This window comes from Ectopseudomonas composti (assembly GCF_900115475.1).
In the GTDB taxonomy this organism is placed as follows: domain Bacteria; phylum Pseudomonadota; class Gammaproteobacteria; order Pseudomonadales; family Pseudomonadaceae; genus Aquipseudomonas; species Aquipseudomonas composti.
On the sequence record NZ_FOWP01000001.1, the window covers coordinates 514,958 to 572,628 of the forward strand.

The window sequence follows — 57,671 nt, forward strand, 5'->3', positions numbered from 1 at the left end:
TGACCAACAGCAACGTGCTGCACGCCGGCGGTGACCTCAGCATTGAGGCCAACTCGCTCGTCAACACCAATACCGCGGGCCTGTCGTCACTCAAGACGCTCGACATCCAGGCCACCACCAGTATCGACAACTCGGGCGCCCTGTATGCCGGCGAACACCTGTCGCTGAAAGCCGGTGACAAGGTACAGAACCAAAGCAGCGGCACTGTCGATAGCAACGGCAGCATGGCCACCGACAGTGCGCGCTTCATCAACAACGGCGCAGTCGTTGGCGTGGGTGACATCCACATCAAGGCCAGCCAGTCGTTCGTCAATGAAACCCTGTGGAGCGGCGGCAGCCTGACCAAGAAAGACGGTGCGGTGACCTACGGCAGGGTGCTCAGCGAAGACAAGATCGCCAACGAAGGCGCGTTCGACAAGGGCATGAACGCCTGGATGTACGACGAACTCTTCACCTACACAGAGGAACTGGTCGGCCTGACCATGGCGCAATTGCAGGCCCTGCAGAAGGCCCAGATCATTGCCAACGGCGCCGGCAGCAAACTGACCATCGACTATGGCACCAGCGGCCTCAACAAAGTGGGGGTGATCTCCGCTGCGAATGTGGAGATCGGCGGCAACGGCACCTTCCGCAATGAAGAGCTGGCACTTTATAACTACGAGAAAGTGCTGCGCTGGATCCGGATCGATGACGAATCCAGCGGTGACGACGACTTCGTCGCCTGGGCACGCGTGCATCCGGATCAAAGATATCTGCCTTCAGACGACCCGGATGATGACAGCAATAACTGGGACAACTGGAACCCGGGCCCCGGCTGGGTGCGCACACGCCACATCGCGGCAGGTGGCTGGCCGACCATACTGGGTGACGAAGCCCGCGAGATGGCCGTCGCGGGTGGTCAACTACGAGATGCCACCGTCAGCGAGCGCAGCGGTGCCGGCATCTTCGCCACCAGTCTCAGTTTCACCAGCGGTACGCTGGAGAACGTCGGCTCGCCCTGGCCTGAGGATGAAGGCAAGGCACGCCTCGGCAGCCAACTGGGCACCAGCGTCAACGGCCCAGGCATCGGCGCTCCCAGCATCACGCTGCCGACCAACCCCAACGGCTACTACGTCCCCAGTAAAACGCCAGGCGCCAAGTACCTGGTGGAAACCAATCCGAACTTCGCGGTGGGCTCGAACTTCGTTGGCTCCGACTACCTGGCCGAACGCTACGGTTTCAACCCGGACACCGTGCAGACGCGCCTGGGCGATGCAAATTACGAGGCCTACCTGATCCGCCAGCAGTTGATCCAGCAGACCGGCAACAACGTGATCGCCGGCTATGACAACGAAGCCGATCAGATGAAGCGCCTGATGGATCAGGCCTATGCCCAGAGCAAGACGCTTGGCCTGGAGTTCGGCAAGACCCCGACGCCGGAGCAATTGGCTGGCCTGACCGAAGACATCGTCTGGATGGAAGAGGTGGTGGTCAATGGCCAGAGCGTGCTCGCACCCAAGGTCTACCTGGCAACCAGCACCGTCGAGTCGCTGGACAAGGGCGCGGTGATCGCCGCACGCGATACCCGCATCAGCGGCGAAGGCCTGAGCAATACCGGCGGTACCATCTCCGGCAGCGGCAGCCTGACGGTCGAAACCCGCGGCGACATCACCAATACCAGTGGCGCCATCAAGGGTGGCAATGTCAGCCTGACCTCCACCGAGGGCAGCATTCGCAACGAAACCCTGGCCATCGGCCAGGGTGACAACACCACCTACGTGACCGCCATCGGCAAGACCGGCAGCATCCAGTCCACCGGCGACCTGAGTCTGGACGCCGCACGCAATATCGAAGTAATCGGAGCCGATATCAGCTCCGAGGGCAACGCCTCGCTGAATGCAGGTGGCGACATCACCGTCGATACCATCGTCGACAAGAACACCACCACCAGCTTCGCGGAGAGCAGCGGTTTCCTCAGCTCCAGCAGTACCCGCACCTCGGTCAGCAGCGAGACCAACATCGGTTCAGGACTGAACATCAAGGGTGACCTGAAGACCCGCAGCGGTGGCGACACCACCATCGCCGGTAGCGAGGTCAACGTCGGCGGCGATCTGGATGCCGAGGCCGATGGCAGCTTCAACGTCATCGCCCGTCAGGACAAGCTGACCGTCGACACCCAGACCAAGACATCCGGGATGGGCGTCGGAGGCGGCCTGTATGGCAGCCAGAAGACCACCGTCAACGACTTCACCGGCACCAACGTCGGCTCCACGCTCAACGTCGGCGGCAATGCCAACGTCAAGGCCGGCGAGCAGATCGTCGTGCAGGGCTCGGACGTCAATATCGGCGGTGATGCCAGCCTCGACGGCAAGCAGGGCATCGCCATCCTCGACGGCCTCGACGAACGCCGTACCGACACCAAGGTCGAGACCACTACCTTCCTCAAGATCGACAGTTCATCAGGGGCTTCAGCCGGCACCGAGACCGAGGCCAGTCGTCAGGGAGCGAGCGCCAGCGCCAAGGCCAGCGCCAACAACAGCACCAACGTCAAGCTGGCGGAAATCAGCACCACGACGACCAACACCGGTAGCAACACCAGCGTGGCGTCCAACCTCAATGTTGGCGGCAACCTGTCGATGCGCAGTGACGGCGACGTCACCGTGCAGGGCTCCAATGTCGAAGCTGGTGGCGACCTGAACGTCGACGCCAAGGACATCAACGTGCTCACCGGGCGCAATGAAAGCTGGAGCGAGAGCAACACCACGCGCACCTCGGTCGGTATCTACGTCGACTCCGAAGCCGGTGCCGAAGCGTCCGCCAATGCCAGCGCCCAAGGCACCGGCAATGCAAAAGCCGAAGCCAAGGCCGAAACCACCGCCACGGCCGGTGCCCGCCACGAGCGCGAGCAGTCCTCCAGCTATGACCTGGTCAATAGCGCATCGAGCCTGAAGTCCGGTGGCAACATGAAGCTCAAGGCCAGCGACACCGCGACCTTCCAAGGCGCACAGGTATCGTCTGGTGGCGACATGAACATCGAGGCCAAGGACATCCGCAACGTCGCCGCGCAGGACATCAGCACCAGCAGCAGCAGTGCCGAAACCCACACTGCCGGCCTCTACGTCGGTGCCAGCGCCGAGGCCAGCACCGAAGCCGGCGTCGACGAGAACGGCCAGGCCAAAGCATCGGCCAGCGCCAGTGCCGAAGCCAGCGCCGGTGTGCGTCAGGCGACCGAAAAATCCAACAACAGCAGCACCTCGATCACCCAGGTGACCAACAGCTTCACCTCCGGCGGCAACTTCAACCGCACCGCACAGAACACCATCGTCGACCAGGGCACCCAGGTCGAGGCGGCCGGCAACATCAGCCAGTCCGCCCGCGAGATTCGCGATGAGGCAGTATCGGATCAAAGCTACTCGTCGGAAAGCTCGTACAGCCACGACGCCCGCGTAGGTGCCTACGTCGGCGCCGAGGCCAAGGCCAGCACCGACGAAGGCGCCAGTGCCGGCACTGGTTATGGCCTCAAGGCTTCGGTGGAAGGCGAGGACAGCAAGGCCTCCGAACAATCCAGCACCGCCGTCACCAGCCGCTTCAAGGCTGGCGGCAGCATTTCCTCCAGTTCCACCGAGAAGACCACGCTGATCGGTACCAACTTCGAAGCTGGCGAAGACATCAACATCCAGGCTGGCTCGCTGGATATCCAGGCAGCTCGCGACACCAGCAGTAGCTCGAGTAGCAGCAAGTCGCTGAGCGTAGAGGTTAAGGTCGGTACCGACGGCGCCAGCGGAGAAGCGGGTTTTGAGGCGGAGAACGCCAAGGAAAACACCTCCACCGCCCGTACTGCGAGCCTCAATGCTGGCGGCAAGCTGAATATCAGCACCACAGGTGACGCACGCTTCGAAGGTACGGAGCTGAACAGTGGTGGAGACACCACCATCGGAGCAGGCGGCAACGTCGAGTTCGCGGCGGCCCGTGATACCTCCAGCAGTTCGTCGAACAACCTGTCGCTGAGCGTTTCCGCCGCCGATGACGGCGAAGGCGAACAGAGCGGCGAAGGCTCCATCGGTGGCGGCCTGAGTCGCAGCAACTCGAACCAGGCACGCACAGGCTCGATCAACTCCGGCGGCAACGTCACGGTAACCTCCGGCGGCGACACTACCCTGCAAGGCACTCAGGTGCAGTCGGCAGGCGATACCAATCTGTCCGCTGGCGGCCAGGTGCGCATGGAATCGGCCGAGAGCAGCTCGTCCGAAGTGGGCGTACAGGCAGGCTTCTCGGCCAAGGCCAGCAAGGATAAGGACGGCGAAGAAAGCGGCGAAAGCTCGGGCTCAGTGTCTATAGCCGTTGGCAGTCAGCAGGGGAGTCGCGCCGCGACGATCAGCTCCGGAGGTCAGACGCGTATCGAACAGGCACGCTGATCAGGGGCTGTTTCCCCGCCACAGGCGCGCTAGGATGTTACAAGGTGCTTATTCCAGCGCACCTGTAGTGGGGGAAACACAATGAGCGAAACCTTCAAGCCCGACGCCGATGCGGTCGACATCATCGAGCGCGAGAACTGCTTTCGCGGTTTCTATCGCCTCGACCGGATCAAACTGCGCCATCGCCAGTTCGCCGGCAACATGGGCCCGCAACTGACCCGCGAGCTGTTCGTGCGTCATGATGCCGTTTGCGTGCTGCCATACGATCCGCAGCGCGATGAAGTGGTGCTGATCGAGCAGTTTCGCGTCGGCGCCATGGACAAGAGCAGCAATCCCTGGCTGCTGGAACTGGTCGCAGGCCTGATCGACAAGGACGAAGAGCCCGAGGAGGTCGCGCGTCGCGAGGCCATCGAGGAAGCTGATCTGCCCCTGACGTCGCTGTGGCCGATCACCCAGTACTACCCCTCGCCCGGCGGCTCGGACGAGCGCGTGCATCTGTTCGTCGGTCGCTGCAGCAGTGAAGGTGCCGGCGGCGTGCATGGCCTGCCCGAAGAAGGCGAGGACATCCGTGTTCAGGTAATGCCGCTGGAAGATGCGCTGGCCGCCGTGCGAGACGGACGTATCGACAACGCTGCCAGCATAATCGCCCTGCAATGGCTGGCGCTGAATCGTGATGAAGTGCGGGGGATGTGGTCGTGAATCTGCTGCGCGAGCGCTATCGGGTCGACTTGGTCGAGCTGCAAGCGGCTTGCGAGGCCAACTACGCACGCCTGATGCGTCTGCTGCCGAACATGCGTGAGCACACGCAAAGCCGTCGCGTAGCCCTGAGCCAGGGCGAACATCTGCTCGGCATCCTGGCGCTGGAAGTGCTGGAAAGCTGCCCCTATACCACCACCCTGCGCGTGCGCCAGGAACACAGCCTGCCCTGGCTGCCGGTGCCACAGTTGGAGGTGCGGGTGTATCACGATGCGCGCATGGCCGAAGTGGTCAGCGCCGAGAACGCGCGGCGCCTGCACATACGCTATCCCTATCCCAACGCGGCGATGCATCAACCGGATGAAAAGAGTCAGCTCAACCTGTTCCTTGGCGAGTGGCTGAGCCATTGCCTGGCGTGCGGGCACGAGCCGCAGCCGGTGATGTAGCCCCCGCAATCAAGCTTTGCACTGCCCGGCCGATATGCGGAGCTGTTCTGCTGGCGTGGTTTTTCATTGCCGGGGGTTAGCGCAAGCCACGTCAAAAACGCTCTCGGCGTTTTTTCTGTGATCTGCGTCCGCTTCCCGGGTTTTCCCTTTGTCGCCGCAACCACCATAATTCACTCGATAATGCCTTAGGAGATGGTCTTGCCGAGCCTGCCCGCCCCATCCACTGAATCCTCGGTCCTGCTGGTGCAGTTGTCCGACAGCCATCTGTTCGCCGAAGCGGACGGCAAGCTGCTGGGCATGGATACGTGCGACAGCCTGCAACGGGTGATCGAGCGGGTGCAGCAGGAGCAGCCGCAGATAGACCTGATCCTGGCCACGGGCGATCTTTCTCAGGACGGCAGCGTTGCGTCGTATCAGCGCTTTCGCCAACTCACCTCGGCCATTGCCGCCCCGGCTCGCTGGCTGGCCGGCAACCACGATGAAACCCCGCCGATGCAGGCCGCCTGCAAAGACAGTGAGTTGTTGGAGCCGGTGATCGACCTCGGGGCTTGGCGCATTACCCTGCTCGACTCCTCGATCCCAGGCGCCGTACCCGGTTTTCTTGCCGACAGCCAACTCGAACTGCTCGAACGCGCCCTCAGCGAAGCACCGCAGCGCCATCACCTGATCTGCCTGCATCACCATCCGGTGTCCATCGGCTGCAAGTGGATGGAGCCCATAGGCTTGCGTAACGCCGATGCGCTGTTCGCCATCCTTGACCGTTATCCGCAGGCGCGGGCCGTGCTCTGGGGGCATATCCACCAGGAGTTCGACCAGATACGCGATAACCTGCGCCTGCTCGCCTCGCCCTCGACCTGCGTACAGTTCGCACCGGGCAGCGAGGAGTTTCAGGTGGGCAGTGATGCCCCCGGCTATCGCTGGCTGTGCCTGCATGCCGACGGCAGGCTGGACACCGGCGTATCGCGCGTCACCGGCATTGATTTCGAAGTCGACTACAGCGTCAAGGGCTACTGACATAACCCCAATCAGCTTGAAGCTTGCAGCTTGAGGCCCCGGACGAGTAGCCTCCCGCTCCATGACCGCATCCATCCTCTATATACACGGCCTGAACAGCTCGCCAGCCTCGCACAAGGCCAGCCAGTTGAGCCGCGCCATGGCCCATCTTGGCCTGGAAAATCAGTTGCGCGTACCGGCCCTGCACCATCATCCACGCCAGGCCATGACGCAGTTGCAGGCGCTGATCAGCGAACTCGGCGCGCCGCTGCTGGTAGGCAGCTCCCTGGGCGGCTATTACGCCACTTACCTGGCTGAGCAGCACGGGCTCAAGGCGCTGCTGATCAACCCGGCCGTGCAGCCGCACCTGCGCTTCGACGGCTACCTGGGCCCACAGAAGAACTACTACAGCGACGAGACCTGGGACCTTACCGAGGATCACGTCCACGCCCTGGCCGAATTCGAGGTTCCGCCACCGAGCGACCCGGCGCGCTACCAGGTCTGGTTGCAGAGCGGCGACGAAACCCTCGATTACCGCGATGCCGAGCGTTACTACCGCGCCTGCGCCTTGCGCATCCAGGCTGGTGGCGACCACAGTTTCCAAGGCTTCGCCGAACGCCTGCCGACCCTCTTCGCTTTTGCCGGCATTAACGCCACACTCTGGCGTGATACCGACTTTTCCGTATTCAATTGACGAACAAGAGACCCTATGGCCCAGCAGAACGCCTATAACGCAGACGCCATCGAAGTCCTTTCCGGCCTCGACCCAGTGCGCAAGCGCCCGGGCATGTACACCGACACCACGCGCCCCAACCACCTGGCCCAGGAAGTGATCGACAACAGCGTCGACGAAGCCCTGGCCGGGCACGCCAAGTCGATCCAGGTGATCCTCCACGAGGATAATTCGCTGGAAGTGCTCGACGACGGCCGTGGCATGCCCGTGGACATCCACCCGGATGAAGGCGTGCCAGGCGTCGAGCTGATCCTCACCAAGCTGCACGCCGGCGGCAAGTTCAGCAACAAGAACTACCAGTTCTCCGGCGGTCTGCATGGCGTCGGCATCAGCGTGGTCAACGCGCTGTCGACCCGCGTGGTGGTCACCGTCAAGCGTGACGGCAACGAATACCAGATGAGCTTCGCCGACGGCTTCAAGGCCAGCGAGCTGGAAGTCATCGGTACGGTCGGCAAGCGCAACACCGGCACCAGCGTGCACTTCTGGCCGGACGCCAAGTATTTCGATTCCTTCAAGTTCTCCATCAGCCGCCTCAAACATGTGCTCAAGGCCAAGGCCGTCCTCTGCCCTGGCCTGAACGTCAGTTTCGAAGACAAGGCCTCGGGCGAGAAGGTCGAGTGGCATTACGAAGACGGCCTGCGCTCCTACCTGGTCGATGCCGTCAGCGAATTCGAACGCCTGCCCGCCGAGCCCTTTGTCGGCAGCCTGGCCGGCAACAAGGAAGCGGTGGACTGGGCCCTGCTGTGGCTGCCTGAAGGCGGCGACTCGGTGCAGGAAAGCTACGTCAACCTGATCCCTACGGCGCAGGGCGGCACCCACGTCAACGGCCTGCGCCAGGGCCTGCTGGATGCCATGCGCGAGTTCTGCGAATTCCGCAACCTGCTGCCGCGCGGGGTCAAACTGGCACCGGAAGACGTCTGGGAGCGCATTGCCTTCGTCCTCTCGATGAAGATGCAGGACGCGCAGTTCTCCGGCCAGACCAAGGAGCGCCTGTCCTCGCGCGAGGCGGCCGCGTTCGTCTCCGGCGTGGTCAAGGATGCCTTCAGCCTGTGGCTCAACGCCAACCCGGAAACCGGCCTGGCCCTGGCCGAGCTGGCCATCAGCAACGCCGGTCGCCGCCTCAAGGCGGGCAAGAAGGTCGAGCGCAAGAAGATCACCCAAGGCCCGGCGCTGCCCGGCAAGCTGGCCGACTGCGCAGGGCAGAACCCATTGCGCTGCGAGCTGTTCCTGGTCGAAGGCGACTCGGCCGGCGGCAGCGCCAAGCAGGCGCGTGACAAGGAGTTCCAGGCCATCATGCCGCTGCGCGGCAAGATCCTGAACACCTGGGAAGTCGACGGCAGCGAAGTGCTGGCCAGCCAGGAAGTGCATGACATCGCCGTGGCCATCGGCATCGATCCGGGTTCAAGCGACCTGAGCCAGCTGCGCTACGGCAAGATCTGCATCCTCGCCGACGCCGACTCCGACGGCCTGCACATCGCCACTCTGCTCTGCGCCCTGTTCGTGCGTCACTTCCGCCCGCTGGTGGATGCCGGTCACGTATACGTGGCCATGCCGCCGCTGTACCGCATCGACCTGGGCAAGGAGATTTTTTACGCCCTGGACGACGCCGAGCGCGACGGCATTCTCGATCGCCTGGTGGCCGAGAAGCGCCGCGGCAAGCCGCAGGTCACCCGCTTCAAGGGCCTCGGCGAGATGAACCCGCCGCAACTGCGCGAAACCACCATGGACCCGAACACCCGGCGCCTGGTGCAGCTGACCCTGGATGATTTCGAGGGCACCCGCGAAGTGATGGACATGCTGCTGGCGAAAAAGCGCGCTGGTGACCGCAAGAGCTGGCTGGAAAGCAAGGGCAACCTGGCCGAGGTACTGGCCTGATGCGCACTCACCTCCTTGCACTCGGTCTGTTGGCCGGCGTCGCGAACGCCGAGCCGGTGGTGCTGGAAGAACTGAAGTTGCAGGCCGAATATCCGGTGACGGATATGCCCAGCGGCAATCTGTCCGGCCTCGCTCTGTGCGGTGAGACGCTGTGGGCGGTGTCTGATCGCGATGACGACCGTATCTACCAACTGCACCGCGAGGAAGACCTGCTGCGCGCCGAGGCGGAAACCTTCGTCGCTCCAGAGCCGCCCGAGAGCGCTCTGCCCTGGGGCCTGCGCATGCGCAACTGGGCAGCCGGGCTGGTGCGTGGAGGCAAACTGGATTTCGAGGGGATTTCCTGCGACACACAAGGCAACCGCTACCTGGTCAGCGAAACCCGCGCCGCCGTCTTGCAGGTCAGCAGCAACGGCAGCACACAGTGGCTCAACCTGCCGAGCGGCCTGGTGCGCCAGGCGCGGGCCAGCGGCATGCTGCTGCATTTCAACCAGGGTTTCGAAGGTATCGCCATCGACCCGGCAGGCGAACGCCTGTGGCTGGCTGCAGAACAGCGTCGCCGCGGCCTGACCGTATTGCATCGCCGTGGTAGCAGTTGGCGCTGCACCGGCGGCTGTGTGCTGAATAGCGAAGGTGGCAACGAAACCTCGCCAGAAGCACTCGGCGGCCACCCGGCACCACGCGACTTCTCCGGCCTTGCCTATTTCGGCGAGAAGCTCTTCACCCTTGAGCGCCAGGCCCATCGCATCTGCCGCCGCACGCTCAGCGACGGCGTCGCGGATATCTGCTGGTCGTTCGCCGCCGAGGCCTTGACCGAGCCACGTCGTTACACACCGAACTACGGCATGGCCGAGGCGCTGTGGATCGACAAGGACGGCGCCTGGATCGGCGTCGACAACGGCAGCCAGACCCGCGCCGACGGCGAAGAACGGCCCGTCGTCTGGCGTTTTGCCGCGCCCAAGGGCGGCTGGAGCCGGCGTCCGTGACGGAGCAGACGCCTGGCCGCCGCGCCGGACGGGTAATGTGGGTGCTCTTCTGGGGCGCCGGCCTGCTGCTGGCCACGCATTTTTTCGGCAACTGGGAAGATCGCCAGCGCAACCCCAACCAGACACCGCAGTCGGTGCATGGTGACGGTTTCGTCGAGGTGAGCCTGGCCAGCAGCCGGCAGGGGCATTACGTGGTCAATGGCCAGATCGATGGGCATGACGTGACCTTCCTGCTCGACACCGGCGCCACTCAGGTCGCAATACCGAGCGCGGTGGCCGAACGTCTCAGCCTGCAACGCGGCGCACCGATCATCATCAGCACCGCTAACGGTCGCGCCACCGGGCATCGCACGCGTCTGGACAGCCTGCGCCTGGGCGATATCGAACTGCGTGACGTCGCCGCACTGATCGCCCCCGGCATGGATGGCGATGAAGTGCTGCTGGGCATGAGCGCACTGAAACAACTCGAATTTTCTCAGAAGGGCGGCACTCTGGTGCTGCGCCAATCAACCTTGCAATGAGGCCCGCATGAGCGAATCCCTCGATTTGAGCCTGGAAGGCGTTGAACGCCGGTCACTCGCCGACTTCACCGAGCAGGCTTATCTCAACTACTCCATGTACGTGATCATGGACCGCGCCCTGCCGCATATCGGCGACGGCCTGAAACCCGTGCAACGGCGCATCATCTACGCCATGAGCGAGCTGGGCCTGGACGCCGACTCCAAGCACAAGAAGTCGGCGCGTACCGTCGGTGACGTGCTCGGCAAGTTCCACCCGCACGGTGACAGCGCCTGCTATGAAGCCATGGTGCTGATGGCGCAGCCGTTCAGCTACCGCTACACCCTGGTCGATGGCCAGGGCAACTGGGGTGCACCGGACGATCCCAAGTCCTTCGCCGCCATGCGCTACACCGAGGCGCGCCTGTCGCGTTACTCAGAAGTGCTGCTTGCCGAGCTCGGCCAGGGCACCGTCGACTGGGTGCCGAACTTCGACGGCACGATGAACGAGCCGGCGACCCTGCCGGCACGCCTGCCCAACCTGCTGCTCAACGGCACCACCGGTATCGCCGTGGGCATGGCCACCGACGTGCCGCCGCACAACCTGCGCGAAGTCGCAGCGGCCTGCGTGCGCCTGCTCGATGAGCCCAGCGCCACGGTCGAGCAGCTGTGCGAGCACGTGCAGGGCCCGGATTACCCGACAGAAGCGGAAGTCATCACGCCTCGTGCCGACCTGCTGAAGATCTACGAAACCGGCCGCGGCTCGGTGCGCATGCGCGCCGTCTACAGTGTCGAGGACGGCGATATCGTGGTTACCGCGCTGCCGCATCAGGTCTCCGGGTCCAAGGTGCTGGAGCAGATCGCGGCGCAGATGCAGGCCAAGAAGCTGCCGATGGTCGCTGACCTGCGTGACGAGTCGGACCACGAGAATCCATGCCGCATCGTCATCATCCCGCGCTCCAACCGCGTCGATGCCGACGAGCTGATGACCCACCTGTTCGCCACCACCGATCTGGAATCCAGCTACCGGGTCAACACCAACGTCATCGGCCTCGACGGCAAGCCGCAGGTCAAGGACCTGCGCACCCTGCTCAGCGAGTGGCTGGTGTACCGCGTCGGCACCGTGCGCCGTCGCCTGCAGTTCCGTCTGGACAAGGTGGAAAAGCGCCTGCACCTGTTGGAAGGCTTGCTGATCGCCTTCCTCAACCTCGACGAAGTCATTCGCATCATCCGCAGCGAGGACTCGCCCAAGCCGGTGCTGATGGAGATCTTCGGTCTCACCGACGTGCAGGCCGACTACATCCTCGACACCCGCCTGCGCCAACTGGCGCGCCTGGAAGAGATGAAGATCCGCGGCGAGCAGGACGAACTGGCCAAGGAACGCGAGAAACTGCTGGCCCTGCTCGGCAGCGAAGCCAAGCTGAAGAAGCTGGTACGCAAAGAAATCATCGAGGACGCCGAGAAATACGGCGATGACCGCCGCTCGCCGATCGTCGCCCGCGCCGAAGCCAAGGCCCTGTCGGAAACCGAGCTGATGCCCACCGAGCCGGTCACCGTGGTGCTCTCGGAAAAAGGCTGGGTACGTTGTGCCAAGGGCCACGACATCGACGCCACCGGCCTGTCCTACAAGGCCGGCGATGGCTTCAAGGCCGCTGCGCCGGGCCGCTCGAACCAGTACGCGGTGTTTATCGACTCGACAGGCAGGAGTTATTCGCTCGCCGCCCACAGCCTGCCGTCGGCGCGCGGCCAGGGTGAACCGCTGACCGGTCGTCTGACACCACCACCGGGTGCAACCTTCGAATGCGTGATGCTGCCGGAGGACAGTGCCCTGTATGTGATCGCCTCCGACGCCGGCTACGGCTTCGTGGTCAAGGGCGAGGATCTGCAGGCCAAAAACAAGGCAGGCAAGGCGCTGCTGACCCTGCCCAACGGCGCCAAAGTGGTCGCCCCCAAGCCCGTCAGCAATCTGGAAGACGGCTGGCTGGCCGCGGTGACCACCGAAGGCCGCCTGCTGTTGTTCAAAGTCACCGATCTGCCGCAACTGGGCAAAGGCAAGGGCAACAAGATCATCGGCATTCCGGGTGAGCGAGTGGCGTCACGCGAGGAGTATTTGACCGATCTGGCCGTGCTACCTAGCGGCGCCAGTTTGGTTTTGCAGGCCGGGAAGCGTACCCTGACACTCAAAGCCGACGATCTCGAGCACTACAAGGGCGAGCGCGGCCGACGTGGCAACAAACTGCCGCGCGGCTTCCAGCGCGTCGACCATCTTCTGGTGGAATAGCGTCGGCAACACGCCCCGTTCTTCCGGGAAATCCGCGCTACCGACAAGCAGCCAAGGCTGGAGTCGTAGCGCGGTTTGACGGATGATACGCGCCCCGGGTCATGCGCAAATGACCCCTGCATGATATGGGATCGATGTGCAGCTGCCCCAGAAGCGGCTGCCTGGAATTAATGATGACTGTAGTACGCCCCGTGGCTCTGCTTCTGACCGCACTGCTCGTATTGAGCGGTTGTAGTCTGCTGCAGCAGAAGCCTGTCCCTCTTTACCAATTGGACAGCGGCAGTGCCGTGACGCCGAGCAAGGACAACGGCGTGACCGTGTTGGTCGGCCCGATCAGCGTAGCCGATTACCTGCGCCAGCAGAATCTGCTGCAACGTCAGGCCGACGGCAGCCTGGTCGCGGCTCAGGATGCTCGCTGGGCCAGCGGTCTGGCCAACGACATCGACCAGCAGATGCTGCGTCAGCTGGCCTGGCGCCTGGATAGCCAGCGCCTGGCTCTGGCGCCGGCAGCGCCCGGCTTCAGTGCCGATGCGCAGGTCATGCTGACCATCACACGCCTGGATTCCGGCCCGAGCCAGCCGGCCGTTCTGGAAGCACAATGGCGCCTGCTTGACCGTCGCGGGCAACTACGCGACAGCCGCCTGATCCGTCTGGAGGAGCCGCACAACGGCCCTCTGGCTGAACAGGTCAAGGCGCAGAGTGCCCTGCTGCAACGCCTGGCTGCTGAACTGGCAGTGGCCATTCAGCCCATCGCGGCAGCAGAGCCGACGCCTGAACCGCCGCGCAAAAAGACCCCGATCGCCAAAGCCAAGCCGCAGGAGCCTGCCGCCGGGCCGAAGATTCCAGTGGCAGAACCCATCAAGATCGATACAGAAGTCTTCCGCTTCTAAACAAAAAGCCCGCGATTGCGGGCTTTTTTCATGGCAACTGAAGCAGCACGCGCTGCGCGTGCCACGCTGGCTCATTTGAGCTCGCTGGAGCTCTTGCCCAGCAGGCGGCGCGCAACGATCAGCAACTGAATCTGCTGAGTGCCTTCGAAGATATCGAGAATCTTCGAGTCGCGTGCCCACTTCTCCAGCAACTCATCCTCAGCGTAGCCCAGCGCGCCGGCCAGCTCGACGCACTTGAGCGTCACCTCGCTGGCTACACGCCCGGCCTTGGCCTTGGCGATGGAGGCCTCTTTCGAGTTGGGCAACTTGTTGTCGGCCATCCACGCGGCCTTGAGCGTCAACAGCCGCGCCGCCTCCCACTCCGCCTCCAGGCGATACAGCGTGGCCTCGGCATGGCTGACGGCGAGCAACGGCTTGGCATAGTCGAAACGGCAACCCGCCTTGCTCAACAGTTCACGCGCGCGCTCCAGTGCCGCGCGCGCTACGCCGACCGCCATCCCGGCGACCAGTGGTCGGGTGTTGTCGAAGGTCTCCATGACCCCGGCAAACCCCTTCTGTACGTCGATCTCGGCATTGCCCAGGAGGTTGGCGGCCGGCACCCGACAGTCGCTGAAGCTGATCGAGGCAGTGTCGGACGCCTTGATGCCCAGCTTCTTCTCCAGGCGCGTGACCATCATCCCTGGCGTGCCTTTCTCGACCACGAAGGATTTGATCGCAGCGCGGCCCAGGCTCTTGTCCAGGCTGGCCCACACAACCACCGAGTCCGCCCGTTCGCCGGAGGTGACGAAGATCTTCTCGCCATTGAGGATGTAGTGATCGCCGTCCTTCACTGCCATGGTGCGGATCGCCGCCGAATCGGAGCCGCAGCCCGGCTCGGTGATAGCCATAGCGGCCCAGGTCTTGCCCAGGCGCGTCAGCTGTTCATCATTGGCCACCGCCGCAATTGCCGCATTGCCGAGCCCCTGGCGCGGCATGGCCAGTAGCAGGCCGACATCGCCCCAGCACAGCTCTATCACTCCGAGCAGTGCCGCCATGTTGCCGCCGTTCTTGATGCCGTCCTGCTGTTCACGAGCAGCGCCGCGTTTACTGGCCGAGCCGGCGCCGACCGCATCAGGCGAGCCTTCGTTCATGCCGTCGAGCAACGCGGCGAGCAGATCCAGCTCCTTGGGGTAGGCATGCTCGGCCTTGTCGTACTTGCGCGAGATAGGCCTGAAGTAATGCTTGGCCACTTGCCTGGCCTGGCGCTGCAGGCCGCGGAATTTCTTCGGGGTTTCCAGATTCATCCAGGTATTCCTCTCAAAGGTGCAAACCGCCGGCAAGCACGGCGACACTGCGCAGCTCGCGATACCAACGCTCGACCGGGTGCTCCTGGGTAAAACCGTGGCCGCCCAGCAGTTGCACGGCATCGGAGCCGATCTTCATCGCCTTCTCGGCGCAGAGCAGGCGCGCCAGGTAGGCTTCGCGATGAAAGGGCTGCCCGGCCTCGGCACGGGCGCAGGCACGCCACAGCAGCAGACGCATGGCATCCAGTTCGATGGCGATATCGGCAACCATGAAGGCCACGCCCTGGCGATGACTGATCGGCTCACCAAAGGCCTGGCGCTCATTGCAGTAGGTCGTCACGTAGTCCAGCGCAGCCTGGCCCGTGCCCACGGCCAGCGCGCAGAACGCCAATGCGCCGAGGTCGAGAAAGACCTGAAAGTCGAACCCCTCGCCAGCCAGGCGACAGTCGCTCGGCACCTTGACGCCCTTCAGTTGAATGCGCGCCAACCCGCAGGCCTTGAGCCCCATCCCAGGCTCGGCACGGCGACTGACACCCTTGCTCGCCGCGTCGACGATAAACAGCGCAGGGCCATCACCTGCCTGGGCACTGACGATGAGCCGGCTGGCATCCAAGCCAGCAATAACCAACGCCTTCTCGCCGTCGAGCAGATAATGCTTGCCGCGCTTGCGCGCCCGCATCGCAGGTTGACCAGGGTCGGCCAATACACCGGGCTCATTGACGGCCAAGGCGAAGGCTGGCGCGCTTTCCTCACCAATGAACGCTGGCAGCCAGGCAGCCTGCTGCTCCGCGGTGCCCCAGCGGCGAATGCAGTTGGCGGCCGACAACGGCACCAGCAACGCCGCAGCCAGGGAAAAGTCGCCCTGCGCCAGGCTCTCGGCAATCAGCGCATTGCTCAGCACAGTACGCTCACCAGCCAGACCGCCCTGCGCCTCACTGACGCCATAGTGAGCCAGGCCCAACTCATGGGCCTGATTGATCAACGCAGCGGGCACCCGCGCTTGGGCGTCGGCCTCGTGCGCAGCAGGACGCAGCACCTCCAGAGCGAAGCCCTGGAGCATATCCACTAGCATCTGCTGTTCATCGCTCAGGGACAGGTCGAACAGGTTATCCGCCGCCGGACGCGCCTCACGCGGCTTGCTTGCAGCTCGCCCGGCAGCCAAACGAAAGCTGGCGCGGCTGCCGCTGTAGACGAGTTTCTCGAAGGATTTGCGTACCTTGAGGCGATCTGGCCAGTCAGCCTGGGCCAGTTTGCTCAGTACGCTCAGGGCCTGGCCCTGTACATCGACGCTCATGACATCTCGCTCCGCGTGGGGGATGTCGTCGATGATGCGCCGCCGGCTGGCGAGCGCCTATGACCCTCAAGACACACTGCGGCGGCAATCGGGTCAAGCCATGGCTGGAGATGAGCTGGCTGAGCAGGACTGACGCCTCGCTCAGCCGCCCGTCACTTGCTGCGAATCTTCTCGACGATCGCCGTGGTGGAGCTGTTTTCCACCAGGCCGAGCACACGCACCTCACCGCCATAGGCCTGGACGATATCGGCGCCCACTACCTGGTCGATGCCGTAGTCGCCACCCTTGACCAGCACGTCCGGCCGCACCTGCCCCAGCAGGCGCTCGGGGGTGTCTTCGCTGAAGCTCACCACCCAGTCCACCGCGCCCAGACCGGCGAGCACCGCCATACGGCGGTCGACCGCGTTGATGGGACGGCCCGGGCCTTTCAGGCGGCTGACCGAGGCGTCGTCGTTGATCGCCACGATCAGACGATCACCCTGCGCGCGTGCCTGCTCCAGATAGGTCACATGGCCGGCATGAAGGATGTCGAAGCACCCGTTGGTGAAGACGATCTTCTCGCCATGGGCGCGGGCATCTTCGATGGCGATCAGCAATTGATCCAGGCTCAGTACGCCGCGCTCGGAACCTTCTTCGCGCTGCACCGCACGACGTAACTCCGGCGCACTGATGGCTGCAGTGCCCAGCTTGCCGACGACGATGCCAGCGGCCAGGTTGGCCAGGGCCACCGCCAGCGGCAGCTCTTCGCCCGCGGCGATGGAGGCAGCCAGGGTGGAGATCACCGTATCGCCAGCGCCGGTGACGTCGAACACCTCGCGGGCACGGGCCGGCAGATGCAGCGGCGCATGTTCCGGACGCAGCAGGGTCATGCCGTGCTCACCACGCGTCACCAACAGAGCGCCCAGCTCCAGCTCGCGCATCAGCGTGGCCCCCTTGCTGACCAACTCGGCCTCATCGGCACAACCGCCGACGATGAGCTCGAACTCGTGCAAATTGGGCGTGATCAGACTGGCACCACGGTAGATGGAGAAATCCTTGCCCTTGGGATCGGCCAGCACCGCAATGCCCTTGCTGCGTGCAGCCTGAATCAGCGCCTGATGATTCTGTAGCGCGCCCTTACCGTAGTCCGACAACACCAGCACCTTGACCCCATCGAGCAATGCCTCGACTTCACGCGCCATGGCTGCGGTGTCGGTGTTGAACGGTTCCTCGAAGTCCATACGCAACAGTTGCTGGTGACGGCTCATCACCCGCAGCTTGACGATAGTGGGCTGGCCATCGAGACGCTGGAAATGAGCATCTACGCCCGCACCACGCAAGCTGTCGCCGAGGCTTTCAGCGGCTTCATCATTACCGGTCACGCCAACAAGCAAGGCTCGCGCGCCGAGCGCAGCGATATTTAAAGCCACGTTGGCGGCGCCACCGGGGCGATCCTCGATCTGGTCGACACGCACCACCGGCACCGGAGCTTCCGGAGAAATCCGCGAGGTGCCGCCATGCCAGTAGCGATCGAGCATCACGTCGCCGACCACTAGAACGGCGGCCTGGTCATAGCGGGGCATGGTCAGTTTCATTGCAGCTCCATAACGGGAGAAAAACGGGAAAAATCATAGCACGCCAGGAATGCCGCGCTTCTCAACGCAGGCGTACCCAGAACAGCTCATGGCGGCGCACCGCCTTGCGGAAGAATTCGTCCTGGCCGGTGGCGGGCCAACGACGCCCCGCCAGCACCTGCTGGATCAATCGGCGCAGGCGCTTCTTCAATGGCAATGGGCCTTGCAGGTCATGCTGCAGTCCAAGGGCCATGGCCTTGTCAAGTTGACGTTCGGCGTCGAGCGACGGGCTCCACAGGCGATCAGCTGGCAATGCGGTAATAGCCGGCGGCAGGGCGATGCCGTTGCCTGCCGGGCCCATCGGCCAACGGTCGTTGTCATGCAGGTGGTTAGCGTAGAGCAGCAGTGTGTTCGGCTGCCACTGTGTGCGTTCGCAGGCCTCGAGCAGCGCACGGGTGCTAGCGACATGATCGTGATGCGGGTCCAGCTCCGGGTGCGGGGTCAACAATACCTCGGGGCGGTAATGCTCGATCACGGCGACGAGATCGGCGACCAGGTTATCCCAGGTCGGCTGGCCATCGACGTCTGACGGCAAGGTGAACGGATTGTGGCGACGCACGCTGCGCACATCACTCTCCCCCGACTCACGCGAGCCAAACGGTGTTTGTGGCTGCTCGGCCATGGCCGGTAGCTGCAGGCAGTAATAACCAAGCTGTACACAGCGCTCCTGCGGGACACCGCCCCAAAGGGGCGCAGCCAGGCTGTCCCAGGCACGCAGACGGCCCTTGAGCCGCGCGGCAGCAGCCTTGTCCAGGCCCAGGCGCTGGTAGTTCTCGGCTTCGATCTCGCCCTGCGTGAGGGTGACGATGGCCGCGCCGGGCGAACGGCTGTACTGGCCAAAAGCGGCCAGCTCAGCGTCATCGGCATGCGGTGCAATGATGAGCATGCGCTGCGCAGCGAAATCGGGATTGCGCATGGCATGCAGACGCAGCTCGCCATCGATACAGCAGAAGCGCGGCACGACGCGCAAACCACCCACCTGTAGACCGGAGAGATTGAGGTAGCGGCGCCCCGCAACACCCCGCTCGAAGTCCTGGCGATCATTACCAAGCCGCACATGGGGGTCTAGCCAGCACCCAAGCCATGAGGCCTTCAGCCGCAGTTCAAGGATCAGGGTGTCATGACCGTCCAGATCCGCCTCGACCTGCAGCAGACCCTGCTCGAGGCGGGCAAGCACGCTCAGGCAGTCCTCGGGAAACTCGTAGCGGTAATCGTCGCGAGGCGAATAGAACAGGTGATCGGCGAACCACGCCTCGTGTGCCATCCACCCCAGCACCAGCAACGCTGGCGGCAGCCACCAGGCGACGAACACGCCCAACACCAGCAGTACCAACAAGCCCAGCAGCAAGGCGAGGCGCTTGTTGCGACGGTGGCGTTTGAGCAGTTGTTGCTTGCGTCCGTTCATGGCTTCACACCTGATAGACCGGCACCCGGTTGCACCAGCGATCCTTGTATTCACGATCGGCGCGGCCGAACGAGTAGCGCAGTGGCTTACTCAGCGCCCGCGCTTGCTCCCATTCGCTCTGCGTGTTGACGAAACTAAGCACGCTGCCGGGACTGAATTCGCGCTGCTCTGGATCGACCCCGCCGTTGATGTATTCCAGGCTGATCCACCGGGGTGCCTCGACCCGATACAGCACCTGGATCGCCACCGGCTCGTCGTTCAGGTAGATCAGCGAGCCGGTCATGAACTCGCGTAACAGGTCGAATACCTCGGCCAAGTGATCCTTGCCGGTCGCCTCAAAGCCCCAACGGCGCTGAAACAGATCCGCATAGATGCGCGCCTGTTCCTCGGGCGTAAGCTCCAGCATAGGCCGAATCACCCCACCCGCCTCCTCCAGAAGGCGCTGCTCACGGCGCTGGTTGTAGCGAAATTTCTTGCTGTACTGCTCCGGCTCACGAGCTAGCGCCAGGCCCTCAGGCTGCTCGCTGATGTCAATGAGCCCGGTGGCATTGAGCTCGGACAGATAGCGGGCGCGATGGCGTAACGAAACCCGTGCACCAGTCGCCAGCGGCAGAATGATCTCGGCATTGCCCAGATCGAAGAGACCGCGCTTGCCTTGCTGCTTCAGCACATCCTTGGACAACGCCAGGTAGCGTCCCCAGGTCGGGATAGCGGCCTGGATCTGGTCGTCGACCTGCCAACCCAAGTAGCGCACGGGAATGCCCGCCAGATCGGCCAGCCGTGCCACCACCTCAGGATGAGTCGCGACGCTCCCGCCGAAACGGGCCCAGGCCTCGGCATAGTCAGCAGCGGTAATCGGCGTCCAACCACGTTCACGCCAGAATCGTAGACGGTTCAGCATCAGACGCTCTGCTCAGCCACGACCGACTCGTCACCGTCCTCGAACTGCTTGGCATGCAGGCGCGCGTAATAGCCGTTCTGCGCCAGCAACTCGATATGGCTGCCGCGCTCGACGATCTGCCCCTGATCCATCACCAGAATCAGATCGGCCTTCTCGATGGTGGTCAGGCGGTGCGCGATGACCAGCGTGGTACGGCCCTGCATCACCTGATCCAGCGCCGCCTGAATATGCCGCTCGGACTCGGTGTCCAGCGCCGAAGTGGCCTCGTCGAGAATCAGCAACGGCGCATCCTTGAGCAGCGCGCGGGCGATGGCCAGGCGTTGACGCTGACCACCAGACAGCAATACACCGTTCTCACCGACCAGGGTGTCGTAACCCAGCGGCATCTTCTCGATAAACTCGGCGGCATAAGCATCACCGGCGGCCTGTTGCACCGCCTCGAGCGGCGCGCCAGCCAGGTCACCATAGGCGATGTTATTGCGTACAGAGTCGTTGAACAGCGTGACGTGTTGGGTGACCAGTGCGATGTGCCGACGTAGGTTACGCAGGGTGTAGTCTTCGACATCCAGGCCATCGAGCAGGATCTGCCCTTGATCATGGTGATAGAAGCGCGGAATCAGATTGGCCAGGGTTGACTTGCCGCTACCGGAACGGCCGACCAGCGCCACCATTTGCCCAGGCTCGGCGACGAAGGAGATATTCTCCAGCACGGGTTTCTCGGTTCCCGGATAACTGAAGCTGAGATCACGAACCTCGAGCCGGCCGCTGACGCGGTCACGCGTCTGCGTGCCGTGATCCAATTCGGGCTCCTCGTCGAGTTGCTCGAAGATGCTTTCGGCGGCCGCAACCCCCTTCTGAATGTTTGAGCTCACTTCAGACAGCTGGCGAATCGGCTTGGGCAACAAGCCGGCAAGCGTGATGTAGGCCACCAAATCCCCCGCCGAGGAATCGCCACGCAGCCACAGCACGAGGAACATCAACACCGCCATGGCGCTGTAGATCACCAGTTGCAACGACGGCGTATACACCGCACCGGTGCGCACCATCTTCAACTGCTTGTTCTTGTTCTCCTCGCTGGCTTCGAGAAAACGCCGCTTCTCGTAATCCTCGCCACCGAAGCTGCGCACCACGCGATAGCCCTGAATGCTTTCAGACGTCACATGGGTGACGTCACCCATGCTGGTCTGGATCTTCTTGCTCTGCTTGCGGAATTTCCGGCTGGTACTGGTCACCATCAAACCGATGACCGGCAGGATGGCCAGCATCACCAGGGTCAGCTTCCAGTTCATCCACAGCAACGTGGCGAACAGAAACACCACCGTCATGCCTTCGCGTACCACGACCTTGATCGCGTCGGTCGCAGCACCGGTGACCATGGTCACGTTGTAAGTGATGCGCGAAATCAGGTGGCCGGAATTGTGGTTGTCGAAGTAGCGGTTAGGCAGGGTCAGCAGATTGTTAAACAGCGCGATGCGCAGATCCTGCACCAGGCCCATCGAGACCTTGGCCAGATAGTAGTTGCCAAGGAACGAGCCAATGCCCTGCCACAGGGCGATCAGCACGATCAGTAGCGGCACGGCCTGCAGCAGCTTGAGATGGGCCAGCCAAGGCGCATGCTCCAACAACCAAGGCACGCCCGCGAACAGGCTGGCGTCTGGGTTCGACAAGCCATCGACGAAATACTTGAGGATGTAACCCAGCATCGGCTGGGTGGAGGCGAAGATCAGGAAGCCGAGGATACTGATAGTGAACAGGCCCCAATATGGAACCACATAGCGCAGCAATCGCAGGTACACCTTCAGACTGGATTGCTCGTTGGAATTGGCCATTCGGCTCGCCTCATGCACTGGCAGGATTAGCAAACGCGGATTGTATCAGCACAGCCTGTCTAAGCGCCCGAGCCGGAATTTTTTTGCATTTGCACTGCAGAAATAGCGTAGCGCTGGCATCAATATTAAAATGCCATTAGGCTGACGCACTTTACCGTTTCACCGACGAGGCTGATGAACCAGCCTGCATTACAAAGGATGATCACCGTGATTTGTCATGGATTGATGAGAAAACATGCAGCAACCTCGCAGCGCTTTGCCAATGCCACCCTTTACACAATTGATACGGAGACAGGAGTTTCGCTCAGAAGCCTGTGGCCACATATCTGCAAATTGCTCTCGATGGGTCGCAAGACAGGCAAGACCCGCGTTACTCAACCTCTTCGCGTAAATGGAACAAGCCCCTTATTCATAAAGACCTCCACACTCGACAGCATACCTTCCCGCGTGAGGGCGACCTTAGGCCTCAAACGTCGATCCGGTCTTTATGACTGGGCTCTAGAAGAGCTATGTAACCATGCTGAAGCACAGACACGAACGGATCTGATTCCTAAGCTGTTCGGCTATGGCGTAATCCGCCAGCGGGGTGGTTTGGTAAACGAAATATTCCTAAATTACGAGAATCTCGCCGGATGGATGGATGGCTATGAATGGCTACGTAAGAACCCGTCCAATGTTTGCCGCTTCGCCGAAGCAGGCCTGGCACTTATTGCCCAGCTAAATGCGAAAGGCATCTACCATCTCGATCTATGGGCAGGAAACATGATGCTCAGCGATGGCGACCTCGAAAACCTCAAGGCTATAGATCTGGAGAACTGCTTTATCGGTGAAAACAGATATACAAGTGAGACGCTGGGGTTTCAGTTTGCCTTCCTCTATCAGCATCAACTGAACGAGTTCATCACCGAAACGATTTACGATCAGATTGTCGAGTCGCAACTGGCAGGCTGGAAAGCCATTCAGAAAGATCGCTTCGATCTTTTTTACAAGCACTTCAAGCATCATGGAGCCGACCGCAAAGAGCGCCATCTGATTCCCAAGACAGGGCACTTGATACAGCTCAACACAGACGGGCGAGCTGGTTAGAAACACAGCGGATACAAAAATCACCCCAGAAGGCGGCTCGTACATCGCGAAAACGATGCCTGGAATACTCTGGCGATGAAGAAGGTGCCGTCTGCAACGCATCTGACACAAGCTGCTCAGAGACCGAACACCCTCATCCGCGGAACCAATGTGATCGGTTCGGTGGCCTACGAAGCAACTTTTGCGTAATCTGGCAGACTATTTTTTCAGGCCAGCCTCGCATCATGAGCTACACATGACTCAGCAGCCATCAAGCAGGACGGCAACCCGCCCAAATCCAGACAAGCAGATACGACATGACAACGGCTCTTCAGCTGACAACAGAAAGTTTCCAGCAGCTAATTAAAGGCACCCAGACCATAGAGGAAGACAGCTACGGCCCCAAGGTCTACCGCTTTGATAATGGCGACTACTTGAAGCTCTTCAGACGAAAAAGACTACTATCCTCTGCGCTACTGGTGCCTTACTCCGTACGCTTCTGGAGAAATGCAAAACGGCTTCAGCAACTAGGTATACCCACGGTCACACCGTTGCAGCTATTCAAGCTCCCACAAGCAGGGTGGACCGCCGTTCGCTACAAAGCGCTGTCAGGCGTTACACTTCGCTCACTCTACGAACAGACTCAAGGAATAGATGCAGCGCAACTTGAACAGATTGCTGATTTTTTCAGAATACTACACAAAAAAGGCATCTACTTCCGCTCCATGCACCTTGGCAACATCGTGCTGACCCCCTCCAAGCAGTTGGGGCTGATCGACATAGCAGATCTTACGTTCCAATCTCGCCCGCTATCACGAAACAAGATCCTGAGAAATCTGGGGCACTTTGAGCGCTATCTAAAATACAACGATCTCAAGACTGCATTCCCCTACGAAGCACTCTGCAAAAAAGTACTGTCAGGTTAAGCACCTACTGCCGCCGATACCTTGTTCTCGCGACCCACAGAGGCCTTACGCAAGACAGCCAAGTGCAGCGCAATGGGTATCCATATCAGGAACCAATGCTCCTTCGGGCGCGACATGAACGAACCACCCTCAGTCATACCAGCAACGAAACCGTATACCAAAAGCGTTGAACTCACCAACACCAAGCCTGAACCACGCATGCGCCAGGCACTCACAAAGCTATAGAGATAGATAGCCAGCCACATCCCACCTCCGATCACTCCTGTTTGGTATATCACACCCAATGTCAGGTTATGCGGATCAGCCAAAAGCCTACTCAAGCCTTCAATAACAATATCAATACCTGCATCGTAACCATGCCCAAACCAGAAGGCAGGTATGATCTGGCGCCAAGTCTCAGCCCAGATTAATGGCCGATAGGACAGGCCTCGTGCCAGCAATTGCGAGTCAAATATCCATAAACCCAATCCGGCGATTCCGCCCATAGCCAGTGCCAGCCAAACGATCCGCCGATCAGCGACCATAATTAATAACCAAGAAACACTTGCGATCAACGCCATGAAGGGCGTGCGAGAGCCGGTCAAGAATAGCAACAAGACCAAAAGTGCGAACAGGGCCAACTTCCCACCCCACAACCTCGATGAGCTCATAAGCGCTGCCAGCCACAGGGCTGCGAAAAAACCATATACATGTGACGTCAAAAGCGGATTGTAAAGCGCCCCCAGCCCCTCGAGGCGCGGCGCTCGATTCGCATTGCCAAAGTAAATGACAATGCTGATCAATGCGGCTAACCCGGCAATTACTCCTGCGGCGCCTACGAGCTGCACCAAACGACGCATGTTACTCTCACCCAACATCGCCACTGCCAATAGCAGCATACAGATGTAAAGGGGGTGCTTGAGTTTAGAATAATCAGCACTGCCGGGCGACCAAGCCAAGGACACCATTACATAGAGTGCAAACATGACGAAGAGCAAGAACAGTGGCTCTCGCACAACACCACGAAAGTGATAGCCACTAAAAAAAACAACCACAAGCGTTGGCAGCGCCAGGGTCAGATAATAGAGTTTATGATAGAGCGAGCGTTCCCCCACCCAAAACATACCCGTTAAAAACAAGACAAGCGCAACCGGCAACCAAAAATCGATATAACCCTTGTATATTCGCTCACGCCACATAACCTAAACCTAGCCAAGACAACCTAATTTCCTACACCAAGCAACAGCCATTGCTCCTCATCACCTACGAGAATAACAAACGCAAGGCACCTCGAACGACTTTGGCATTGTAACTGCCCCAGGGCAGCTCTCTAAGCAATTCACGCGCCAAAACCTTATCACGGCTTGAGGCCTTGAGAAACATGGAAACCAAGTACTTTGATCGCACCTGCGAATAAGCAGGATGATCCGAAAATATCGAATAGGTCTTCAGCATATTTTCTGTCATGAAACGCAAGCGCTTATACGTGTTATTTTCATGCTTTCTATAGTCAGCCAGAACATCAGGTAATATATCAATAAAATAGCCTGCCCTGAGAACACAAAGACAGATATAGACATCTTCAAGTGGAATATCCGGATTGAACCCCCCAACTGACTCCAATGCCTCTCGCCGAAACATCAACGTAGCCGCCTGCGGTCCCGGTTTTCGATCCAGAAACAGATCATCGAAATCCAAACGCCGAAAAGGCAGATGGCGTTGTTTCTGCTGCTTATCCGGAAGTAAATTACCCTCGGCATCTATCATATCGATATTAGCCGAGCAGACCCCCACCTCTGGCTTGCCTTGCATATATTCAACCTGCACAGCAAGACGCTCTGCTCGCATTATATCGTCAGAGCCGAAAGGTACGATAAGACTTCCACTACTTCTGGCGATTGCAGCATTCAGGGTACGACTCAAGCCGCAGTTTTGTTGAGCCTGAAAGTCAAATCCATATTCTTCTTGGAGGCGCAAAATCCTCCCAACGCTATCGTCACGGGAACCATCATCAACTACTAGCAGCTCGACATTGGAGTACGTCTGCTCCATGACACTACGGATACTAGCTTCAATGTAGGATGCGTGATTATAGGAGGCAATAATCACCGACACGAGCGGCAACACTGACGCTACAGAAACCTCCTGCCCCTCACGCAACTCACTCACCTAAACTCTCCCCACGAATATTCATGAAAATCTTTCAACTCTATCCATTACACCGTACCGCCAGAAACAGCCTTGATTAATTAAAAAAATGGAACACCAAGCCATACCTAGTCAGAGCCCAATCCAAGCCAGCCAGCTAGTACGGTTTTCATGCTGCCTAAGCGCTGGACGCATAGCTTCGGCAATTTGACGACCTATACGATCAAACCCGTATCTTTCTTCGGCAGTCTGGCGGCCGGCCTTGGCAATACGCTCGACTAACTCGGGATCCTGCCTCAAGACAGCCAACTTCTCCCTAAGCTCGGGCACCGTCCGATACAGAACCAGATTGTGCATGTCACGGAAGCCTAGCGCGTCATTCTCCAAATCGCCTTGATCATAGGCCAACAGCACACACCCGCATGCCATGGCCTCGAAGTTTTTGATCATGTACTCGCCCATCCCTACATCAGCACTGACGAAGAAGCGAATACGGTTGAGCGTCTCACAATACTCCAGACCAGATCGTGTCTTGGTCACAAGCAGATTTTCAACTGAGGCCAACTCGTCTAACAACGCCTTACGGCCACTGTAGGCCGAACTTTTGGTGCTACCAACGAAAGCTAACTCGATGTCTCTCTCTCGCTGTAGATAGCTCAACAGAGTCTGGTCGTAACCTTTGGATACAAAGCAAGCATCGAACCCTTCGGCCCGTAAGTTCTGAGCCACCTGAGCCCCAGAACTAATCACCCTAACCCACGGCATACGCCGGTAATGTGCAGTGAACTTTCCCGTGTACTTACAGGAAATGTAATTTTGATAGGCATCGTGTTCCAAAATCACTAGGTTTGGCAGCGTGCGAATGAAACGCCACTGCTTGATCTCTTTTTTAAAGCGAAGAAAGAAGAGAACTCTGTCATATCTTGAGATATCGACATGCTCATGAAAATAGCGCTTCAGGTCATCTTGTTCGGCACTCGTCAACCAGCGGACATCACAGCTTTCACAGGCGTCCGCAACTCCCTCATATAGGCGATCCAGTATCGCTCGTTGCTCAGCCTGCACCAGAAAAAGAACCTTCAAGCTCTCAGCCTCTTTATTTGATTAGGTCCAGCATTCCATCAAGATCGGACAACCCGATTTTGGGAATAACGTCCGCAGGTAATCTACTGTTGGACGAAAGATTGAACACCTGAAAATCTGATCCCAATATCTGCTTGGACATCCATATGAAGTGCGGCAAGATGAGGTCTTCATAATCTTCGTCTAGCCGACTGGGCACACGCTCGCCCTTAGGGTCATAGAAATTCCCAAGCGACGCCCGCAAATCCATCCCGACCATGATCACCCGACTGAAACCCAGGTAATAGGCTAGCTGAATCGCCGCGTACGCAATGGTTCGACACGAGAAGTAACCAACAGGAAAATTCCGGCTGAACCCTACGCGGCTGAGCTTTTGGCTAAAAAAAGACCGCCGAATTACATAATCTCGGTTTTTCCGCTCCCGCCATGCAAAGCGTCGGTCACTGATATGGGCTGCCGCTCTCCAACGGTTAACGCGCTCGGCCACGAAAAGTTGGCTTCGCCATACGGTCTCAGGCTCTTTCTCTGCAAGGCTCTCCAGGGCGCTGGGCCCAATCATGGCAAATCGTGATCGGCGCAACGCCGCCCCAACGAGATCACTTTTCGCAGCAGCTACGCCGCTGTCATCACAGAGGAAGAAAAATGGATCAATTCCTGGTGGGAAACAGGCAATTGACCCATTTACAGCCACCATGGGGATTGACGCATAGCGTTCTATCGGAAAGTCCTTCGCTGAAGGACCGGAGGTTACGATGAATACGGCGCCTGAATACTTACCCTTGAGGCTGCTCAGGTCATCGAGCACTCTACTGCCGAAGCCATCAAGCTCTAACTCCGCCCGCCCACCGGGACTATGAATGTGAAGCCTGCTCATAAAGGGCCCATCGCACGCAACAATGCAGAAATATCCTCAAAACTAGCCACTGATTCACGCCGGCAGTACTCCTGCCATTCGGGGAACTCGCTCCAGCGATAAACAAAAACGAAATCCAGTCCGGCTTGCTTAGCGCAGACATGATCGAAACGGCTGTCACCGATGAACAGGGCCGGCAATTGAATCTTTCCTATGGACAAAGCGTCCTGAAGTATCTGGTTCTTGGGTGCTGGACTACCGTGGATGCCATGATCGAAATAAGCTGTAAGTTCGCGCATCTGAAATATCTGCCGCAGTTCCTGCTGGTCACCACCAGAAGCCACGAGCCAGCCACTCGGAGCAGTAACCTCCCGTAGCTCTGCAAGACCATCGGCGACAGCGCAGGTCAGTAATCCCTCCCGAACCTTGTCCGCATAAGCCTGCAAAAGCTGTTCGGCCTCTTGGACATGAGGCTGGCGTCGTAGAAGATCACTGAACAGGTAGCGAAATTTCTGATACCGCGAAACCCCGCCGTTGCGTACGTGATAGTCGACAAACGCTGACGAAATCTCCATACCGTAACGTTCGGTCACTTCTCCGAAAGCCCTGGTCTTGACAGCATTGGAGTCGAGAAGGACACCATCACAATCGAAGATCAGAGTGGCGTATTGAGACAATGACTGCACCTGCTAAAGCCCTCGAAGGCGAATCGCCAATTCTGCTCGTTCGACATCTTCTGGATTATCGACTGCAATCGACTCTCGCGACATCTCAAGCATTCTCACTTCCCAGCCCAACTCCAGGAATCTCAGGATTTCAATATCCTCTATCGCCTCGAATACCGTCTTACTAGGAGCTGCTGCAAATGCCCGCAATGCAGCTCTGGGGAACGCATATATGCACACCTGACGGTACCCCAGGACAAAATCGCCCTGTTTGTTGCCCGGTATGGGAGCACGCGACATATAGAGGAGACGTCCATCCGGACGGACTGCTACCTTTGGAGTGCTAGCACTGAAAAATTGCTCGACATCATCGATGCTGCAATAACCATTCAGTACTTCCTCGGGAAACCTGGAGACCGCTGTAGACATTATGCGCAGGTCATCAGGGTTGAGAAGCGGCTCGTCCCCCTGGACATTGATGAATACATCCGCATCTAGTTGCTGAGCACATTCAGCAACACGGTCCGTTCCGGTCAAGCACTCCGAAGACGTCATCAACACCTGTATACCCCAGTCTTTGCAGGTATCTCGTATGCGTGCATCGTCGGTAGCGACGTAGACCCGTTCAGCTGGACACGCCTGAACGCAGCGCTGCCAGGTGCGTACAATCATCGGCACGCCGTCCAGGAGGACAAGGGGCTTGCCGGGGAGCCGACTAGAGGCGTAGCGAGCAGGGATGATGACCGCGTAGTTAATCGTCATAGACGGTTCCTGGCGCTCACAGCGCATATACAGAAGAGATGGGGAGCTGCAATCGCGTAGGCGTAATGGCTAGCAACTCCGGGGCAGCCGGCTGTGCTTGAAAGAGCTCCAGGGTCTGATCCAACTCACGATTTCTAGGATCATCACCAGCGTACCCATCGAACCCCGCGAGCAAAATGCGGGAAACGTCACCGCTCGCCAGCATCGCCAATGCATAACTGAGCGCTAGCGTATTGGGAACCGTGCAAGAGTGATCGGCGAACTCGAAAACACCGGGGCGCACGCTTATTCCGAAGTCCAGTAGTTTGAGCGTGCTCAACGCTTCACGAACATCCGACGGAAGCATGGAGGCTGGCGTAACCAGGGGCTGACGCAACTCAGCGTAGTCACGTAAATCAGCCATCAGCCGTAGTGGATGACAGGCAAGACGCAGATTCACCGCAGCGTCATCGAGAACCGAATGGGTATTGAGCACCACGACGATCGGATCGTTTTTCCGAATATAGCGCTCCAGAGCCTGCCGATGACGTGTAATACCGGGGCCAGCCCCAATCAGTAGAGCCTCTCGTCCCTGCAGGGTTTCACGGGGAGCCCAGGAGCCGATCGCTTCTCCATAGTAGAAATGCCGTGCTGCTTCGAGCGTATCGCTACTGAATGTTCTGGCTCCCCCCCTTTTCAGGGCCTCCAAGGTAGTCGCAAGATCCGCCCCGCTGTAGCGTGAGTCACCGAGCATCTCTTGGACATAAGTAGGATGAATACCGTGCTTACCAGCAAGGTAGTAATAGGTATTGGTTCCCCAGCCGAAAACCTGCTGCATAGGCAGAAAGTCCCGGCTTACGAGTTTCAACAGGGGTGCCGTGTTTGCTCCCACTCGTTGCTCGGCAAATTCGAGTGCCAGATACTCGGTTTTTGCATTGCCCGGCCCACGCCCCATCCCCGTAACGGTCGAATCGACCCAGGTCACACCATCGGAAATTGCCTGTAACGTGTTGGCGTGTGCCAAGGCGCGATTGTCGTGCGCATGAATGCCAAGCGCCCCTGACCAGCGCTTACGCAGCAATGCTGTGACGGCACTGACCTGAGCTGGACTCATTCCCCCTGTACTATCGGCGAAGTACAAGACGTCAACTACATCGTTTGGAATCGCTGATACCTGGATGGCCAATTCGTCAACAGAGCACTCGGCGATCTGCATGATATTCAAACCGATGCGATAACCCTGTGACTTCAACCAACGACAGGCATCCAGTACACCAGCGACCTCACGTAGGTGACAAGCAACCCGAACCAGTTCGATCAGTGACTCCGATGCCGGTCCGAAGAGCTGAGTCACCGCAACATTCGCGCCATCGGCATGTTTCAGGAGTTCTGCAGCGTTGACCATGACGCCATAATGCAGCTCTTTTGGGAGCCCTAGATCACAAAGATGATCATCGCGTGAAAACGCATATGGCCCGAAAAAGCCAGACCTTGAAAACCCTCTCAAACCTAGTTCGACATAATCGATTTTGGCGGACGCCATGGCATGCAGATAACGCTGTACCAGGCCCTGCTCAAAGTCCCAATTATTGTAATAGCCACCGTCCCTGAGCGTGCAATCCAGCATAACGACTGGCATATCTTGCCTCCTCGAATCAACTCTGAACTGTCATATCAGTAGAGCCTATCAATGCACTCACGGCAGCAAGCTGCCAAAAACGCTCCTTGGCGGCAGCATCGGAAAACAGATTGCCCAGCCGATTGGTCATTTCCTTTGACCCACCACGAAACGCAGCTTGTATGGCAATACAGCGGACCAACCCTACAATGTCGCCCATTGGAAAAAGTGCGGATGGATCGCTTACAACCTCAGGCGCACCACCGCAATCGCTTGCCAGCACAGGCATACCCGCAGCCATCGCCTCAAGCAACACCATGCCAAACGGCTCATGATCAGAAGTCAAAGCAAATACGTCGAACGCCTTGAAGTAGCGACGACCATTCGGCACCTGGCCGAGAAAACGCACCGACTCACTCACTCCCAGCTCCACTACCAGCGCCTTGAGTGAGGACTCCAGACGGCCAGTACCCATGATCGCCAGCAAGCTGCCGTCCGGCAGCTGCGGCAATGCCTGGGCGAAGCCACGGATCAATGTGGCCTGGTCCTTGTCCGGATGCAGGCGGCCGACGTTGCCAACCACCCAGGCGTCCTGTGGCAAATCCAGATGCTCGCGAGCCTGCTCGCGAGAAACCTGCTCGGCCTGTACGGCCTCGACATCGATACGGTTGTACAGCGTTTCGATACGCTCGGCCGGCCAATCGGGCAGGCAGGCGCGTATATCGTCGCGCACAGCATTAGAAACCCCGAGCAGCGCCAGACGCTTGCGAAAGAAATTAGCGAACAGTTGCCGCGAACGGCGCTTGTAGTCGCCAAAGGCGTGATGCACGCCGATCACCGGCAGATCGCTGCCGAGCAACGCGACGTAGATCGGTTTGAAGCGGTGCGCGATGCACAGGGCGAAGTTACGCGAGGCTGCGATCCGGCGCAAATCGCGGATCGCAGCCAGCTTCAGACCACGCACCTGAGCACTGGAATAGTCGAGGAAGATCACCTCGTCGGAAGCCGAGCCGCGCTCGACTTCCGCTGACGGCGTGCCGGTCAGATAGATGGTGCAGACCTTGTAGGGCGTGTCCTTGAACAGCACCGCATACTGCCGAGCACAGTCCAGAAAGGGGCCATCATAGCCATGGCAGAACTGCAGAACCCAGCGCTGCGCCTGGCCAGGGGCCTGCTCAGACGACGTCATACCAGTCCTTGTCATCCTTGACCACGAGCACATCTTCCATGATCAGGTACTGTAGATCCGAACCATAGAACATGTTCAGCGCGTCGGTCGGAGAGCAGATCATCGGCTCACCTCGGCGGTTGAGCGAGGTGTTCAGCGACACGCCATTTCCGGTGAGCTTCTCCAGCTCCTGCATCAGGTCGTACCAACGCGGATTGAAGCGGCGCTCCAGCACCTGGGCACGCGAGGTGCCGTCCTCGTGCACCACTTCACCCACACGCTCCTTCCATTCGTCGTTTACCTCGAAGGTGAAGGTCATGAAGGGGCTCGGGTGATCGACCTTGAGCATTTTCGCCGCCACAGTGTCGAGCATCGACGGGCAGAAGGGTCTCCAGCGCTCGCGGAACTTGATCTGCTCATTGATACGGTCGGCCACACCCGGAATGCTTGGGCAACCGATGATCGAGCGACCACCTAGGGCACGCGGGCCAAACTCCATGCGCCCCTGGAACCAGGCTACCGGGTTGCCATCAACCATAATCTTGGCAATGCGCTCAGCTGTGTTGTCGATGCGTTTGAACACTGGCTGGTTCGGGTGCTTGGCGCAGGCGGCGATAACGTCTTCGTTGGAGTAGGACGGGCCGAGATAGACGTGCTCCATCTTCTCCACCGGCACGCCGCGCTGGTTCGACACGTAAGCCGCCGCACCAACAGCCGTACCGGCATCGCCGGAAGCCGGCTGCACGAACAGCTCCTTCACATCGTCACGGGCGATGATCTTCTGGTTCAGCTTGACGTTCAGCGCACAGCCGCCGGCGAAGGCGATCTTGCCAGTTTCCTTGAGGATATCGCCGAGGTAGTACTCCATCATCTGCAGCGCCAGCTTCTCGAACAGCGCCTGCATGCTAGCCGCGTAATGGATGTAGGGGTCGTCGGCGATGTCGCCTTCACGCTTCGGCCCGAGCCATTCGATCAGCTTGGGCGAGAAGTAGTAGCCCTTGCCGTTTTCCTTGTAGCGGCGGAAGCCGATGACATTGGCGTACTCGGTGTTGATGATCAGCTCGCCATTCTCGAACTTGGCCAGGCGCGAGAAATCGTACTTGGCGGCGTCACCGTAGGGCGCCATGCCCATGACCTTGAACTCGCCGTCGAGCATCTCGAAGCCCAGGTATTCGGTGATCGCGCCATACAGGCCACCGAGCGAATCCGGATCGAAGAACTCCTTGATCTTGTGGATCTTGCCGTTCTCGCCGTAGCCGAAGAAGGTGGTGGCGTACTCGCCCTTGCCGTCGATACCGAGGATCGCGGTCTTTTCCTTGAAGCCCGAGCAGTGGTAGGCACTGGAGGCGTGGGCCAGGTGGTGTTCGACCGGCTCGATCTTGACCTTCTTCAGGTCGAAGCCGAGTTGCACCAGGCACCACTCGATGCGCTTCTTGTAGCGTTTGTAACGGCGGTTGCCGAACAGGATCGCATCGAGGGCACGATCCGGCGCGTACGCGTAACGCTTGGCGTACTGCCAGCGGGCCTTCTCGAAGATGCTGATGGGAGCGAAGGGAATGGCCACTACGTCGACATCCGACGGCTTGATACCGGCCTGTTCCAGGCAGAACTTGGCCGACTCGTAGGGCATGCGGTTCTTCGCGTGCTTATCGCGCACGAAGCGCTCCTCCTCCACCGCCGCGATCAGTTTGCCGTCAATGTAGAGCGCGGCGGACGGATCGTGACTGAGGGCGCCGGACAGGCCGAGAATGGTCAGTGCCACAGGTGTAAGCCTCTAATTCGGGCAGGTGCCGGGCACCTGCGGTAAACGTTGGTCGAGCAACTGGTGCAGAGCCGAGTCCACCGGCCAGTTGCGCAGAAAACGGGCGCGGTCGCGGGCATAGGCCCGGGCGAAGCTGCGCGCATTGCGATGCTGATGCATGGCATCCAGGTCGATCAGCGACCAGGCACCCTGCACGTCGTCCCAAAACAGGTTGTGCCCCTTGAAATCACCGTGGCTAATGCGTTCGCGCAGCAGGGCAGCGAACAGACGATCCAGCGCCAACAGCTCGGTTTCCGGGGGCGTTGCCTGCTTGTATGCCTCAAAACGGGCGATTATATCCTGCCCACCACAATAGTCGGTAATCAGGTATGCACGGCCACGCAGCCAGCACCAGCGCCGCTCGATCACGGCCAGCGGCGCTGGCGTGACGATACCCAGTAGTTGCAGGCGGTTGCCCTCGCGCCAACTATGCCAGGCACGACTGGGGCGCCAGAAACGCTTGAACCAGTGTCGCAGGTTCTTCACGTTGTAACGCTTGACCACCAGTGGCCGGTTGCCACATTCGACCCGCGCCACCGTGGCCGCGCCACCGGTCTTGTAGATGTGCCCGGCGTCGATACGAGCATCGAGATCAGCCAACAGCGGCTGCAGTACTGGTTCGGCCTCACGACGCACCACGCGCAAGCCGAATGCGCCGATACGCGCCGCGAACAAGCTGCAGTCACGGGCCGTTTTCTTCAGGTAATCACGCAGGCGCCAGCGACGCACCTTGGCTATCTCGGTCTGGAGCATTTCCAGCGGTAGCGCATGCTCGCCGTTGGCCAACAGGTAGTGAATCAGCAGCTCCTCCAGATAGGGATCCAGCTCAGCCGGCAGTTGGGCAAAGAACACCCCGAGGTTTTTCAGTACCCCTGCCCGCGACAACGGCCGCCCCACGGTTTCGCAGCGCACGCCACCACCGTCGATCAGGTACAAACGGCCTTCATGCCGTAACAGGTTGTCCAGGTGCAGATCGGCCTGCCACAGGCCCTGAGCATGCATCTGCCCGATGGCTGCCAGCGCGTCGGCCAACACGCTCTGCTGAGCGTCGCTCAGTAACGGTTCGCGAGCCGCTTCGCGCCAGGCATCCCAGAGGCTCTGCGAGCCTTCCAAAAACTCGAACAGCAACCAACCGCCCTGCCCGTCGATGAAACCTTGAGCCAGCAGCTCGGGTGTGACGAGCCCTTGGGCTGCCAGATACTCGGCGCCGTCACGCTCGCGCTGAAAGTGCCGCTGCGCCTTGTCGCCGACCAGCAACTTGGCCAGCACCGAACGTCCCTGCCAACGCGCGAACGCAACGTAACGCTGCCCTGGCAACACACGCAACAGGCGCTCCAGCACCAGCGGATCATGCGCAACCTGCAGCGTCAGAGGCATCTCAGGCGTACGGCCCGCGTGGCTCAATTCACCTAACTGCATCAACGCGCCTCCTTGTTGCGCTGCCGAGCGCCAAGTTGCCGCCACCAGGCATTGATGTCGCCCCCATCACCCAGGTAAGCCGCCAGCAGTTCGCGCACTTCGGCCTCGTTCCAGATTCTGGCGCGGCGCAGCAGAGGCTCCAGGTCCTTGATCCGGTCACGCTGCCCCAACAGCAATGGACGGGTTTTCTCCAGATCGATCAACTGCGCCTCAAACACGCCTCCCTGTTCACGCAGGAAGATATGCTTGGGATAGAAACAGCCATGCATCTGCCCAGCCTGATGCACACGACACGCGAGACGACCGCAGGCGTGCAGGATCGACGCGCGCTTGGCAGCATCGAATGCAGACCACTGCGTCAACCAGTGCTCCAGATCCTGCCACTCATCCAGCGCACGGGTCAGCAAGACAGCGCGGCGCTCGCCCGACAAACGGCGCTCGGCAAAGAACGCGGCCTGCAGGGCCGGTATGTTCAGCTCGGCATAACGGCGAATATTGCGAAACTCGCGCGCGAAGGTCGGCTCACCGAAGGGATGCAGCAGACTGCGCGTCAGGTGGTTGCTTTGCCGCTTCAGGTAGAAGGCACGCTCGTCGAGCTCCAGGCGATATACGCTGCTCCAGCCACCACGCTCGGTGTTGGGCTCGTCTACGGCCTCCAGTTTCAACGCCCACAATGCATCGAAACTGGCCAGCCCGTGACGCTCGAGCAGGGCGCGGTCCTGCTCCGCGATGAAGTCGCTCATTCCCGGCCCTCGAAGAACTTCAGGATTTGCAGGACGCGTTGCTTATCCGCGCCACTGAGCCGGTTGCACTCGCGATATTGCAGGTAGAAGCGCAGACGCTGCGTTCTCGACAGCACGCGCTTGGCCACTTTATCGAGACAGGCCAGGTCCTTGATGATCCGATAACGCAGTAGCGGCCCCCACCAGAAGCTGCCGGTAGGGCAGTCGATGAAGAACAGTTCGGCCTTTTCATTGACCAGCAGGTTGCGCCACTTCAGATCGTTGTGGGTGAAGTGGTGGTCATGCATAGTCCGCGTGCCCTTGGCCAACTGCAGACTGATGGCCTGAACCCACCCATGATCAGCCAGGCGCGGATCCTGGCGGTTGGCGATTTCAGCAAGATCGAGGGTATTTTCCAGCTCGCGCGTCACCAGCGCTCCACGCACGAACGCCCCGGCCTTGCGCTGAAGGCCATGCGCAACGATCGGCGCTGTCGGGATGCCCCACTTGGCGAACAACTTGAGATTCTGCCACTCGGCCTTGACCCGTGGTCGCCCCAGGTAGCGGCGCAGACCTTTGCCCGCCCCCCAGTAGCGCTTGACATAATAATGCACGCCATCACGTTCGATACGGATGACTTCCGACAACGGATCTTTGGTCAAGCGCTCGCCCTCAAGGGCAAATACGGCGTCAAGCGAACCAAAAACCTCGCGCAGAGACGCGTCGCGCAAATCGTATTTCCAGGCTGACATTCCTATTGCACCTTCACGTCGGCAAGCGCTCGCACGATCCGCCGCAACGGAATGAAGGGTCGCCACACCGTCCGGCCCATCCACTTGAAGCTCAATACAGGGTTGATGACGCAGTTAAGTTCATTGAACCCTGGACGCCAGGTGAAATCAGAGCGACGCCGTGTAATGGTGAACGTGCGCAACCCGAGAAGCGAACCAAGATGCCCGCCTCCCGAATCGTTACTGATCACGACGGAGCAGGTGCGCAGAAAACTGACCAGCCCCTTGAGATCATTGAAAGCATGCACAGGGTAAGCGGGATATTGAGCCTGCAGTATCTGCTGTTCTGCAGGAATGCCGACGAACTCTACCTGCCAGCCCAGCGACGCAAGCCGGCGCGCCAGCCGAAGGAAGCCTGCAGGAGAGAAATTCTTGCTTGCATGTGGCGTCGTGGGAAAGATAGCGACACGCTGGCCGGCATCGCTGGCCACATCCGGCAAAGACTGAAATCCAGTAATAGGCCGGGCGAGGTCAAGCCCCAAGACCTCTTCAGCGTAAAGGTCGATCCACTGCACCATGGTCCTGCCGGCCTTTGGATCACGACAGATGACGTTGTGCGCACCCGGCAACTCAATACCGCCGACCGTAACAGGACGCTCACCAAGACGCAGATTGGCGGGCAGCTTCTTGCCTGAGAGGTAGGCAATATTGGACACCTCGCTCAGATCGTTACCAGCACGAGCCGCCTTGATCAGCCAGTCGATGTAGCAGATGACCAGCTCATGGCTTTCGGCTAGCTCCGGCAGATCTGGCTGCCTATCCGCGACGATATTCAAATCTGGCAGGTATTCACGCAATGCAGCCAGAGAGGGGGATACCAGCGTAACTCTCGCGCCCGCAGCCAGGAGACGCCTGGCCAAACGGAGAAAGAGTGTTGTATCCCCCAGAGCCGGGCAGGAGACGACTGCCACCCTAATCCCAGGCTTGATAACTGTCTTTTCCACAGACATCTATAGTCGATCTCCATAACGCCGCTTACGCTCATACAGTTTCGCCGCCTTGCACTCCAGCCATGCGAGCAGGTTCGCTTCATCACGCAAAACCTGGTGCAACGGACACTGGAAGTAGGTACGCAAAAAACGCAGCTTGTCACGGCGGGTCAGGCCGATATCCAGCGCCGAGAAGTACAGGGCGGCCAGGTCCTTGTCACGCCAACGGCGGGGGACTGCGTCTCGCACCTGGGCACGGTGCAGGTCGATCACCGACAGGCGCAGGTCAGTGGCCTGGATCGGCCGCTCGGTATGCAGCAGGAAGTGGCAAATGTAGCAGTCACGGTGGTTAACCCCGGCGCGGTGCATATCGCCGGTCATCTGCGCCACCTGGCGGATCAGCGCCCACTTGAGCGCAGGTTTGGGCGGTTGCTGCGCCCAGTTCAGGCTGAGCTGCTCCAGGTCGACGGTCGGTGCCAGTTCCTCGGTGACGATGAAGGAATGCTGGCTCGCGGGATTCGCGCCGCGCTCACCGTAGGCCACGGCGGTCATGGTCGGCACACCGGCGTCGCTCAGACGCTGGATCGCTTGCCACTCCTGCGCTGCGCCGAGCACCGGGGCCTTGGCGGTGAGCAGGTTCTTGACGATCTCGCCCCAACCGATGCCGCGGTGAATCTTGACGAAATAGCCGCGCCCGTCGACTTCGGTGCGCAGGGTGCGGCGCCCTTCCAGCTCACGGTAGACCTGGCCCTGCAGCGCCTCGACAGCGTCGAAAGCATCGCGCCCCGCCCACAGGCTCTTGAAAGGTTCGGCGAGGATCAGTTTCACGTGCGCCTCTCTGCAAGGATCACGTCAGCAGCCTTCTTTGGCATCGAATACAGGTCGGCGCTGTCGGCATAGGCCAGCGCGTTGCGCCCCCAGAATGCACGCTGCTGCGGATCGGCGAGCATGTCGGCCAGGGTACGGTTGAGCCGCTCCTGCTCGAAAGGGCTGGACAGCACACGACCGCAGTCAGCATCGGCGATGTAGTGGGCGTAGCCGCAGACATCGGTGACCAGCACCGGCAGGCCGGAAACCAGCGCCTCCAGAAGCACCGTGCCAGTGTTCTCGTTGTAGGCCGGATGGATCAGCAGATCGGCGCCGAGCAGAAAACGCGGGATATCGCTGCGCCCCTTGAGAATCTGCACCTGATCGGACAGCCCGAGCGCCTTGATCTGCAGCAGGAAGGGCTTGGGGTCGTCCTGGCCGATAGCGATCAGCCGGGTGCGCTTGCGCAGTTCGCGCGGCAGCGAGGCCAGCGCCTTGAGGCTGCGGTCCAGGCCCTTGGTCTTGAAACCGGAGCCGATCTGCACCAGCAGCAGGTCGTCGTCGGCCAGCTTGAATTCACGGCGGAACTCGGCGCGGATTTCAGCGGCATTGACCGGGGCACGACGATCCTGAGCGATGCCGGGCGGCAGCAGATGAAAGCGCTGCAACGGGGTCTTGTAGTGTTTGACGAACAGTGGCTGCTGCACTTCGGAGATCATCAGGATCTCGGTCTTCGACTCCGGCGCGAACACCGCGCGCTCGTACTCGGCGAAGTGCTTGTAGCGCCCCCAACGACGATAGATCGGGTTGCGCAGGGTCTGCGCCTTGTCCTCGAAACAGCCGTCAGCGGCGTAGTACACGTCAAGGCCAGGCATCTTGTTGAAGCCTATCACCCGATCGACCGGGTCGCGCTTCAGGTCAGCCTGCAGCCAGGCGCTGAATTTCTCGTTGCGGCGATGATTGAACAACGCACGCACCGGCGCTACGCGCACATCGAAGCCGCCGGGGTTATCCCCTTCCCAGATCGGTGTATAGACGCGAATGGCGTGGCCACGCGCCTGGCATTCCAGGGCGATGCGCATGAAGTCGCGCTGCAACCCACCGAAGGGGAAGTATTTGTAGAGAACGAAGGCCAGTTGCATAGCCGCTCCTTAAAAGGTGCCGGGAGGCGCAAGCAGCAGCGCCTCCAGTTCCAGGCCGACGCGCTCGGCGCCGAGACCATCGAAGCAGGGTTTGTCACGGTCACCGCTGCCGGCGCCCGGGCCACTGGCACACAGGTGAATCTGGCTACGACCGTAGGCGCCCACCTTGCCGGGCAACGTCGGGCCATACAGCGAAATATTGGGTACATCCAGCGCAGCGGCCAGGTGGCCTAGGCCGGTGTCGACAGAGACGCAGGCGCTGGCACCGGCAATCACCTTGGCCACGCCGGCCAGGTTCAGCTTCGGCAGCACGGCGGCATGCGTCAGGCCGGCAGCGATGCGCTCGGCACGTGCCTTTTCCGTATCGTTACCCCAGGGCAGGCGCACGGCCCAACCCAGTTCGTCCATGCGCTCGGCCAGTGCACGCCAATCCGCTTCCGGCCAGTGCTTGCTGGCCCAGGTGGTGCCATGCAGGAACAGCAGGTACGGCTGCGCGGCGGCATCCATCATCGCTGCACGGTTCAGACCGTAGTCACCAGTGCCGGGCGGCAGCGTGTAACCGAGCGCCTTGGCGAACAACTGGCGCACACGCTCCAGCGCGTGTTGATCCTTGGCCACCGCGTAGCGGCGGTCGTAGAAACGACTGGCCAGCGGCTCACGTGCCGAATCACGATCGAGCCCCGCCACCGGCGCCGACACATAGCGCGTCAGCCAGGCACTCTTGAGCAGGCCCTGGGCATCGATCACCAGGTCGTAGCGGGTTTCCCGCAGGCGCTGTTTGAACCGCGCCCACTCACCGCTACGCCAGGTGCGCAGCGGGTGCTTGCGCCAACGGCGGATGGCCACCGGAAGCACCTGCGACACCGCCGGATGCCAGGCTGGAATCTCGGCAAAGCCTTCTTCCACCACCCAGTCGAAGCGGATGCCGGGAATGGCGCGAGCCGCGTCAGTCAATGCCGGCAGGGTATGCACCACATCGCCCAGCGACGAGGTCTTGATGATCAATACCCGCAAATCAGTCGCCCTCGACCAGGGTCAAGGTTTCACCGACCAGCCGATCCAGCGCCTCGATCACCGGCCTCGGTTTGAGCTCGCGCAGGCAGTTGTAGTGGCCAAAACGACAGGTGCGATCAAAGCAGGGACTGCACTCCAGCCCCAGACGAACAATCTCGACGCGATCGGCCAGCGGTGGCGTGAACCCTGGCGAGGTGGAGCCGTAGACCGCCACCAGCGGACGATTCAGCGCCGCCGCCACGTGCATCAGCCCGGAGTCGTTGGACACCACGGCGGTGGCCGCCGACATCAGGTCGATGGCCTCGGCCAGGCTGGTCTGCCCGGACAGGTTGCTGACCTCCTCACGCAGCCCCGGAATCAGGCGCATACGAATGTCTTCGCCACCGGCATGGTCGTTCTTCGAACCGAACAGCCAGACCTGCCAGCCCTCGCGAATCTTGACCTCGGCCACCTTGGCATAGTGTTCTGCCGGCCAGCGCTTGGCCTCACCGAACTCCGCACCCGGGCATAGCGCCAGCACCGGACGATCCAGCTGCAGACCGAACTTGGCCAAGGCGGCTTCACGGCTGGACTCATCGATCTGCAAACGCGGCTGCGGATAGGGCTGCGGCAAGGCAGCGCCCGGCTCATAGGCCAACGCCATGAAGCGCTCGATCATCAGCGGATAGCGGTCTTTATCCAGTGTGCGGATATCGTTGAGCAGGCCATAGCGCATCTCGCCCTTCCAACCCGTGCGCGTGGGAATACCGGCGAACCAGGGCACTAGCGCGGACTTCAGCGAGTTGGGCAGCAGGATCGCCTGGTCGTACTGACCAGCCAGCGACTTGCCGATGCGTCGGCGCGTGGTCAGATCGAGCACGCCATGACCGAGCGGCAGGCTCAGCGCGGCGCGCACTTCGGGCATGCGTTCGAGGATCGGCCGGCTCCAGTCTGGCGCCAGCACGTCGATCTCGCACGCCGGGTGGCGCTGTTTCAGACACTGGAACAGCGTCTGCGCCATCACCATGTCGCCTACCCAGCTCGGCCCAACGATAAGTATCTTCATATCTTTTCCAGAAACGACCGGGGAGGCTTTCGCCTCCCCGTCGAGCCTTCGAGGAATCGCTTACTTGACCAGAGTACGCCATTCGGCGTGGCCGCTGGTCTTGCCGGTGACCAGGTCGAAGTAGGCCTTCTGCAGCTTCTCGGTGACCGGGCCACGGCGACCGGCGCCGATCTTGCGGCCATCCACTTCGCGGATCGGCGTGACTTCAGCGGCAGTACCGGTAAAGAACGCCTCATCAGCGATGTACACCTCATCGCGGGTGATGCGCTTCTCGACCACCTTGATGCCGTGCTCTTCGGCCAGGGTCAGGATGGTGCTGCGGGTGATGCCGTTGAGGCAGGAGGTCACTTCCGGGGTGTACACCACGCCGTCCTTGACCAGGAAGATGTTCTCGCCCGAGCCTTCGGCCACGTAGCCTTCCGGGTCCAGCAGCATGGCCTCGTCGGCGCCGCCGGAGATGGCTTCCTGCAGGGCCAGCATCGAGTTGATGTAGTTGCCGTTGGCCTTGGCGCGGGTCATGGAGATGTTGACGTGGTGGCGGGTGTAGGAGCTGGTGCGCACCTTGATGCCGGTTTCCAGCGCTTCCTCGCCCATGTACGCGCCCCAGTGCCAGGCAGCGACGATCACGTGCACCTTCAGGCCAGCAGCGCGCAGGCCCATGCCTTCGCTGCCGAAGAACACCATCGGACGCAGGTAGGCGCTTTCCAGGCCGTTTTCACGCACCGCGGCACGCTGGGCTTCGTTGATCTCTTCCTTGGAGAAGGGAATCTGCATGTTGAAGATGTGCGCGGAGTCGAACAGACGGTCGGTGTGCGCCTGCAGGCGGAAGATCGCGGTGCCATCCGGGGTGTTGTAGGCACGCACGCCTTCGAACACGCCCATGCCGTAGTGCAGGGTATGGGTCAGCACATGGGTGTTGGCTTCGCGCCACGGCACCAGTTTGCCGTCGTACCAGATCACGCCATCACGGTCGGACATCGACATCTTGCCTGCTCCTCAAATTCGCTTCACGGTTCGATCAATAGTTGGGGCCTCAGGCCCCGTTGTTCAACTCAAGCCCCAGCTCACGCCACAGGCGCATCACGGCGCGGCGCTCATCCTGGAACTGATCCCCCGGCACCACGCCAGGCTGCTTCTGCAGCGCCTGCCGGTGAGCGGCCGAGCGATAGATTTTGTAGACCTCGCGCAGCAATGCGGCATCCTCGGCGCCCATCAGACCGACCCGCTCCAGACCTTCCAGAATGCGGATGTTATCGGTGAACTCGAGTAGCTGCGGGTGTTGCCACGACCAGGCCAGAGCCGCGTATTGCACCATAAATTCGATATCGACGATACCACCGGCATCCTGCTTCAGATCGAAGGAGGACGTGGCCTCGAAGGCATTCGGCGCCGTCCCGGCCGCGGTATTTTTGTTGCCAAGGTTGTCACGCATCTTCGCGCGCATCTCGCTGACCTCAACGCGCAGCGCCTCGGTATCGCGCTGGCGACCGAGCACCTCAGCACGCACGCGAGCGAATTCGCCGGCCAGGCGCGAACATCCCACCAGCACCCGCGCCCGCACCAACGCCTGGTGCTCCCAGGTCCAGGCCTCGTTTTCCTGATAGCGCTGAAAAGCACCCAGCGAGCTGACCAGAAGCCCGGCTGCGCCCGATGGTCGCAGGCGCATGTCCACCTCGTAGAGCGCGCCGGAGGTGGTCTGGGTGGTCAGCAGGTGAATGATGCGCTGCCCCAGGCGGGTGAAGAACTGCGCACCATCGATAGGCTTGGCGCCATCGGTTTCGGCCTGCGGGTCGCCATCATGGATGAACACCAGGTCCAGATCCGAGCCATGGCCGAACTCCAGGCCGCCTACCTTGCCATAGCCGACGATGATGAAGTCCGGATCACACAGCGAGCCATCGGCGCGCTGCGGGCGGCCATGGCGCTGCACCGTATGCTGCCAGGCCAGCGCCAGCACCTGATCGAGAATCGCCTCAGCCAGCCAGGTCAGGTAATCCGACACTTTCATTAGCGGCAGCGTACCGGCGATCTCCGAAGCGGCAACACGCAGACTGTGAGCCAGTTTGAAGTGGCGCAGCGCCTCCATCTGCTGTTCCAGGTCCTCCTCGGGAATACGCACAAGGCGCTCGCGCAACTCGGCCGCCAGCTCTGGCGCCAGCGGTGGCGAATACAGTCGCCCTTCGTTGAGCAGCTCATCGAGCAACAGCGGGTAACGGGCGATCTGTTCGGCGATCCACGGGCTGGCCGCGCACAAAGTGATCAGCCGCTCCAATGCCCCCGGGTTTTCGCTCAACAGCACCAGATAGGCAGAACGTCGCGCCACCTTTTCCACCAATGGCAGCACCCGCTCCAGTACCAGATCAGGCTTCTCATGCTCGACAGTCTGCGCCAGCAGGCGGGGCACGAAAGCATCCAGGCGCTCACGACCAAGACGCTGCATGGCGCGCACCTGCGGACCATTACGCAAATCATCGAGGCGTCGACAGGCCGTGCCTGGCTCGGCGAACCCGGCTTCCTGCAACTGCAGCGCAGCGGCCTCATCGTCCAGCGCCCCTTGCCACAAAGGCAGCCACTCGGCGCCAACGCTGGCCTCGCTAGCATCCGATTCGTCTTCGTCAGGGTCGGCGATCACCTGCTGGAAATGCCATTCGATGCGGCCACGCCAATACATCAGGCGCTCATGAAAACTCGCCCAGTCAGCGAAACCCATGATCGCAGCGACCCGCGCCTGATCCTGCGGTTCGGCCGGCAGCATCTGTGTTTGGCGGTCACCAATGCCCTGCAGGGCGTGCTCGGTGTAGCGCAGGAACTCGTAGCCTTCCTTCATTTCCGTGACGACCGCCGGAGGCAAGTAGCCCTGCCCCTCCAGCGTGGCCAGCACCTTGAGCAGCGGCCGCTGCTGCAGACTGAGGTCGCGCCCGCCATGGATCAGCTGGAACGCCTGGGCGATGAACTCGATCTCGCGAATGCCACCGGCGCCGAGCTTGATGTTCTCGCTCATGCCCTTGCGCCGCACCTCCTGCTGGATCAGCAGCTTCATCGCGCGCAACGCCTCGATGGCGGAAAAATCCAGGTAGCGGCGATAGACGAAGGGCCGCAGCATCTCCAGCAGCTCGGCGCCCGCGGCCTGATCACCGCCGACCACACGCGCCTTGATCATGGCGTAGCGCTCCCAATCGCGGCCCTGATCCTGGTAGTACTGCTCCAGCGCATTGAAGCTGAACACCAGCGCACCACTGGAACCATAGGGACGCAGGCGCATGTCGGTGCGAAACACGAAGCCGTCGACGGTGATCGCATCCAGCGCCTTGATCAGTCTCTGCCCCAGACGAATGAAGAACTCCTGGTTATCCAGCGATCGCTTGACGCCCTCGGTCTCGCCACCCTCCGGGTAGCCGAAGATCAGGTCGATATCCGACGACAGGTTGAGCTCGTGCGCGCCGAGCTTGCCCATGCCGAGGATGACCATGTGCTGCGGCTGGCCGCTGCGCCGCCCCACTGGCGTACCGAACTGCGTGCAATGACGCGGATACAGCCAGTGATAGGCCAGATCGATGCAGGCATCGGCAAGGTCGGACAGGTCACGACAGGTTTCACCGAGCGCCGCCTGGCGGCTGAAGTCGCGCCAGATGATGCGCACTTGCTGGCGATTACGAAAGCGCCGCAGGCAGCGCCCCAGAGCATCCTCATCGGCACATTCGGCCAGCTGCGCTTCCAATTGCTGGCGCAGCTCGCCCGATGCCAGGCTGCGTTCCAGCTCACCGGACTCAGCCAGGGCGACGAACATCTGCGGATCACGCTGCGCCTGTTCGGCGACGAAATCACTCAGCGCCGACACCTGCCGCCAGGCATCGCGCCGCTCTTGCGACCAAGCAGCGACACGCTCAGCCAGAGCTTCATGCTCGGACAAAGCGGTTTGCAGTGACTGCTCGGCACGTTCGGCCAACGAAACAAGAGAGGGGGGCAACTCGACCAGCAACGGCAGGCTCATGGTCTATCCTTTTGGCGGACTGCCGGACGCACGGTGCAATCGCCCGCAGCCCCGCTCCAGCGGGGCACGCGCGGCCGGCGGTGCCGCGGATTGTAGTTTTACTACGAAAGAATTGTATCCAGAGGGCTGAATCCGCCGTCGAAATGTAGTAAAACTACAAGCGGCCGGTCCTACCCCCGGTAAATCCAAGAATTTCAACTCGCCCGCCCAAAAAGCCGGTGAGACCCAACTGGCCTCCGATTCTGGAAGCCTTTCCGCCCTGGAGCAAGCCATGCAAGACCTCGATCCGATCGAAACCCAGGAATGGTTGGACGCCCTTGAATCCGTCCTCGACCGTGAGGGTGAAGACCGTGCCCATTACCTGATGACCCGTCTGGGCGAGCTGGCCACCCGTAGCGGTGCGCAACTGCCCTACGCGATCACCACGCCTTACCGCAACAGCATCCCGGTAACCCATGAAGCTCGCATGCCCGGCGACCTGTTCATGGAACGCCGCATCCGTTCGCTGGTGCGCTGGAACGCCCTGGCCATGGTGATGCGCACCAACCTGGACGACCCGGATCTGGGCGGCCACATTTCCAGCTTCGCTTCCTCCGCGACGCTGTACGACATCGGCTTCAACTACTTCTTCCAGGCCCCGACCGAAGAACACGGCGGCGACCTGGTGTTCTATCAGGGCCACGCCAGCCCTGGCGTCTATGCCCGCGCCTTCATGGAAGGTCGCATCGACGAAGACCAGATGAAGAACTTCCGCCGCGAAGTGGATGGCAAAGGTCTGTCGTCCTACCCGCACCCCTGGCTGATGCCGGACTTCTGGCAGTTCCCCACCGTGTCCATGGGCCTCGGCCCGATCCAGGCCATCTACCAGGCCCGCTTCATGAAGTACCTGGAAGCGCGCGGCTTCATTCCGGCCGGCAAGCAGAAGGTCTGGTGCTTCATGGGCGACGGCGAGTGCGACGAGCCGGAATCCCTCGGTGCCATTTCCCTGGCTGGCCGCGAGAAGCTGGACAACCTGATCTTTGTCATCAACTGCAACCTGCAGCGCCTCGACGGCCCGGTGCGTGGTAACGGCAAGATCATCCAGGAACTCGAAGGCGTGTTCCGTGGTGCCCAGTGGAACGTCAACAAGGTGGTCTGGGGTCGCTTCTGGGATCCGCTGTTCGCCAAGGACAAGGACGGTGCCCTGCAGCGCCGCATGGACGAAGTGGTCGACGGTGAATACCAGAACTACAAGGCCAAAGACGGCGCCTACGTGCGCGACAACTTCTTCAATACCCCCGAGCTCAAGGAGATGGTCAAGGACCTCTCCGACGACGAGATCTGGAAGCTCAACCGTGGTGGCCACGACCCGTACAAGGTCTACGCGGCCTACCATCAGGCCGTGAACCACAGCGGCCAGCCGACCGTGATCCTGGCCAAGACCATCAAGGGCTACGGTACCGGCGCCGGTGAAGCGAAGAACACCGCGCACAACACCAAGAAAGTCGATGTCGACAGCCTGCGTCAGTTCCGCGACCGCTTCGACATCCCGGTCAAGGATGAAGAGCTGGAAAACCTGCCCTTCGTCAAACCGGAGCCAGGCAGCCCCGAGTACAAGTACCTGCACGAGCGCCGCAACGCGCTGGGTGGCTTCGTACCGCAGCGTCGCCAACAGAGCTTCAGCATCCCGACGCCGCCGCTGGATACCCTCAAGGCCATCCTCGACGGCTCCGGCGACCGCGAAATCTCTACTACCATGGCTTTCGTGCGCATCCTCGCGCAGCTGGTCAAGGACAAGGAACTCGGCCAGCGCATCGTCCCGATCATCCCGGACGAAGCCCGTACCTTCGGTATGGAAGGCATGTTCCGTCAGCTCGGCATCTACTCCTCGGTTGGCCAGCTGTACGAGCCGGTCGATAAAGACCAGGTGATGTTCTACAAAGAGGACAAGAAAGGTCAGATCCTCGAGGAAGGCATCAACGAAGCCGGCGCCATGAGTTCCTTCATCGCCGCCGGTACTTCGTACTCCTGCCATAACCAGCCGATGCTGCCGTTCTACATCTTCTACTCGATGTTCGGCTTCCAGCGTATCGGTGACCTGGCCTGGGCCGCTGGCGACAGCCGCACCCGTGGTTTCCTGATCGGCGGTACCGCTGGCCGTACCACCCTCAACGGTGAAGGCCTGCAGCACGAAGACGGTCACAGCCACATGCTGGCAGCGACCATCCCCAACTGCCGCACCTACGACCCGACCTACGGCTACGAGCTCGCTGTGATCATCCGCGAAGGCATTCGCCAGATGACCGAAGAGCAGCAGGACATCTTCTACTACATCACCGTGATGAACGAGTCGTACCAGCAGCCGGCCATGCCGCAGGGCGTGGAAGACGGCATCATCAAGGGCATGTACCTGCTCGAGGAAGACAAGAAGGAAGCCGCGCACCACGTGCAACTGCTGGGTTCCGGCACCATCCTGCGTGAAGTCGTCGAAGCAGCGAAAATCCTGCGCGACGAGTTCAACATCGGCGCCGATGTGTGGAGCGTCACCAGCTTCAACGAACTGCGTCGCGACGGCCTGGCCGTGGAGCGCAGCAACCGTCTGCACCCGGGCCAGAAGCCCAAGCAGACCTACATCGAGCAGTGCCTGAGCGGCCGCAAAGGTCCGGTCATCGCCTCTACCGACTACATGAAGCTGTTCGCCGAACAGGTTCGTCAGTGGGTGCCGAGCAAGGAATACAAGGTCCTGGGCACCGACGGCTTCGGCCGTAGCGACAGCCGCAAGCAGCTGCGTCACTTCTTCGAAGTGGATCGCAACTGGGTCGTGCTGGCCGCACTGGAAGCCCTGGTCGACCGTGGCGAAATCGAAGCCAAGGTGCTGGCTGACGCCATCGCCAAATTTGGCATCGACGCCGACAAAGCCAACCCCCTGGACTGCTAAGGAGCGTAGCGATGAGTGAGTTGATTCGCGTACCCGACCTCGGCGGTGAAGGCGAGGTGATTGAACTGCTGGTGAAGGTCGGCGACCGTATCGAAGCCGAACAGAGCGTACTGACCCTGGAGTCCGACAAGGCCTCCATGGAAGTGCCCTCACCCAAAGCCGGCGTGGTCAAGGAAATCAAGGTCAAGATCGGCGACCGCCTGAAGGAAGGCGACGAGCTGCTGGTTCTGGAAGTCGAAGGTGCCGCCGAAGCGGCGCCTGCGCCGAAAGCCGAAGCCGCGCCTGCCGAAGCACCGAAAGCAAGCGCTCCGGCGGCGGCTCCTGCCGCAGCTGCAAGCAGCAGCGTGCAGGACGTGCACGTGCCGGATATCGGCACCGACGGCAAGGTCAAGGTCATCGAAGTCATGGTCAAGGTGGGTGACACCATCGAAGCCGACCAGTCGCTGATCACCCTGGAGTCCGACAAGGCCTCCATGGAAATCCCTTCGCCGGCTGCCGGCGTGGTGGAAGAAGTGCTGGTCAAGCTGGATGCCGAAGTCGGTACCGGCGACCTGATCCTCAAGCTGCGTACCGCGGGTAGCGCAACCGCCAGTGCTGCGCCGGCTCAAGCGCCTGCCCCCGCTGCTGCGCCAGCCGCCGCACCTGCTCCCGCTGCCGCAGCCCCTGCTGCTTCGGTGCAGGACGTGCATGTGCCGGATATCGGCACCGACGGCAAGGTCAAGGTCATCGAAGTCATGGTCAAGGTCGGTGACAGCATCGAAGCCGACCAGTCGCTGATCACCCTGGAGTCCGACAAGGCCTCCATGGAGATCCCTTCGCCGGCTGCCGGCGTGGTGGAAGAAGTGCTGGTCAAGCTCGATGCCGAAGTCAGCACCGGCGACCTGATTCTCAAGCTCAAGGTAGCTGGTTCCGCACCGGCCGCCGCGCCGGCGCAAGCCAGCCAGGAAGTACACCGCGTGCCGGAAGGTGCGGCCCCGGAAGTGGCTGCAGAAGTACGCGCCATCGCCTCGCTGTCGGCTGCTGCTGCCGAAGTCGCCAACGCGCCCAAGCGTGACGGTGCCAAGGTGCATGCCGGCCCTGCCGTGCGTCAGCTGGCGCGTGATTTCGGCGTCGAACTGGCGGACATCGCCGGTACCGGCCCGAAAGGCCGCATCCTCAAGGAAGACGTGCAGGTGCACGTCAAGGCGATGATGCAGAAGGCCAAGGCTGCGCCGCAGGCGACTGCCGCAGCTGCCACTGGTGGCGCCGGCATCCCGCCGATCCCGACCGTGGACTTCAGCAAGTTCGGCGAAATCGAAGAAGTGCCGATGACCCGCCTGATGCAGGTCGGCGCGGCCAACCTGCACCGCAGCTGGCTCAACGTGCCGCACGTGACTCAGTTCGACTCGGCCGACATTACCGACCTGGAAGCCTTCCGCGTCGCGCAGAAGGCCGTGGCCGAGAAGGCCGGAGTCAAACTGACCGTTCTACCGCTGTTGCTCAAGGCCTGCGCCCACCTGCTCAAGGAGCTGCCGGACTTCAACAGTTCGCTGGCCCCGAGCGGCAAGGCGATCATCCGCAAGAAGTACGTGCACGTCGGCTTCGCCGTCGATACGCCGGACGGCCTGCTGGTGCCAGTGATCAAGAACGTCGACCAGAAGAGCCTGCTGCAGTTGGCTGCCGAAGCGGCTGCACTGGCCGAGAAAGCGCGCAACAAAAAGCTTTCGGCTGACGACATGCAGGGCGCCTGCTTCACCATCTCCAGCCTCGGCCACATTGGCGGCACCGGCTTCACGCCGATCGTCAACGCGCCGGAAGTGGCGATCCTAGGTGTCAGCAAGGCCACCATTCAGCCGGTCTGGGACGGCAAGGCCTTCCAGCCCAAGCTGATGCTGCCGCTGTCGCTGTCCTACGACCACCGAGTGATCAACGGCGCTGCTGCCGCTCGCTTCACTCAGCGTTTGTCGCAGCTGCTGGCCGATATCCGCACCATCCTGCTGTAAATCGTTTCGAGCACGCCACGCTCGCATCCTCAACCCCGTCTGCTTAGGCGGGGTTTTTTTTGCCTGTTTTCTGGACGCAGAGCATTGCGGCTGACTGCTTCGCCCTGCTTCAGCCCTTCTGCACGTTGCGAATCAGAAAACTCAGCGCCTTGGCCAGCTCGCCGGCGCCCTGGTGATCACGCAGAATGCTCAGCAGTGGGCTGCCGTCGGCCGGGTTGAACAGCACGCAGCGAATACCGCCGGTCGGGCATTCGTAGCGGATGAACGGATCGATACCGAACACCGACACCCGTTGATTGCGCACTGCAATAGCAGTGCCCTGCGCACCACGGGTCTCCTCGCGCAGGATCAGTTCGCCAGCATCACCGACACTGAAGCGGTACAGCAGGTCCTGCCGCTGCACCTGGCCAACCTGGTAGCCGGCGCGCAGGGCGTAGGTTTCCAGCAAGGCGTTGCTGTGCGCGAGCAACGCCTGACGCTCGTTTTCGGTCAGGTAAAGGCGCTTTAACCCGTCCAGATACGCTGCCTGCTCGGCCCCCTGCAGCACAGCCTTGTCGTCGGCACTGGCCAACGCGGGCAGTGCCGCACACAGTGCGCCGCCCAACAGCATGGCCATCAGTTTTCTTGTCAGTCTCGCTTGCATGATGCACCCTTGCCGAACGCTATAGTGAAGTAGGCCTGAGCCCTAGCCTCCGTCCAAGCCAACGTGCCATCTGGCAGCTGCGGCCCTGTACCGAGAACGGATGCCTCGCCTGGTCAGCATACTGGAAGCCCAACGCCCAATGAAAAGCCATCCCGATGCCGGCACCCGCTCGGCAGCCGAGGTTGTGACGCAGTTGCCAGTGCCTTCACGGCTCGGCATGTTGCGTTTCGAGCGCTTGAACGAGCCAAGCTGGGCCCTGCTTTTTCTCGACCCGACCTGTGAGCGCAAGCTCGGCATCAGCGCCACAGACCTGTGTGCACTGGTGGACGCGCCCTACGCCAGCCTGATGGAGCCTGAAGCGCGCTATCGCCTGCACGATGCCATCCAGCAGCAACTGCTGCAGGGGCCGCATTATCTGGTGCGTTACACCCTGCATACACCTCAAGGCCCGCTGAACCTGATGGAGATTGGCGAGCCCTTCAAGCAGCGCAACCGTCAGTTGCTGCGTGGTTATCTGCTGATCATCGACGAGAGCCTCGGTGCCGATACCCCGGGCGAACAGGCGCTGCTGGCGCAGAATCAGGATTTGCGCAGCTCACTGCAGCACTATCAACGCACCCAGGACGACCACCTGCAGCATCTGGCGCGCTCGCACACCCAGCAGCAATTGATCGCGCGCCTGACGCGCCAACGCTATGTCTCCAGTGATCCGCGCCAGGAGGCCGCCGAGCTCATTACCCAGGCGGCCTGTGAAGTCTATGGCGTGGCCAGGGCGGGGATCTGGCATCTCGGCAACCATAGCCTCGAGTCGATATCGCTGTACCGTCGTGACCTGGGCCGACACGAGCAGCTGTCCTCGATCGATGCTCGGGATTTTCCCCACTACATCGAAGCACTGCAGAGCGGGAGGGCGATTGACGCCCACGATGCCCAGCACGACCTGCGCACTCGTGAGCTGGCTCCCGGCTACCTGGAGCCACTGGGCATTGCCTCGATGCTGGATGCCAGTATCCGCATCGAAGGCGAAGTGGTGGGCGTACTCTGCCTGGAACATATCGGCCCCAAGCGCTTCTGGCAGGCCGACGAGATCGCCTTTGCCGGCGAGCTGGCCGACCAGTTCGCTCAGGTGCTGATCAATCAGGAAAAGCGCTCCGCCACCCACGCGCTGTACCTGTTCCAGCGCGCCGTCGAGCAGAGCGCCAGCGCATTTCTACTGGTCGACCGCGACGGCCGGGTGGAATACGTCAACCCCAGCTTCACCGCCATCACCCTGTACAGCAGCGATGAAGTGTGTGGGCATCGCCTGTCCGAGCTACCGGCACTGGCCAACCTCAGCGACCTGCTGTTCGATACCGACTCGAGCCTGGCCGAGCACAGCAGTTGGCAGGGCGAGTTCCGCAGCCGACGCAAGAATCAGGAACCGTACTGGGGGCACCTGTCGATCTCCAAGGTGTACGGCGACGAAGGCGAGCTGACCCACTACATCGGTATCTACGAAGACATTACCGAGGCCAAGCTGGCGCAGCAGCGTATCGAGCGCCTGGCCTACACCGACAACCTGACCAACCTGGGTAATCGCCCGTCGTTCATCCGCAGCCTCGAAGAGCGCTTCGCCCGCAATGTGCAATCACTCGGGCTGCTGCTGGTGGATATCGACAACTTCAAGCGGATCAACGACAGCCTCGGCCACCAGACCGGCGACAAGCTGCTCTCGGCGCTGGCCCGGCGCCTACGCAACAGCCTCGGTGCCAAGGGCACCCTGGCGCGCTTTGCCAGCAACGAATTCGCCATCCTGCTCGATGGCTGCGATCAGGACAGCGGCCTGCGCGTCGCTCATCAGGTGCTGCAGACGCTGGACAAACCGCTGTTCGTCGACAACCAGTTGATCAGCATCACCGGTTCGGTGGGCCTGGCCATCGCCCCGGAGCACGGTGACGATCCACAGACGCTGATGAAGCACGCCGGCCTCGCGCTGCACAAGGCCAAGGCCAACGGCAAACACCAGGTGCAGGTGTTCACCGAGGCCCTGAACGCCGAAGCCAACTACAAGCTGTTCGTCGAAAACAACCTGCGCCGCGCCCTGACCCAGAACGAGCTGGAAGTCTTCTACCAACCCAAGCTGTGCCTCAAGAGTGGCCAGTTACTGGGCATGGAGGCGCTGCTGCGCTGGCAGCACCCCGAGAAGGGCATGATCCGCCCGGACCAATTCATCGGCGTCGCCGAGGAAACCGGCCTGATCATCCCCATCGGCAAGTGGGTGGTGCGCCAGGCCTGTCGCATGAGCAAGCAGATCGCCGCCATCGGCCTCGGCCAGCTGCAGGTGGCGATCAACCTGTCGCCCAAGCAGTTCTCCGACCCGGACCTGGTCGGCTCGATTGCCGCCATCCTGCATGAAGAACAGCTCGACCCCAGGCTGCTGGAACTGGAGCTGACCGAAAGCCTGCTGCTGGAGGCAACCGACGATACCCGTCACCAACTCGGCCGCCTCAAGAGCCTGGGCCTGACCCTGGCCATGGACGACTTCGGCACGGGCTACTCGTCGCTCAGCTACCTGAAGAAATTCCCCATCGACGTGATCAAGATCGATCGCAGCTTCATCAAGGACATCCCGGACAACCAGGACGATATGGAGATCACCTCGGCGGTGATCGCCATGGCCCACAACCTCAAGCTCAAGGTCGTGGCCGAAGGCATCGAGACCGGCGCCCAGCTCGGTTTCCTCCGTCGTCAACAATGCGACGTCGGCCAGGGCTACCTGTTCGACAAACCGATTCCCGGCCGCGAGCTGATCGACAGCCTGCGCCGCTATCCCTGCAGGCCGCAGACCGATACCAGTCGCCAGGCCGACCAACGGACGTAATTCGTCGCGCTGTGCGTAGTCCACCACTCACCCACTTCGAGGAGACCGCCATGGTTTTGCGTTCCCAGATTCTCGTCAACAAGGATGCCTTGCCGACTGCCGACCAGGCACTGCCCGGTCGTGCCGAGCCGCTGCCGGTCGCCGACACCCACTACATCAACGGCAACCCGATCAAGGCGCCCTTCCCCGCAGGCCTGCAGCAGGCGGTATTCGGCCTGGGCTGTTTCTGGGGCGCAGAAAGGCGCTTCTGGCAACAACCTGGCGTGTTCAGCACCGCAGTCGGCTATGCCGGCGGTCTGACGCCCAACCCCACCTACGAGGAAGTCTGCTCTGGCCTGACCGGACACACCGAAGTGGTGCTGGTGGTGTTCGATCCGCAGCAAACCAGCTTCGAAGCGCTGCTCAAGGTCTTCTGGGAAGCGCACAACCCGACCCAGGGCATGCGCCAGGGCAACGACAAGGGCACCCAGTACCGCTCGGCGATCTACTGCCAGGGCGACGCGCAGCTGAACGCTGCCAAGGCTAGCCAGGCACGCTTCCAGGCCGAGCTGGACAAGGCCGCAATGGGCAGCATCACCACCGAAATTGCCGAGGCGCCGACCTTCTACTACGCCGAGACCTATCACCAGCAGTACCTGGCGAAGAACCCCAACGGCTATTGCGGCCTGGGCGGAACAGGCGTATGTCTACCCCCTGAATCTTGAGCACGGGTAGCGGGTCGTGGAGCTGAGCAGCATTTCCAGTCAGGTATCGAGCCAGGCATCGGCGCAGATCTCAGCGCAGATGTCGCTCCTGCTGCTGCGCAAGACACTGGAGCTGCAGGCTGCCAACATCACTGGGCTGCTGCAGTCGGCTGCACCAGCCAGTACACCCAGCAATCCGCCCAATCTCGGTAACAGCATCGATGTGATGGCCTGAACAACAGGTGCCTTTAGAGCGGCAGCCGGACTAAACTGCAGGCAAATAGCCAGTAATCGACGAGTCCGGCATGCCCGCCCCTCTCCCCACCATTACCCTTGATCAGCTTTGCATCGGTCTCTACGTTCATCTGGATCTGAGCTGGTGGGAGCACGACTTCGCCTTCAGCAACTTCAAGATCAAGGACGAAGCGCAGATTCGCGCCCTACGCGCCCTCAACCTGAAGCAACTGCGCTACGACCCAGCCCGCAGCGACTGCCAGCCTCTGCCTCTGGTCGATAGCACCGCCGCCCCTCTTGCCGAGGAACCACCCGTCGATCCGCAAAGCCAGGCCCGCCAGGAGCGCGTGCAGAAGCTGCGCCACCTGCGCAGTCGCCTGGCCGAGGTGGACCGCCGTTTCATCGAAGCCAGCCAACGCATCAAGGCGCTCAACCAGACCCTGCGCAGCCGCCCGGAAGACGCCATGCGTCAGGCCGGTGCCATCGTCAGCGAGATGGTCGAGACGCTGCTGGGCGCCCCCGGCGTGGTGCTGCATGGCATCACCGGCAAAGCGGCCGAGGACAGCTACTTTCATGCGTTAAACGTCACCGTATTGTCGCTACTGCTCGGCCGCCAGCTCGGCCTCGACAGCGAGGCCTGCCATAGCCTCGGTCTCGGCGCACTGCTGCATGACATCGGCAAACTGGAAGTACCCAGCAAGGTGCTACTCAAGCCCGAGCCGCTGACTCGCCCGGAACAACAGTTGCTGCAGATGCACACCGACTTCGGTCTGCGCATGGGGCACAAGTTGATGCTCGACGACGAGGTGCTGCGCATCATCCACGAGCACCACGAGCATTGTGACGGCAGCGGCTACCCACGTGGCCTGCGCGAGGCCAGCATCGCCCGCCTGAGCCGCCTGGTGGCCATCACCAACCACTTCGACGGGTTGTGCAATCCGCTCGATCCGCGTCAGGCACTGAGCCCGCACGAGGCTCTGGCGCTGATGTTCAAGCAGCAGCGCGAACGCTTCGACGAGGTGGCGCTGAAAGCCTTCATCCGCGTCATGGGCATCTACCCGCCGGGCAGTCTCGTGCAACTGGAGGATGAGCGCTATGCGCTGGTACTGGGTATCAATCCGATCCAGGCGTTGAAACCGACGTTGATTCTCTTCGATGCCGATACGCCCAAGCAGGAAGCCCTGATCGTCGACCTCACCGAGGAGCCGAAGCTGGCCATTGCTCGCAGCCTACGCCCCTCGCAACTACCGCTGGAGGTGCTGGAATACCTCAGCCCGCGGCGCAACCTGAGCTACCACATCGAGCCCAATCACAAGCCGGGTTGAACCGTTGTAGCCCGGATGCAATCCGTGGATCAGGAGCCACGCCTCCCGGATTTCATCCGGGCTACACGCCTATGGCTTGCCGCTTGCAGCTTCCTCGATCAACCAGTCCAGGCGCCAGCCACCCAGGCTTTGCCCAAGCACATCGGCCAGCCAGGGCAACAACTGCTTGAGTTCGTCCTCCAGGCCCCACGGCGGATTGCTGATCACCAGGCCCGAGCCGCTCAGGCGTGTGGCATCGTCGGGCGCGTGCACGTAGAGCTCGGCGCGCAGCAGCTTGGGCGCGGCGCTCTTGCCCAGGTCACGATAGAAGCGCGCCAACTGACGCTCATCCTTGATCGGATACCAGATCGCCACGATGGCCTGGCGCATGCGCCCATGCGCCTCGTTCAGCGCCTCGACGCAGCGCTGCAGTTCATCGGCCTTCTCGAAAGGCGGGTCGATCAGCAGCAGCACGCGCTTTTCGCGGGTCGGCATCAGCGCTCGCGGCACGTGCCAGCCCTCGCCCAGGTGTACAGCGACGCGGCGATCACCACGCATGTTGTCCTTGAGCAGGCGACCGTCTTCGGGGTGTTTCTCATTGAGCTGCAGAGAGTCCTGCTCGCGACTGAGCAGCCGCGCCAGTTCTGGCGAGCCGGGGTAATAGCGCAGTTCGCCATTCGGGTTCATCGCCCGCACCACCTCCAGGTAGGCTTCCACCGCATCCGGCAATTGCGTGGCCTGCCACAGACGAGCGATGCCCTCCTGATATTCGCCGGTACGGCTGGCCTGGTCGCCTCGCAGGTCGTAGAGGCCGATGCCGGCGTGGCTGTCGAGGTAGGCAAAGGGCGCCTCCTTGCGCGACAGCAAGGCGATCAGGCGGGTCAGCACCAGGTGCTTGAACACATCGGCATGGTTGCCGGCATGGAAGGCGTGGCGGTAGTTCATGGGGGTCTCCGAAGCGGTCGCCAAGTTTACCCGTTGAGAGGATTTTCCGCGCGCATCAGCTCCAGCAACAAGGCCAGCGGCGG

The 57,671-nt window shown here is 61.2% G+C and carries 46 protein-coding genes (2 of these 46 running past the window's edge); 18 read left to right on the plus strand and 28 right to left on the minus strand.

Translation table 11 applies throughout. From position 1 onward, the window contains the following. The 10 genes from BM059_RS02275 to BM059_RS02320 form a co-directional block, all read left to right on the plus strand. Nucleotides 1-4,394, plus strand: the 3' portion of a protein-coding gene (locus BM059_RS02275; protein WP_074936435.1) for a hemagglutinin repeat-containing protein. The gene continues 1,570 nt to the left of window position 1, outside the view; only the last 4,394 of its 5,964 coding nucleotides appear in the window; the start codon falls outside the window, past its left edge; its stop codon occupies nucleotides 4,392-4,394. 81 nt (nucleotides 4,395-4,475) lie between these two features. Further along, a complete protein-coding gene (locus BM059_RS02280) occupies nucleotides 4,476-5,093 on the plus strand; it encodes an NUDIX domain-containing protein (protein WP_074936437.1) in 618 nt (205 codons plus the stop codon). Beyond that, nucleotides 5,084-5,536, plus strand: a complete 453-nt coding sequence (locus BM059_RS02285; protein ID WP_074936439.1) for a DUF1249 domain-containing protein — start codon at nucleotides 5,084-5,086, stop codon at nucleotides 5,534-5,536. Before BM059_RS02280 ends, BM059_RS02285 begins: the two co-directional genes overlap by 10 nt. A 192-nt stretch (nucleotides 5,537-5,728) precedes the next feature. Further along, the gene (gene cpdA / locus BM059_RS02290) at nucleotides 5,729-6,550 is read left to right on the plus strand and encodes a 3',5'-cyclic-AMP phosphodiesterase (protein WP_371919640.1); all 822 of its coding nucleotides are present in this window, start codon (nucleotides 5,729-5,731) and stop codon (nucleotides 6,548-6,550) included. 61 nt (nucleotides 6,551-6,611) lie between these two features. Further along, on the plus strand, nucleotides 6,612-7,223 hold the full coding sequence (locus tag BM059_RS02295) for a YqiA/YcfP family alpha/beta fold hydrolase (RefSeq protein WP_074936441.1): 612 nt from the start codon (nucleotides 6,612-6,614) through the stop codon (nucleotides 7,221-7,223). Between the two features lie 15 nt (nucleotides 7,224-7,238). Further along, on the plus strand, nucleotides 7,239-9,137 hold the full coding sequence (gene parE / locus BM059_RS02300) for a DNA topoisomerase IV subunit B (RefSeq protein ID WP_074936442.1): 1,899 nt from the start codon (nucleotides 7,239-7,241) through the stop codon (nucleotides 9,135-9,137). Next, complete coding sequence (locus tag BM059_RS02305; protein ID WP_074936444.1) at nucleotides 9,137-10,120, plus strand: esterase-like activity of phytase family protein; 984 nt, start codon at nucleotides 9,137-9,139, stop codon at nucleotides 10,118-10,120. The genes parE and BM059_RS02305 overlap by 1 nt, the downstream gene beginning before the upstream one ends. Then, nucleotides 10,117-10,641, plus strand: a complete 525-nt coding sequence (locus BM059_RS02310) for a retropepsin-like aspartic protease family protein (RefSeq protein WP_037003440.1) — start codon at nucleotides 10,117-10,119, stop codon at nucleotides 10,639-10,641. Before BM059_RS02305 ends, BM059_RS02310 begins: the two co-directional genes overlap by 4 nt. Nucleotides 10,642-10,648: 7 nt before the next feature. Then, complete coding sequence (parC, locus tag BM059_RS02315) at nucleotides 10,649-12,898, plus strand: DNA topoisomerase IV subunit A (protein ID WP_074936446.1); 2,250 nt, start codon at nucleotides 10,649-10,651, stop codon at nucleotides 12,896-12,898. A gap of 170 nt (nucleotides 12,899-13,068) precedes the next feature. Further along, nucleotides 13,069-13,788: a PqiC family protein gene (locus tag BM059_RS02320; RefSeq protein WP_074936448.1), complete on the plus strand. Its 720-nt coding sequence runs from the start codon at nucleotides 13,069-13,071 to the stop codon at nucleotides 13,786-13,788. Between the two features lie 71 nt (nucleotides 13,789-13,859). Here the strand turns inward: BM059_RS02320 and BM059_RS02325 are convergent, their stop codons facing one another. The 6 genes from BM059_RS02325 to msbA all read right to left on the minus strand — a co-directional run bounded on the left by BM059_RS02325 (nucleotide 13,860) and on the right by msbA (nucleotide 22,113). Beyond that, nucleotides 13,860-15,071 carry an acyl-CoA dehydrogenase family protein gene (locus BM059_RS02325; protein WP_037003443.1) on the minus strand — a complete coding sequence of 404 codons (1,212 nt, stop codon included), beginning with the start codon at nucleotides 15,069-15,071 and terminating at the stop codon, nucleotides 13,860-13,862. 13 nt (nucleotides 15,072-15,084) lie between these two features. Then, nucleotides 15,085-16,365 carry an acyl-CoA dehydrogenase family protein gene (locus tag BM059_RS02330; RefSeq protein ID WP_037003444.1) on the minus strand — a complete coding sequence of 427 codons (1,281 nt, stop codon included), beginning with the start codon at nucleotides 16,363-16,365 and terminating at the stop codon, nucleotides 15,085-15,087. Nucleotides 16,366-16,517: 152 nt separating this feature from the next. Further along, nucleotides 16,518-17,939: a bifunctional D-glycero-beta-D-manno-heptose-7-phosphate kinase/D-glycero-beta-D-manno-heptose 1-phosphate adenylyltransferase HldE gene (gene hldE / locus BM059_RS02335; protein WP_074936451.1), complete on the minus strand. Its 1,422-nt coding sequence runs from the start codon at nucleotides 17,937-17,939 to the stop codon at nucleotides 16,518-16,520. Between the two features lie 61 nt (nucleotides 17,940-18,000). Further along, nucleotides 18,001-19,383: a PIG-L deacetylase family protein gene (locus tag BM059_RS02340; protein ID WP_074936453.1), complete on the minus strand. Its 1,383-nt coding sequence runs from the start codon at nucleotides 19,381-19,383 to the stop codon at nucleotides 18,001-18,003. Nucleotides 19,384-19,387: 4 nt separating this feature from the next. Then, nucleotides 19,388-20,284: a GNAT family N-acetyltransferase gene (locus tag BM059_RS02345; RefSeq protein WP_074936454.1), complete on the minus strand. Its 897-nt coding sequence runs from the start codon at nucleotides 20,282-20,284 to the stop codon at nucleotides 19,388-19,390. After that, a complete protein-coding gene (gene msbA / locus BM059_RS02350) occupies nucleotides 20,284-22,113 on the minus strand; it encodes a lipid A export permease/ATP-binding protein MsbA (RefSeq protein ID WP_074936456.1) in 1,830 nt (609 codons plus the stop codon). The genes BM059_RS02345 and msbA overlap by 1 nt, the downstream gene beginning before the upstream one ends. 174 nt (nucleotides 22,114-22,287) lie before the next feature. Between msbA and BM059_RS25130 the strand changes: the two genes are divergently transcribed. Then, nucleotides 22,288-23,199, plus strand: a complete 912-nt coding sequence (locus BM059_RS25130; protein WP_139220695.1) for a BUD32 family EKC/KEOPS complex subunit — start codon at nucleotides 22,288-22,290, stop codon at nucleotides 23,197-23,199. Between the two features lie 296 nt (nucleotides 23,200-23,495). Then, nucleotides 23,496-24,104 (plus strand): BUD32 family EKC/KEOPS complex subunit, encoded by a 609-nt coding sequence (locus BM059_RS02360; protein WP_074936460.1) that lies wholly within the window; start codon nucleotides 23,496-23,498, stop codon nucleotides 24,102-24,104. Here BM059_RS02360 and BM059_RS02365 read toward each other — a convergent pair. The 19 genes from BM059_RS02365 to glnE all read right to left on the minus strand — a co-directional run bounded on the left by BM059_RS02365 (nucleotide 24,101) and on the right by glnE (nucleotide 46,020). Further along, complete coding sequence (locus BM059_RS02365) at nucleotides 24,101-25,282, minus strand: O-antigen ligase family protein (RefSeq protein ID WP_074936462.1); 1,182 nt, start codon at nucleotides 25,280-25,282, stop codon at nucleotides 24,101-24,103. The two genes, BM059_RS02360 and BM059_RS02365, sit on opposite strands and share 4 nt — an antisense overlap. 64 nt (nucleotides 25,283-25,346) lie before the next feature. Continuing rightward, entirely contained in the window at nucleotides 25,347-26,243 is an 897-nt protein-coding gene (locus tag BM059_RS02370; protein ID WP_074936799.1) for a glycosyltransferase family 2 protein, read from the minus strand. Between the two features lie 120 nt (nucleotides 26,244-26,363). After that, nucleotides 26,364-27,314: a glycosyltransferase gene (locus BM059_RS02375; protein ID WP_074936465.1), complete on the minus strand. Its 951-nt coding sequence runs from the start codon at nucleotides 27,312-27,314 to the stop codon at nucleotides 26,364-26,366. Between the two features lie 13 nt (nucleotides 27,315-27,327). Further along, nucleotides 27,328-28,188 (minus strand): lipopolysaccharide core biosynthesis protein, encoded by an 861-nt coding sequence (locus tag BM059_RS02380; protein WP_244154365.1) that lies wholly within the window; start codon nucleotides 28,186-28,188, stop codon nucleotides 27,328-27,330. Next, nucleotides 28,185-28,853, minus strand: coding sequence for an HAD family hydrolase (locus BM059_RS02385; protein ID WP_074936467.1), 669 nt, complete (start codon nucleotides 28,851-28,853; stop codon nucleotides 28,185-28,187). The genes BM059_RS02380 and BM059_RS02385 overlap by 4 nt, the downstream gene beginning before the upstream one ends. A gap of 3 nt (nucleotides 28,854-28,856) precedes the next feature. Then, nucleotides 28,857-29,594 (minus strand): 3-deoxy-manno-octulosonate cytidylyltransferase, encoded by a 738-nt coding sequence (locus BM059_RS02390; RefSeq protein WP_208606084.1) that lies wholly within the window; start codon nucleotides 29,592-29,594, stop codon nucleotides 28,857-28,859. 16 nt (nucleotides 29,595-29,610) lie between these two features. Next, the gene (locus tag BM059_RS02395) at nucleotides 29,611-31,212 is read right to left on the minus strand and encodes an aldolase catalytic domain-containing protein (RefSeq protein WP_074936469.1); all 1,602 of its coding nucleotides are present in this window, start codon (nucleotides 31,210-31,212) and stop codon (nucleotides 29,611-29,613) included. A 16-nt stretch (nucleotides 31,213-31,228) separates the two neighbouring features. Next, nucleotides 31,229-32,380 carry a glycosyltransferase gene (locus BM059_RS02400; RefSeq protein ID WP_074936471.1) on the minus strand — a complete coding sequence of 384 codons (1,152 nt, stop codon included), beginning with the start codon at nucleotides 32,378-32,380 and terminating at the stop codon, nucleotides 31,229-31,231. Then, nucleotides 32,367-34,121 carry a carbamoyltransferase family protein gene (locus BM059_RS02405; RefSeq protein WP_074936473.1) on the minus strand — a complete coding sequence of 585 codons (1,755 nt, stop codon included), beginning with the start codon at nucleotides 34,119-34,121 and terminating at the stop codon, nucleotides 32,367-32,369. The genes BM059_RS02400 and BM059_RS02405 overlap by 14 nt, the downstream gene beginning before the upstream one ends. Before the next feature lie 12 nt (nucleotides 34,122-34,133). Then, on the minus strand, nucleotides 34,134-35,579 hold the full coding sequence (locus BM059_RS02410) for a lipopolysaccharide kinase InaA family protein (protein WP_074936475.1): 1,446 nt from the start codon (nucleotides 35,577-35,579) through the stop codon (nucleotides 34,134-34,136). Beyond that, on the minus strand, nucleotides 35,579-36,322 hold the full coding sequence (locus tag BM059_RS02415) for a lipopolysaccharide kinase InaA family protein (protein ID WP_074936477.1): 744 nt from the start codon (nucleotides 36,320-36,322) through the stop codon (nucleotides 35,579-35,581). The genes BM059_RS02410 and BM059_RS02415 overlap by 1 nt, the downstream gene beginning before the upstream one ends. Next, nucleotides 36,319-37,053, minus strand: a complete 735-nt coding sequence (locus BM059_RS02420; protein WP_074936479.1) for a lipopolysaccharide kinase InaA family protein — start codon at nucleotides 37,051-37,053, stop codon at nucleotides 36,319-36,321. Before BM059_RS02420 ends, BM059_RS02415 begins: the two co-directional genes overlap by 4 nt. 2 nt (nucleotides 37,054-37,055) lie before the next feature. Then, complete coding sequence (locus tag BM059_RS02425; protein WP_083413217.1) at nucleotides 37,056-38,042, minus strand: glycosyltransferase family 9 protein; 987 nt, start codon at nucleotides 38,040-38,042, stop codon at nucleotides 37,056-37,058. Beyond that, the gene (gene rfaP / locus BM059_RS02430; RefSeq protein ID WP_074936481.1) at nucleotides 38,043-38,849 is read right to left on the minus strand and encodes a lipopolysaccharide core heptose(I) kinase RfaP; all 807 of its coding nucleotides are present in this window, start codon (nucleotides 38,847-38,849) and stop codon (nucleotides 38,043-38,045) included. After that, on the minus strand, nucleotides 38,846-39,970 hold the full coding sequence (locus BM059_RS02435) for a glycosyltransferase family 4 protein (protein ID WP_037003468.1): 1,125 nt from the start codon (nucleotides 39,968-39,970) through the stop codon (nucleotides 38,846-38,848). Before BM059_RS02435 ends, rfaP begins: the two co-directional genes overlap by 4 nt. Before the next feature lie 9 nt (nucleotides 39,971-39,979). Then, nucleotides 39,980-40,984: a lipopolysaccharide heptosyltransferase I gene (waaC, locus tag BM059_RS02440; RefSeq protein ID WP_074936482.1), complete on the minus strand. Its 1,005-nt coding sequence runs from the start codon at nucleotides 40,982-40,984 to the stop codon at nucleotides 39,980-39,982. A 1-nt stretch (nucleotide 40,985) separates the two neighbouring features. After that, nucleotides 40,986-42,029: a lipopolysaccharide heptosyltransferase II gene (gene waaF / locus BM059_RS02445; protein WP_074936484.1), complete on the minus strand. Its 1,044-nt coding sequence runs from the start codon at nucleotides 42,027-42,029 to the stop codon at nucleotides 40,986-40,988. 60 nt (nucleotides 42,030-42,089) lie between these two features. Beyond that, the gene (locus BM059_RS02450) at nucleotides 42,090-43,013 is read right to left on the minus strand and encodes a branched-chain amino acid transaminase (RefSeq protein ID WP_037003473.1); all 924 of its coding nucleotides are present in this window, start codon (nucleotides 43,011-43,013) and stop codon (nucleotides 42,090-42,092) included. A 49-nt stretch (nucleotides 43,014-43,062) separates the two neighbouring features. Next, nucleotides 43,063-46,020 carry a bifunctional [glutamate--ammonia ligase]-adenylyl-L-tyrosine phosphorylase/[glutamate--ammonia-ligase] adenylyltransferase gene (glnE, locus tag BM059_RS02455; RefSeq protein WP_074936486.1) on the minus strand — a complete coding sequence of 986 codons (2,958 nt, stop codon included), beginning with the start codon at nucleotides 46,018-46,020 and terminating at the stop codon, nucleotides 43,063-43,065. 271 nt (nucleotides 46,021-46,291) lie between these two features. Between glnE and aceE the strand changes: the two genes are divergently transcribed. Next, nucleotides 46,292-48,937, plus strand: coding sequence for a pyruvate dehydrogenase (acetyl-transferring), homodimeric type (gene aceE / locus BM059_RS02460; protein ID WP_037003479.1), 2,646 nt, complete (start codon nucleotides 46,292-46,294; stop codon nucleotides 48,935-48,937). Nucleotides 48,938-48,948: 11 nt separating this feature from the next. Then, the gene (gene aceF / locus BM059_RS02465; protein ID WP_074936488.1) at nucleotides 48,949-50,919 is read left to right on the plus strand and encodes a dihydrolipoyllysine-residue acetyltransferase; all 1,971 of its coding nucleotides are present in this window, start codon (nucleotides 48,949-48,951) and stop codon (nucleotides 50,917-50,919) included. 109 nt (nucleotides 50,920-51,028) lie between these two features. Here aceF and BM059_RS02470 read toward each other — a convergent pair whose 3' ends face one another. Then, on the minus strand, nucleotides 51,029-51,535 hold the full coding sequence (locus BM059_RS02470; protein WP_074936490.1) for a hypothetical protein: 507 nt from the start codon (nucleotides 51,533-51,535) through the stop codon (nucleotides 51,029-51,031). Nucleotides 51,536-51,701: 166 nt separating this feature from the next. Between BM059_RS02470 and BM059_RS02475 the strand changes: the two genes are divergently transcribed. The 4 genes from BM059_RS02475 to BM059_RS02490 all read left to right on the plus strand — a co-directional run bounded on the left by BM059_RS02475 (nucleotide 51,702) and on the right by BM059_RS02490 (nucleotide 56,664). Beyond that, nucleotides 51,702-54,422: a putative bifunctional diguanylate cyclase/phosphodiesterase gene (locus tag BM059_RS02475; RefSeq protein WP_074936806.1), complete on the plus strand. Its 2,721-nt coding sequence runs from the start codon at nucleotides 51,702-51,704 to the stop codon at nucleotides 54,420-54,422. A 50-nt stretch (nucleotides 54,423-54,472) separates the two neighbouring features. After that, on the plus strand, nucleotides 54,473-55,126 hold the full coding sequence (gene msrA, locus BM059_RS02480) for a peptide-methionine (S)-S-oxide reductase MsrA (RefSeq protein ID WP_037003884.1): 654 nt from the start codon (nucleotides 54,473-54,475) through the stop codon (nucleotides 55,124-55,126). A gap of 16 nt (nucleotides 55,127-55,142) precedes the next feature. Beyond that, complete coding sequence (locus BM059_RS02485; protein WP_074936492.1) at nucleotides 55,143-55,340, plus strand: putative motility protein; 198 nt, start codon at nucleotides 55,143-55,145, stop codon at nucleotides 55,338-55,340. A 70-nt stretch (nucleotides 55,341-55,410) separates the two neighbouring features. Further along, nucleotides 55,411-56,664 carry an HD-GYP domain-containing protein gene (locus BM059_RS02490; protein WP_037003881.1) on the plus strand — a complete coding sequence of 418 codons (1,254 nt, stop codon included), beginning with the start codon at nucleotides 55,411-55,413 and terminating at the stop codon, nucleotides 56,662-56,664. A 69-nt stretch (nucleotides 56,665-56,733) separates the two neighbouring features. Here BM059_RS02490 and BM059_RS02495 read toward each other — a convergent pair whose 3' ends face one another. Together BM059_RS02495 and BM059_RS02500 are read right to left on the minus strand one after the other, a co-directional pair. After that, nucleotides 56,734-57,588 (minus strand): 23S rRNA (adenine(2030)-N(6))-methyltransferase RlmJ, encoded by an 855-nt coding sequence (locus BM059_RS02495; protein WP_037003879.1) that lies wholly within the window; start codon nucleotides 57,586-57,588, stop codon nucleotides 56,734-56,736. Nucleotides 57,589-57,614: 26 nt separating this feature from the next. Next, on the minus strand, nucleotides 57,615-57,671 hold the 3' portion of the coding sequence (locus tag BM059_RS02500) for a LysR substrate-binding domain-containing protein (protein WP_037003878.1). Its footprint extends 831 nt past the window's final position; 57 of the gene's 888 nt are visible here — the last part of the coding sequence; the start codon falls outside the window, past its right edge — the gene reads right to left on this strand; the stop codon is at nucleotides 57,615-57,617.

Bases quoted from the DNA above. Each gene is read 5' to 3' on its own strand.
- BM059_RS02415 (WP_074936477.1), bottom strand. From the start codon at position 36,322: ATGAGCGACTTCATCGCGGAGCAGGACCGCGCCCTGCTCGAGCGTCAC.
- glnE (WP_074936486.1), bottom strand. From the start codon at position 46,020: ATGAGCCTGCCGTTGCTGGTCGAGTTGCCCCCCTCTCTTGTTTCGTTG.
- BM059_RS02495 (WP_037003879.1), bottom strand. From the start codon at position 57,588: ATGAACTACCGCCACGCCTTCCATGCCGGCAACCATGCCGATGTGTTC.
- BM059_RS02380 (WP_244154365.1), bottom strand. From the start codon at position 28,188: ATGAGCAGGCTTCACATTCATAGTCCCGGTGGGCGGGCGGAGTTAGAG.
- BM059_RS02490 (WP_037003881.1), top strand. From the start codon at position 55,411: ATGCCCGCCCCTCTCCCCACCATTACCCTTGATCAGCTTTGCATCGGT.
- BM059_RS02420 (WP_074936479.1), bottom strand. From the start codon at position 37,053: ATGTCAGCCTGGAAATACGATTTGCGCGACGCGTCTCTGCGCGAGGTT.
- parC (WP_074936446.1), top strand. From the start codon at position 10,649: ATGAGCGAATCCCTCGATTTGAGCCTGGAAGGCGTTGAACGCCGGTCA.
- BM059_RS02360 (WP_074936460.1), top strand. From the start codon at position 23,496: ATGACAACGGCTCTTCAGCTGACAACAGAAAGTTTCCAGCAGCTAATT.
- BM059_RS02395 (WP_074936469.1), bottom strand. From the start codon at position 31,212: ATGCCAGTCGTTATGCTGGATTGCACGCTCAGGGACGGTGGCTATTAC.
- waaF (WP_074936484.1), bottom strand. From the start codon at position 42,029: ATGAAGATACTTATCGTTGGGCCGAGCTGGGTAGGCGACATGGTGATG.
- BM059_RS02325 (WP_037003443.1), bottom strand. From the start codon at position 15,071: ATGAATCTGGAAACCCCGAAGAAATTCCGCGGCCTGCAGCGCCAGGCC.
- BM059_RS02340 (WP_074936453.1), bottom strand. From the start codon at position 19,383: ATGAACGGACGCAAGCAACAACTGCTCAAACGCCACCGTCGCAACAAG.
- BM059_RS02295 (WP_074936441.1), top strand. From the start codon at position 6,612: ATGACCGCATCCATCCTCTATATACACGGCCTGAACAGCTCGCCAGCC.
- BM059_RS02305 (WP_074936444.1), top strand. From the start codon at position 9,137: ATGCGCACTCACCTCCTTGCACTCGGTCTGTTGGCCGGCGTCGCGAAC.
- cpdA (WP_371919640.1), top strand. From the start codon at position 5,729: ATGGTCTTGCCGAGCCTGCCCGCCCCATCCACTGAATCCTCGGTCCTG.
- BM059_RS02425 (WP_083413217.1), bottom strand. From the start codon at position 38,042: ATGTCTGTGGAAAAGACAGTTATCAAGCCTGGGATTAGGGTGGCAGTC.
- aceE (WP_037003479.1), top strand. From the start codon at position 46,292: ATGCAAGACCTCGATCCGATCGAAACCCAGGAATGGTTGGACGCCCTT.
- BM059_RS02410 (WP_074936475.1), bottom strand. From the start codon at position 35,579: ATGCAGTTAGGTGAATTGAGCCACGCGGGCCGTACGCCTGAGATGCCT.
- BM059_RS02400 (WP_074936471.1), bottom strand. From the start codon at position 32,380: ATGACGTCGTCTGAGCAGGCCCCTGGCCAGGCGCAGCGCTGGGTTCTG.
- hldE (WP_074936451.1), bottom strand. From the start codon at position 17,939: ATGAAACTGACCATGCCCCGCTATGACCAGGCCGCCGTTCTAGTGGTC.
- BM059_RS02450 (WP_037003473.1), bottom strand. From the start codon at position 43,013: ATGTCGATGTCCGACCGTGATGGCGTGATCTGGTACGACGGCAAACTG.
- msrA (WP_037003884.1), top strand. From the start codon at position 54,473: ATGGTTTTGCGTTCCCAGATTCTCGTCAACAAGGATGCCTTGCCGACT.
- parE (WP_074936442.1), top strand. From the start codon at position 7,239: ATGGCCCAGCAGAACGCCTATAACGCAGACGCCATCGAAGTCCTTTCC.
- msbA (WP_074936456.1), bottom strand. From the start codon at position 22,113: ATGGCCAATTCCAACGAGCAATCCAGTCTGAAGGTGTACCTGCGATTG.
- BM059_RS02390 (WP_208606084.1), bottom strand. From the start codon at position 29,594: ATGACGATTAACTACGCGGTCATCATCCCTGCTCGCTACGCCTCTAGT.
- BM059_RS02345 (WP_074936454.1), bottom strand. From the start codon at position 20,284: ATGCTGAACCGTCTACGATTCTGGCGTGAACGTGGTTGGACGCCGATT.
- BM059_RS02320 (WP_074936448.1), top strand. From the start codon at position 13,069: ATGATGACTGTAGTACGCCCCGTGGCTCTGCTTCTGACCGCACTGCTC.
- BM059_RS02435 (WP_037003468.1), bottom strand. From the start codon at position 39,970: ATGCAACTGGCCTTCGTTCTCTACAAATACTTCCCCTTCGGTGGGTTG.
- BM059_RS02365 (WP_074936462.1), bottom strand. From the start codon at position 25,282: ATGTGGCGTGAGCGAATATACAAGGGTTATATCGATTTTTGGTTGCCG.
- BM059_RS02330 (WP_037003444.1), bottom strand. From the start codon at position 16,365: ATGAGCGTCGATGTACAGGGCCAGGCCCTGAGCGTACTGAGCAAACTG.
- BM059_RS25130 (WP_139220695.1), top strand. From the start codon at position 22,288: ATGAACCAGCCTGCATTACAAAGGATGATCACCGTGATTTGTCATGGA.
- aceF (WP_074936488.1), top strand. From the start codon at position 48,949: ATGAGTGAGTTGATTCGCGTACCCGACCTCGGCGGTGAAGGCGAGGTG.
- BM059_RS02470 (WP_074936490.1), bottom strand. From the start codon at position 51,535: ATGGCCATGCTGTTGGGCGGCGCACTGTGTGCGGCACTGCCCGCGTTG.
- BM059_RS02475 (WP_074936806.1), top strand. From the start codon at position 51,702: ATGAAAAGCCATCCCGATGCCGGCACCCGCTCGGCAGCCGAGGTTGTG.
- BM059_RS02280 (WP_074936437.1), top strand. From the start codon at position 4,476: ATGAGCGAAACCTTCAAGCCCGACGCCGATGCGGTCGACATCATCGAG.